General features: G+C 74.8%; 25 protein-coding genes and 1 tRNA gene. 10 read left to right on the top strand and 16 right to left on the bottom strand.

Annotated elements, in window-relative coordinates:
* From ABT160_RS34345 to ABT160_RS34335, 3 genes are all read right to left on the bottom strand, one after another.
* The coding region (locus ABT160_RS34345) for an SDR family NAD(P)-dependent oxidoreductase (protein WP_502984356.1) at positions 1-4631 on the bottom strand (4631 nt) is incomplete at its 3' end.
* 78 nt (positions 4632-4709) lie between these two features.
* Positions 4710-19595: a type I polyketide synthase gene (locus tag ABT160_RS34340; RefSeq protein WP_351651877.1), complete on the bottom strand. Its 14886-nt coding sequence runs from the start codon at positions 19593-19595 to the stop codon at positions 4710-4712.
* Positions 19596-19650: 55 nt separating this feature from the next.
* Positions 19651-20844, bottom strand: a complete 1194-nt coding sequence (locus ABT160_RS34335) for a cytochrome P450 (protein ID WP_351651876.1) — start codon at positions 20842-20844, stop codon at positions 19651-19653.
* Positions 20845-21183: 339 nt separating this feature from the next.
* On the opposite strand from ABT160_RS34335, the gene ABT160_RS34330 reads away from it, so the two are divergent.
* The gene (locus ABT160_RS34330) at positions 21184-22443 is read left to right on the top strand and encodes a cytochrome P450 (protein ID WP_502984355.1); all 1260 of its coding nucleotides are present in this window, start codon (positions 21184-21186) and stop codon (positions 22441-22443) included.
* A 146-nt stretch (positions 22444-22589) separates the two neighbouring features.
* Here ABT160_RS34330 and ABT160_RS34325 read toward each other — a convergent pair whose 3' ends face one another.
* The 7 genes from ABT160_RS34325 to ABT160_RS34295 all read right to left on the bottom strand — a co-directional run bounded on the left by ABT160_RS34325 (position 22590) and on the right by ABT160_RS34295 (position 30337).
* A complete protein-coding gene (locus tag ABT160_RS34325; protein ID WP_351651875.1) occupies positions 22590-23153 on the bottom strand; it encodes an NADPH-dependent FMN reductase in 564 nt (187 codons plus the stop codon).
* Positions 23154-23250: 97 nt separating this feature from the next.
* On the bottom strand, positions 23251-24246 hold the full coding sequence (locus tag ABT160_RS34320) for a Gfo/Idh/MocA family protein (RefSeq protein WP_351651874.1): 996 nt from the start codon (positions 24244-24246) through the stop codon (positions 23251-23253).
* Positions 24243-25229, bottom strand: a complete 987-nt coding sequence (locus ABT160_RS34315) for a Gfo/Idh/MocA family protein (protein ID WP_351651873.1) — start codon at positions 25227-25229, stop codon at positions 24243-24245. Before ABT160_RS34315 ends, ABT160_RS34320 begins: the two co-directional genes overlap by 4 nt.
* A gap of 253 nt (positions 25230-25482) precedes the next feature.
* A complete protein-coding gene (locus ABT160_RS34310) occupies positions 25483-26592 on the bottom strand; it encodes a tetratricopeptide repeat protein (RefSeq protein WP_351651872.1) in 1110 nt (369 codons plus the stop codon).
* Between the two features lie 43 nt (positions 26593-26635).
* Positions 26636-27940 carry an ATP-binding protein gene (locus ABT160_RS34305; RefSeq protein ID WP_351651871.1) on the bottom strand — a complete coding sequence of 435 codons (1305 nt, stop codon included), beginning with the start codon at positions 27938-27940 and terminating at the stop codon, positions 26636-26638.
* 88 nt (positions 27941-28028) lie between these two features.
* Entirely contained in the window at positions 28029-30131 is a 2103-nt protein-coding gene (locus ABT160_RS34300; RefSeq protein ID WP_351651870.1) for a helix-turn-helix domain-containing protein, read from the bottom strand.
* A 5-nt stretch (positions 30132-30136) separates the two neighbouring features.
* The gene (locus tag ABT160_RS34295; RefSeq protein ID WP_351651869.1) at positions 30137-30337 is read right to left on the bottom strand and encodes a hypothetical protein; all 201 of its coding nucleotides are present in this window, start codon (positions 30335-30337) and stop codon (positions 30137-30139) included.
* A 617-nt stretch (positions 30338-30954) separates the two neighbouring features.
* On the opposite strand from ABT160_RS34295, the gene ABT160_RS34290 reads away from it, so the two are divergent.
* Entirely contained in the window at positions 30955-31131 is a 177-nt protein-coding gene (locus ABT160_RS34290; RefSeq protein ID WP_351651868.1) for a hypothetical protein, read from the top strand.
* Between the two features lie 32 nt (positions 31132-31163).
* On the opposite strand, the gene ABT160_RS34285 is transcribed toward ABT160_RS34290, so the two are convergent.
* The 3 genes from ABT160_RS34285 to ABT160_RS34275 all read right to left on the bottom strand — a co-directional run bounded on the left by ABT160_RS34285 (position 31164) and on the right by ABT160_RS34275 (position 32839).
* A complete protein-coding gene (locus ABT160_RS34285; RefSeq protein WP_351651867.1) occupies positions 31164-31580 on the bottom strand; it encodes a VOC family protein in 417 nt (138 codons plus the stop codon).
* Between the two features lie 295 nt (positions 31581-31875).
* Positions 31876-31952, bottom strand: a tRNA-Trp gene (locus ABT160_RS34280).
* A gap of 92 nt (positions 31953-32044) precedes the next feature.
* The gene (locus ABT160_RS34275; protein ID WP_351651866.1) at positions 32045-32839 is read right to left on the bottom strand and encodes a hypothetical protein; all 795 of its coding nucleotides are present in this window, start codon (positions 32837-32839) and stop codon (positions 32045-32047) included.
* A 226-nt stretch (positions 32840-33065) separates the two neighbouring features.
* Here ABT160_RS34275 and ABT160_RS34270 point away from each other — a divergent pair, with 226 nt between their 5' ends.
* Both ABT160_RS34270 and ABT160_RS34265 read left to right on the top strand, forming a co-directional pair.
* Positions 33066-34139, top strand: a complete 1074-nt coding sequence (locus ABT160_RS34270; protein ID WP_351651881.1) for a zinc-binding dehydrogenase — start codon at positions 33066-33068, stop codon at positions 34137-34139.
* 36 nt (positions 34140-34175) lie between these two features.
* Complete coding sequence (locus ABT160_RS34265; RefSeq protein WP_351651865.1) at positions 34176-34568, top strand: MerR family transcriptional regulator; 393 nt, start codon at positions 34176-34178, stop codon at positions 34566-34568.
* A 25-nt stretch (positions 34569-34593) separates the two neighbouring features.
* Here the strand turns inward: ABT160_RS34265 and ABT160_RS34260 are convergent, their stop codons facing one another.
* On the bottom strand, positions 34594-35049 hold the full coding sequence (locus ABT160_RS34260; protein WP_351651864.1) for a VOC family protein: 456 nt from the start codon (positions 35047-35049) through the stop codon (positions 34594-34596).
* A 767-nt stretch (positions 35050-35816) separates the two neighbouring features.
* Here ABT160_RS34260 and ABT160_RS34255 point away from each other — a divergent pair.
* A complete protein-coding gene (locus tag ABT160_RS34255) occupies positions 35817-38375 on the top strand; it encodes a DUF6185 family protein (protein ID WP_351651863.1) in 2559 nt (852 codons plus the stop codon).
* A 59-nt stretch (positions 38376-38434) separates the two neighbouring features.
* Here the strand turns inward: ABT160_RS34255 and eno are convergent, their stop codons facing one another.
* On the bottom strand, positions 38435-39721 hold the full coding sequence (eno, locus tag ABT160_RS34250; RefSeq protein WP_351651862.1) for a phosphopyruvate hydratase: 1287 nt from the start codon (positions 39719-39721) through the stop codon (positions 38435-38437).
* Between the two features lie 133 nt (positions 39722-39854).
* On the opposite strand from eno, the gene ABT160_RS34245 reads away from it, so the two are divergent.
* The 3 genes from ABT160_RS34245 to ABT160_RS34235 all read left to right on the top strand — a co-directional run bounded on the left by ABT160_RS34245 (position 39855) and on the right by ABT160_RS34235 (position 43265).
* Positions 39855-40718, top strand: a complete 864-nt coding sequence (locus tag ABT160_RS34245; RefSeq protein ID WP_351651861.1) for a winged helix-turn-helix transcriptional regulator — start codon at positions 39855-39857, stop codon at positions 40716-40718.
* Between the two features lie 127 nt (positions 40719-40845).
* The gene (locus ABT160_RS34240) at positions 40846-42297 is read left to right on the top strand and encodes a sulfatase family protein (protein WP_351651860.1); all 1452 of its coding nucleotides are present in this window, start codon (positions 40846-40848) and stop codon (positions 42295-42297) included.
* Positions 42298-42335: 38 nt separating this feature from the next.
* Entirely contained in the window at positions 42336-43265 is a 930-nt protein-coding gene (locus ABT160_RS34235; protein ID WP_351651859.1) for a formylglycine-generating enzyme family protein, read from the top strand.
* A 23-nt stretch (positions 43266-43288) separates the two neighbouring features.
* On the opposite strand, the gene ABT160_RS34230 is transcribed toward ABT160_RS34235, so the two are convergent.
* The gene (locus tag ABT160_RS34230; RefSeq protein ID WP_351651858.1) at positions 43289-44011 is read right to left on the bottom strand and encodes a ScbR family autoregulator-binding transcription factor; all 723 of its coding nucleotides are present in this window, start codon (positions 44009-44011) and stop codon (positions 43289-43291) included.
* Here ABT160_RS34230 and ABT160_RS34225 point away from each other — a divergent pair.
* Both ABT160_RS34225 and ABT160_RS34220 read left to right on the top strand, forming a co-directional pair.
* Complete coding sequence (locus ABT160_RS34225) at positions 43968-45188, top strand: ScbA/BarX family gamma-butyrolactone biosynthesis protein (RefSeq protein ID WP_502984354.1); 1221 nt, start codon at positions 43968-43970, stop codon at positions 45186-45188. The two genes, ABT160_RS34230 and ABT160_RS34225, sit on opposite strands and share 44 nt — an antisense overlap.
* The gene (locus tag ABT160_RS34220; RefSeq protein WP_351651857.1) at positions 45185-46039 is read left to right on the top strand and encodes an NAD(P)H-binding protein; all 855 of its coding nucleotides are present in this window, start codon (positions 45185-45187) and stop codon (positions 46037-46039) included. The genes ABT160_RS34225 and ABT160_RS34220 overlap by 4 nt, the downstream gene beginning before the upstream one ends.
* The last annotated feature ends 222 nt before the right edge of the window (positions 46040-46261 follow it).

The following is a 46261-nucleotide window of genomic DNA, read 5'->3' as shown; positions in this document are numbered from 1 at the left end:
AGCGAGAGGCCGGGCAGCCCGGCGGCGCGCCGCTGGGCCATCAGGCCGTCCAGGTAGGCGTTGGCGGCGGCGTAGTTGCCCTGGCCCGCCGAGCCCATCAGGGCGGCGGCGGAGGAGAACACGACGAACGCGTCCAGCTCCGTGCCCCGGGTCAGCTCGTGCAGGTGGCGCACCGCGTCGACCTTGGGCGCGAAGACGCCCGCGAGGCGCTCGGGGGTGAGGGTGGCGAGCACGCCGTCGTCCAGGACGCCCGCGAGGTGGACCACGCCGGACAGCGGGTGCGCGGCCGGTACGGAGTCCAGGAGCGCGGCGACGTCGGCGCGTACGGAGACGTCGGCGGCGACGACGGTGACCTCGGCGCCGTGCCCGGCGAGTTCGGCGACCAGGTCGGCCACGCCCTCGCTGTCGGGGCCCCGGCGGCTGGCGAGCAACAGGTGGCGCACCCCGTACCGGGTGACCAGGTGGCGGGCGACGAGGCCGCCGAGCGAGCCGGTGCCGCCGGTGAGCAGGACGGTGCCGTCGGCGGCGAACACCTCGGGCTCGTCGGGGACCTGACCGGCCACCCGGGCGAGCCGCGGCGCGGACAGCGTGCCGCCGCGCACCGCGACCTGCGGCTCCTCCGTGGCGAGCGCCTCGGCGGGCAGCCCCGGGGTGTCGGTGTCGACCAGCAGGATCCGGTCGGGGCTCTCGGCCTGCGCGGCGCGCACCAGGCCCCACACGGCGGAGCCCGCCGGGTCGGTGACCGTGCCGTCGCCCGCGGGCACCGCGCCCCGGGTCAGCACCACGAGCCGGGCGCCGTCGAGGCGGTCGGCGGCGAGCCAGGCCTGGAGGACGGCGAGGACGCGGACGGACAGGGCGTACGCGGCGTCCTCGCCGTCACCGCCGACGGCCTCCAGGACCGCCGTCCGGGTGCCCTCGGGAAGCCGCTCCACGTCCTCGGCGGTGGCCACCGCCACCCACTCCGGGGCGCTCACCGCGCCCTGGGGGGCGGGCAGTCCGGTCCACTCCACGCCGAACAGCGCGTCGCGGCCGTCGTCGCCCGCAGCGGCGTCGAGCTGGTCCGCGGAGACCGGCAGGGACACCAGCGAGTCCATGGTGAGGACCAGGCCGCCGGACTCGTCGGCCGCCTGGAAGGACAGCGCGTCGGGGCCGCAGGGGGCGACCCGCACGCGCAGCGCGGACGCGCCGGCGGCGTGCAGGAGCAGGCCGTTCCACGCGAACGGCAGGACCTTGCGGTCGTCGTCGGGGTTGGCGAAGGCGTTGGTGTGCAGGGCGGCGTCGAGCAGGGCCGGGTGGATGCCGTACTTCCCGGCCTCCTCGCGCTGCTCCTCGGGCAGGGCGACCTCGGCGAAGACCTCCTCGCCGCGCCGCCAGACGGCGCGCATGCCCTGGAAGGCGGAGCCGTAGGCGTAGCCGCGCTCGGTGAGGTCGGCGTAGAAGTTCTCCACGTCGACCGGCTCGGCGCCGGCCGGCGGCCAGGCCGCGAAGTCGGCCTCGGCGGTGACGGACCGGGACTCGGCGGACAGCAGTCCGGTGGCGTGCCGGGTCCAGGTGTCGGTCGCGCCGCCGCCCGCGTCGTCCTCGCGCAGCGAGTAGACGTCGACGGCGCGCTGCCCGGTGGCGCCGGGTCCGCTCACGGCGACCTGGACGCGTACGCCGCCGCGCTCGGGCAGCACCAGCGGCGCCTCGATGACGAGCTCTTCCAGGACGCCGAAGCCGAACTCGTCGCCCGCGCGGACGGCGAGGTCGACGTAGGCGGTGCCGGGGACGATGACGACTCCGCCGATCGCGTGCCCGGCCAGCCACGGGTGCGTCTTCAGGGACAGCCGCGAGGTGAAGACCAGGCCGTCGGACTGCGGCAGCTGGACGACCGCGCCGAGCAGCGGGTGGTCGGTGCCGACCAGGCCGAGGGAGGCCGAGTCGGTGCCCGAGCCGCCCATGTCGAGCCAGTAGTGGCGGCGGTCGAAGGCGTACGTCGGCAGGTCGGTGCGGCGGGCTCCGGCGGCGGGCAGCAGCGCGGCCCAGTCGACGGTGACGCCGCGCGCGAACAGCTCGGCCATCGAGGCGAACAGCCTGCGCGGGCCGCCCTCCTGGCGGCGCAGCGAGCCGGTCGCCAGGACGTCCGGGTCGCCCTCGGCCTCGTACGCGACCTCGCTGATCGGCTGGACGAGGACGGGGTGGGAGCTGATCTCGACGAAGGTGTCGTGGCCCTGGCGGATGAGCTCGGCGACGGCCGGTCCGAAGCCGACCCGGCCGCGCAGGTTGCGGTACCAGTAGCCGCCGTCCAGGACGCCGGGCTCCTCGATCCAGCCGCCGGTCACGGTGGAGTAGAACGGCACGGCGGGCGCCTGCGCGTCGATCCCGGCCAGGGCGTCGGCGAGGGCGTCGCGGACCTGCTCGACGTGGCGGGTGTGCGAGGCGTAGTCCACGGCGATGCGGCGCACCCGCACGCCCTGGTCCTCCAGGACGTCCAGGGCCTCGTCCAGGGCGGCCGCGTCACCGGCGACGACCACGGAGGCCGGGCCGTTGACGGCGGCGACCTCGACGCGGTCGGCCCAGCGCTCCAGGCGGGCGACGGCCTCCTCCTCGGCCAGGGCGACCGACGCCATGCCGCCGCGCCCGGCGAGCTGCGCGGCGATGGCCTGGCTGCGCAGGGCGACCACCCGGGCGGCGTCGTCCAGGGAGAGCGCGCCGGAGACGCAGGCGGCGGCGATCTCGCCCTGCGAGTGGCCCACCACCGCGTCCGGCTCCACGCCCGCCGCCGACCAGACGGCGGCCAGGCCGACCATCACGGCGAAGCTGGCGGGCTGCAACACGTCGACGCGGTCCAGCAGTTCGGGCGCGTCACCGCGCAGCACGTCCTCCAGGGACCAGTCGACCCAGCGCTCCAGGGCGGCGGCGCACTCCGCGACGCGCGCGGCGAACACCGGGGAGGAGTCCAGGAGTTCACGGCCCATCCCGGCCCACTGCGAGCCCTGGCCGGGGAAGACCCAGGCGAGCTTGCCCGGGGTGCCCGAGCCGGAGACGAGTCCGGCGGCGCTCTCGCCCGCCGCCAGGGCGCGCAGCCCTTCGAGGGCCTCCCGCTCCGACCCGGCGACGACCACGGCGCGCTCGGCGAGCACGGCGCGCCCGCCCGCGAGGGTGGCGGCGACCTCGGACAGGGACGCCCCGCCGTGCTCGACGAAGTCGGCCAGCCGGGCGGCCTGGGCCGCCAGGGAGCCCGCGGTGCCCGCCGAGACGACCAGCGGCACCACCTCGGCGGGGGCCTGGGCGGGCGCCGCCGCCTCGTCCGGGGCCTCCTCGATGATCAGGTGCGCGTTGGTGCCGCTGGCGCCGAAGGAGGAGACGCCCGCACGGCGCGGGCGCTCCCCGCGCGGCCACTCCCGGTTCTCCGTCAGCAGCTCCACCGCGCCGGTGGACCAGTCGACCTGCGGCGTCGGCGCGTCCAGGTGCAGGGTGCGGGGCAGCACGCCGTGGCGCAGCGACTGCACGGTCTTGATGACCCCGGCCACGCCGGAGGCGGCCTGGGTGTGGCCGATGATCGACTTCACCGAGCCGAGGTAGAGGGGCTTGCCGGGCTCGCGGCCCTGGCCGTAGGTGGCGAGCAGCGCCTGGGCCTCGATCGGGTCGCCGAGGACGGTGCCGGTGCCGTGGCCCTCGACCGCGTCGACGTCGGCGGGGGTGAGGCCGGCGCCCGCGAGGGCCTTGCGGATGACGCGCTGCTGGGCGGGTCCGTTGGGGGCGGTCAGGCCGTTGGAGGCGCCGTCCTGGTTGACCGCGCTGCCCCGGACGAGCGCGAGGACCTGGTGGCCGCGCTCGCGGGCCACCGACAGGCGCTCGACGAGCAGGACGCCGACGCCCTCGGCCCAGCCGGAGCCGTCGGCACCGGCCGCGTACGACTTGCACCGGCCGTCGAAGGCGAGGGCCCGCTGGCGCGCGAAGCCGACGAACCCGCCGGGCGTCGCCATCACCGTCGAACCGCCCACCAGCGCCATCGAGCACTCGCCCCGGCGCAGCGCCTGGGCGGCGAGGTGCAGGGCGACCAGCGAGGACGAGCACATGGTGTCGACGGTGACCGCGGGGCCCTCGAGGCCCAGGGTGTACGCGACCCGGCCCGAGGCGACGCCGCCGGCGGTGCCGAGCGCCCGCTCCAGGCTGAGGAAGTCCTCGTGCCCGCTGAGGTCGGGGGCGTAGTCCTGGTGGACCATGCCGGCGAAGACGCCGACGTCGCTGCCGCGCAGCGAGTGCGGGTCGAGCCCGGCCCGCTCCAGGGCCTCCCAGGACACTTCGAGCAGCTGGCGCTGCTGCGGGTCCATGGCGAGGGCCTCGCGCGGCGATATCCCGAAGAACGGCGCGTCGAACTCGCCCGCGCCGCGCAGGAAGGCGCCCTCGCGGACGTACGTCGTCCCCGGGTTGTCCGGGTCCGGGTGGTAGAGGTTCTCCAGGTCCCAGCCCCGGTCGTCGGGGAAGGGGCCGTAGACGTCGGCGCCCTCGGACACCACCCGCCACAGCGCTTCCGGGCTGTTGATCCCGCCGGCGTACCGGCAGGCCATGGAGACGATGGCGATGGGCTCGGCGGCGGCCGCCGCGAGCTCGCTGTTCTCCTGCTGAAGCCGGGCGTTCTCCTTCAGAGAGGCCCGCAGTGCCTCAACAACCTGCTGGTCCGGCGCGGACATACCCATCCTCCGAGATTCGTTCAGCATCAGTGGTCAGCTCGTCTTGCCCAGGGCCCGTTGCACCAGGCCCGCCAGGTCCATCGCGTCGATCAGCTCCTCCTCGTCCGCGGCGTCCGCTCCCCCGCTGGCGGCGTGGTCCGCCGCGGGCGCGTCCGCGCCGCCGTCCTCGTCGGCGAGGCCGAGCAGGGCGTCCAGCAGCCCGGCCTCCCTGAAGCGGGCCAGCGGTACGGACGCCAGGACCCGCCTGAGGTCGTCCTCGCGGTCCTCCGCCCCGTCGTCGTCCTCCCGCAGCAGCTCGGCGCGGAGCAGGCCGACGAGCGCTTCCGGGGTGGGGTAGTCGAAGATCAGCGTCGCGGGCAGCCGCAGCCCGGTCGCCTTGCCCAGGCTGTTGCGCAGGTTCACGGCGGCCAGCGAGTCGAAGCCGACCTCCTGGAACGCCTGGCGCGGTCCGATGCCCTCGGCGCCGCCGTGGCCCAGGACCGTGGAGGCGTGGCCGCGCACCAGGCGCAGCAGCACCCGGTTCTGCTCGGCCTCGGGGACCCCGCGCAGCGAGTCGGCGAGGGAGGCGGCGGCGCCGCTGTCCCCGTCGTCGCCCCGGGCCGCGCTCAGCGCCGCCTTCACCTCGGGCAGTTCGGCGAAGAGCGGGCTGGGGCGCACCGACGTGAAGGCGGGCGCGAACGCGGCCCAGTCCATGTCGGCGACGGCCACGGACTTCTCGTTGCCGCCGACGGCCTGGACCATCGCGGTCACCGCGAGGCCCGGTTCCATCGGGAGCACGCCCCGGCGGCGCAGCTGGGCGAGGGCGGCCTCGTCCGTGCCGACGCCGATCCGGTCCAGGGCGCCCCAGGCCAGCGAGGTGGCCCGCAGGCCGCGGGCGCGGCGCCACTCCACGAGGGCGTCCAGGACGGTGTTGGCCGCTCCGGACGGGCCCTGCCCGCCGCCGCCCCAGACGCCCGCGATCGAGGAGAAGACCACGAACGCGTCCAGGGGCGTGTCGTCGAACCGCTCGTCCAGCCACAGGGCGTTGTCCACCTTGGCGGCGAACACCCCGGCGAGGTCGTCGGCGGTGGTGTCCTCCACTGAGCTGGTCTGGGTGACGTCGGCGGCGTGCACCACGGCGCTGAGCGGGTGGGCCCCGTCGGCGAGCAGCCGGTCCAGGGCGTCACGGTCGCCGTCGGCGCAGGTCTCCAGGGCGGTACGGACGTCCAGGGCGGCCAGCTCGGCGGCCAGCTCCGCCACGGCGGCGTCGGAGGCCTGTTCCGTGGTGGTGACCACCAGCCGGTCGGCGCCGGAGCGCGCCAGCCACAGCGAGGCGTACCGGCCAAGGCCCTCGGCGCCCCCGGTGACCAGGACGGTGCCGCGCGGCTGCCAGCGCTCGCCGGGACCCGTGTCGGGCAGCGGCTTGCGCACCAGGCGGCGTACGTACGCGCCCGACCGGCGCACCGCCACCTGGTCCTCCCCGTCGCTGCCGCCCAGGACCCCGAGCACGTACTGGGCGGTACGGGCGTCGGTCCTGGCCGGCAGGTCCAGCAACCCGCCCCAGCGGTCCGGGCGTTCGAGGGCGACGGCACGTCCCAGGCCCCACAGCGCGGCCTGGGCGGGCGAGGTGAGCGCGTCGTTGATGCCGGTGTTCACCGCGCCCCGGGTCAGGCACCACAGGGGCCGGGTGACCCCGGCGTCGGCGAGCGCCTGCACCAGCGCGAGCGTGGTCGTGGCGACCGCGAGCGGGTCCTGCTCCCCGCCCGGCGCGCGCTCGTCCAGGGCGAGCAGCGACAGCACGCCCGCGAGGTCGCGCCCGGCGGTCGCGGCGGCCAGCAGCTCGGCCAGCCGCTCGGGGCCGCGCTCGTGCTGGTCCGCCTCGACGCGCACGGTGGCGAGCCCCTGGGCGGCCAGCTCGGCGAGCAGGGCGTCGATCCCGGAGTCCCCGGTGCGCTCGGACGGCAGGACGACCAGCCAGTCGCCGCCGGGGACGCCCGCGGCCTCACGGCCCAGCGGCTGCCAGACGACGTGGTAGCGCAGCTTCTCCGCCGAGGACTGCTCGCGCCGCCTGCCGCGCCACTGCGCGAGGAGCGGCACGACCTCGCCCAGGGCGCCGCGCTGGCCGGCCGAGGCCGTGTCGAGCAGCGCGGTGAGCGCGTCCAGGTCGTCGCGCTCGACCGCCTGCCAGAACTCCGTGTCGGCGCCGTCGGCGGCCTGCACGGGGGCCTGTTCGACGTCGGCCTCGCGCAGCCAGTAGCGCTGGCGGTCGAAGGCGTACGTGGGCAGGTCCGCGCGCGCCGCGTCGGCAGCGGCTTCCGCACCGGCGGGCAGCGTCCTGCTCCAGTCCACGGGCACGCCGCGCACGAAGAGCTCGGCGGCGGAGGCCAGCAGGCGGCGCGGGCCGCCGTCGTCGCGCCGCAGCGTCCCCGTCACCACGGTGTCCGCGTCGGCGCCGGACTCGTACACCGTCTCGTTGATCGGCTGGACGAGCACGGGGTGGGCGCTGACCTCGACGAAGACGCCGTGGCCCTGCGCGACGAGCGCGGCGATCGCGGGACCGAAGCCGACCTGGCCGCGCAGGTTGCGGTACCAGTAACTCCCGTCCACGACGCCGGAGTCGGTGACCCAGTCGCCAGTGACAGTGGAGAGGAAGGGGATGGCGGGGAGCTGGGCGTCGATGCCTGCGAGCTTCTCGGCGAGGACGTCCTCGATGTCCTCGACGTGCCGGGTGTGCGAGGCGTAGTCGACCGCGACGCGGCGGACCCGTACGCCCTCGGACTCCAGGGCGGCCAGTGCCTCGTCGAGCGCTTCGGCGTCACCGGCCACGACGACCGACGACGGGCCGTTGACGGCCGCGACCTCCACCCGGTCCGCCCAGTTCGCCAGGCGGACCAGGGCGTCCACCTCGGTCAGCGCGACGGACGCCATGCCGCCGCGCCCGGCGAGGCGGTCCCGGATCGCCTGGCTGCGCAGGGCCACCACGCGGGCCGCGTCCTCCAGGGAGAGCGCGCCGGAGACGCAGGCGGCGGCGATCTCGCCCTGCGAGTGGCCGACCACCGCGTCCGGGCGCACCCCGAGCGAGGTCCACACGGCGGCGAGGCCGACCATCACGGCGAAGCTCGCGGGCTGCAACACATCGACCCGGTCGAGGAGTTCGGGCTCCGCGTCACCGCGCAGGACGTCGACGAGCGACCAGTCCACGTACGGTTCGAGAGCCGCCGCGCACTCCGCGATCCTCTCCGCGAACACCGTTGAGGAATCCAGGAGTTCCCGGCCCATGCCCGCCCACTGCGAGCCCTGGCCCGGGAACACCCACACCACCTTGCCGGGCTTGCCCGCGGTGCCGGTCACCAGGTGCGACGCGCTCTCGCCCCGGGCCAGCGCCCGCAGCGCGGACAGCGCCTCGCCGTCGGTCCCGGCCACGACGACCGCGCGCTCGCCGAGCAGGGCCCGGCCCGACAGCAGGGCCCCGGCGGTACGGGACAGCGGCGTGCGGCCGTCCTCGACGTGCGCCGCGAGGCGCGCGGCCTGGCCGGCCAGCGAGGCCGCGCCACGGGCCGACACCACGAGCGGCAGCACCCCGCCGGGGTCAGCCGCCACCGGCCCGGGGGCCTCGGCGGGCGCTTCCTCGATGATCAGGTGCGCGTTGGTGCCGCTGGCGCCGAAGGAGGAGACGCCCGCGCGGCGCGGACGGCCGCCGCGCGGCCACTCCCGGCTCTCCGTCAGCAGCTCCACCGCGCCCGCCGACCAGTCCACCTGCGGGGTGGGCCGCTCGACGTGCAGGGTCGCCGGGAGCGTCTCGTGGCGCAGGGCCTGCACCATCTTGATCACGCCCGCGACGCCGGCGGCGGCCTGGGTGTGGCCGATGTTGGACTTCAACGAGCCCAGCCAGAGGGGAGCTTGGCGGTCGCGGTCCTTGCCGTAGGTGGCGAGCAGGGCCTGCGCCTCGATCGGGTCGCCCAGCGCCGTGCCCGTGCCGTGCGCCTCGACCACGTCCACGTCGGCCGCGGTGATCCCTGCGTTGGCCAGGGCCTTGCGGATGACCCGCTGCTGCGAGGGGCCGTTGGGGGCGGTCAGGCCGTTCGACGCGCCGTCCTGGTTGACCGCCGAACCCTTCAGCACGGCGAGCACCTGGTGGCCGCGCTCCTGGGCCACCGAAAGGCGCTCCAGGACGACCACGCCCACGCCCTCGGCCCAGCCCGTGCCGTCGGCGCCGTCCGCGAAGGCCTTGCAGCGGCCGTCGGCGGAGAGCCCGCGCTGGCGGGAGAACTCCAGGAAGGCGTCCGGGCTGGCCATCACCGTGGCGCCCCCGGCCAGCGCCATCGAGCACTCGCCCTGGCGCAGGGCCTGGGCGGCGAGGTGGATGGCGACGAGCGAGGAGGAGCAGGCGGTGTCCACGGTGACGGCGGGGCCCTCGAAGCCGAAGACGTAGCTGACGCGGCCCGAGGCGACGCTCGCCGCCGTGCCGGTCATCGTGTAGCCCTGGGCGTCCTCGGGGACCTGGTGCAGCCGCGTGACGTAGTCGTGGTGGACGATGCCGGTGAAGACGCCGGTGTCGCTGCCCCGGGTGGACAGCGGGTCCACGCCCGCCCGCTCCAGGGCCTCCCAGGAGGCCTCAAGGAGCAGCCGCTGCTGCGGGTCCATCGCCAGCGCCTCGCGCGGCGAGATCCCGAACAGTGCCGCGTCGAACTGCGCCGCCTCGTGCAGGAACCCGCCCTGCCGGGTGTACGCGGTGCCCGCGTGGTCCGGGTCCGGGTGGTACAGGCCGTCCAGGTCCCAGTCGCGGTCCACCGGGAAGCCCGAGACGGCGTCCCGCCCTTCCGCGACGAGGTTCCACAGCTCCTCGGGGCTGTCGGCGCCGCCGGGCAGCCGGGTGCTCATCGCGACGATCGCGATCGGCTCGTCGGCGGCGGCCACCGCGCGGGCGGCACCCGGAACATCGGTGCGGAGCCCTTCCTCCCCGAGGAGTTCGGAGCGCAGGTAGCGGGCCAGCGCGTCGGGCGTGGGGTGGTCGAAGACGAGGGTGACGGGCAGGTCGACGCCGGTGAGGTCGTGCAGCCGGTTGCGCAGCTTGACGGCGCCGAGCGAGTCGAAGCCGAGGCTCTTGAAGGACTGCCCCTCCTCGAACGCGAAGCCGTCGTCGGCGCGGTGGCCGAGCACGACCGCGACGCTCTCCCTGAGCAGGTCCATGACCGCGCGGTGCCGCTCATCGGCGCCGAGCCCGGCCAGCGTCTCCGCGAACGACCCGTCCGCGCCCACGGGCCGGACGGCGCCGCCGTCGCCCGGCAGCTCGGCCGCGACGCCGGCGAGCGGGTGCCCGGGGCCGGTCTCGACCCAGTACCGCCGGTGCTGGAAGGCGTACGTGGGCAGGGCGGAGCCGACCGACGCGGCGGGGCGTCCCAGGACGGCCTCCCAGTCGGGCTCGGCACCGCGCACGTGCAGGCGCGCGAGGGCGGTGAGGACGTCGGCGGGCTCGTCGCCGTCCTTGCGCAGGGTGGGAACGCAGTCCTCCTCGCGCACGCCCGGTGCGGCGAGCGCCAGCGCGGTGAGGACGCCGCCGGGGCCCAGTTCGAGGAAGGTGGTGGCGCCCGCGTCACGCAGGGTGGCGACCGCGTCGCCGAACCGCACGGCGTGGCGCACCTGGTCGGCCCAGTAGCCGGGTTCGGCGAGCTGTCCCTGCCGCGCGAGGGCGCCGGTGAGGGTGGAGACGACGGGCACGTCGCCGGTACGGAAGTCCAGGCGCCCGGCGACCGCGCGGAACTCGTCGAGCATCGGGTCCATCAGCGGCGAGTGGAAGGCGTGGCTGACGGTGAGGCGGCGGGTCTTGTGGCCGCGTGCGGCGAGCTCGGCCGCGACGGCGAGGACGGCGTCCTCGGCGCCGGACAGGACCAGCGCGTCGGGGCCGTTGACGGCGGCGAGGCAGACCGCTCCCCCGGCCGCTTCGAGCAGCGGCGCGACGTCGGCCTCGGTCGCCTGGACGGCGGCCATCGCGCCGCCCTCGGGCAGCGCCTGCATCAACCGGGCGCGCGCGGCGACGAGTTCGGCCGCCCGCGGCAGGTCGAGGACGCCCGCGACGTGGGCGGCGGTGAGTTCGCCGATGGAGTGTCCGGCGACGAGGTCGGCGCGCACGCCCCAGGACTCGAAGAGCCGGTACAGCGCGGTCTCCAGGGCGAACAGGCCCGTCTGCGTGTACAAGGTCCGGTCGAGGAGCGCGGCGGTGTTCGTGCCGGGATCGGCGAACACCACGTCGGCCAGCGGCAGTTCGGCGTGTCCGTCCAGGTGCGGGGCGAGGGCGGCGCAGACGGCCGTGAACGCGTCCGCGAAGACCGGGAAGGCGGTGGCGAGCGCGCGGCCCATGCCCGCCCACTGGCTGCCCTGCCCGGTGAACAGGACGGCCAGCTTGCCGGGGACCGGGGTGCCGGTGACGACCGCGGGGCTCGGGGCGCCCTCGGCGAGGGCGGTGAGGTCGGCCCGTACGGTCGCGGCGTCGCCCGCGAGCACGACCGCGCGGTGGTCGAGCCGGGCGCGGGCGGTGGCCAGCGCGAGCGCGGTGTCGGCGAGCCGTGCGTCCGGCTGGTCGTCGAGGTGGCGGGCGAGCCGCCCGGCCTGACCGCGCAGCCCGGCCGTGGTCCGCGCGGACAGCGGTACGGGTACGGGGTGCCCGGGTGCGTCCGGCGCGGGGACCGGGAGTGCGGCCGGGGCGGCGGGTGCCTCTTCGAGGATGACGTGGGCGTTGGTGCCGCCGATGCCGAAGGAGGACACCCCGGCCCGGCGCGGGCCCGCCCCGCGCGTCCAGTCGCGGGCCTCGGCCAGGAGTTCCACCGCGCCCGAGGTCCAGTCGACGCGGCTGGAGGGCCGGTCCACGTGCAGGGTGCGCGGGAGCACGCCGTGGCGCATCGCCATGACCATCTTGATGATTCCGGCGACGCCCGCGGCGGCCTGCGTGTGCCCGAGGTTGGACTTGACCGAGCCCAGCCACAGGGGCCGGTGCGGGTCGCGGTCCTGCCCGTAGGTGGCCAGCAGCGCCTCCGCCTCGATCGGGTCGCCGAGGACGGTGCCGGTGCCGTGCGCCTCGACGGCGTCCACGTCGGCCGGGGCGAGCCCGGCGTGGGCCAGGGCCCTGCAGATGACCCTCTGCTGGGCGGGGCCGTTGGGGGCGGTCAGGCCGTTGGACGCGCCGTCCTGGTTGACGGCGGAGCCGCGTACCACCGCGAGGACCTGGTGGCCCAGGCGGCGCGCGTCGGAGAGCCGCTCCACCAGGAGCAGTCCGGCGCCCTCCGACCAGCCGGTGCCGTCGGCGCCGTCCGCGAAGGCCTTGCAGCGGCCGTCGGGCGCCAGGCCGCGCTGGCGGGAGAACTCGACGAACGTCTCGACGGTGCCCATCACCATCACGCCGCCGGCCAGCGCCATCGTGCACTCGCCCGAGCGCAGCGACTGGGCCGCCATGTGCAGGGCGACCAGCGAGGAGGAGCAGGCGGTGTCCACGGTGATCGCGGGGCCTTCCAGGCCCAGGTGGTAGGCGACCCGCCCGGAGGTGACGGCGGCCGAGCCGCCGGTCAGGCGGAAGCCCTCGACCCCGGACGCCTGGTGCATGCGCACGCCGTAGTCGTGGCTGTTGACGCCGACGAACACGCCGACGTCCTGGCCGGCCAGCGACGTCGGGTCGATGGCGGCTCGCTCGAACGCCTCCCAGGAGGTCTCCAGGAGCAGCCGCTGCTGCGGGTCCATGGCCAGCGCCTCGTTCGGCGAGATGCCGAAGAACGCGGCGTCGAACCCGGCGGCGTCGTCGAGGAAGGCGCCGTGCCGCACGTACGTCGTACCGGCGTGGTCCGGGTCGGGGTCGAAGAGCCCGTCGGTGTCCCAGCCCCGGTCGTCGGGGAACTCGGTGACGGCGTCCACGCCGTCGGCGACCAGGCGCCAGAGCTCCTCGGGGCTGTGCGCCCCGGCCGGGAAGCGGCACGCCATCGCGACGATGGCGATCGGCTCGTCGGCGGCGCCGGCGGCGGGGGCCTCCTCGGCGTCCCGCGGGGCGGTGCCGAACAGCTTGGCGGCCAGGTGCCCGGCGAGCAGCACCGGCTTGGGGTAGTCGAAGACGACGGCCGGGGAGAGGGCGGCACCGGTGGCGTGCACGAGCCGGTTGCGCAGCTCCACCGCGGTCAGCGAGTCGAAGCCGGCGTCCTTGAAGGCGCGGTCGGCGCGCACCGCGTCGGCAGAGCCGTGCCCGAGCACCTCGGCGGCGTGCCGTCGCACGAGGTCCACCAGCGCCTCGGTGCGGGCGTCGGCGTCCAGGGCGGCGAGGTGCGCGGCGAGACCGCCGGCGGGGGCCGCCGCGCGGGCGACGGGCCGGGTGGCCGGGACGAGCCCGAGCAGCGGGGCCGGTACGGGTCCTTCGGCGGCGGCGCGGCGGAGCGCGGCCACGTCGAACTTCGCGGCCACCAGGGTGCCGTCGGCGGCCTCCGGGCCGGACGGACCGGGAGTGCCGGGTGCCAGGGCCGCGTCGAGCAGGGCCATGCCCTCGGGCCCGGTCAGGCCGGACATCCCGATGCGCTGGTTGCGGCGCAGGTCGGCGGCGCCGAGGTGCTCGGTCATGGAGCTGACCGCCGACCAGTAGCCCCAGGCGAGGGACACGGCGGGCAGGCCGAGCCGGTGGCGGCGGCGCGCCACCGCGTCGAGACCGGCGTTGGCGGCCGCGTAGTTGCCCTGCCCGGGGTTGCCGAGGACGCCGGCGGCCGAGGAGTAGAGGACGAACGCGGCGAGGTCCAGCTCCCGGGTGAGCTCGTCCAGGTGCCGGGCCGCGTCCACCTTGGGCCGCAGCACGGTGTCGACGCGCTCGGGCGTCAGCTCGGTGAGCACGCCGTCGTCCAGGACGCCCGCCGAGTGGACCACGGCGGTCAGCGGGTGCTCGGCCGGTATCTGGTCGATCAGCGACGCGAGTTGGGCGCGGTCGGCCGTGTCGCACGCGGCCACCGTGACGCTCGCGCCCAGCGCGGTCAGCTCCGCGCACAGCTCGGGCGCCTCACCGCGACGGCTGACCAGCAGCAGGTGGCGGACGCCGTGGTCGGTGACCAGGTGCCGCGCGGTGAGCGCACCGAGGGTGCCCGCGCCGCCGGTGATCAGGACGGTGCCCTCCGGATCCAGCGGACGGGCGTACGCACCCGGGCGCGCCGAGGTCCGCACCAGACGGGGCACCTGGGCGGAGCCGCCGCGCACCCGGAGCTGGGGCTCGCCGGACTGCAGGGCGGCGGGCAGCGCGGACCGGGACCCCGCGTCGAGGTCGACGAGCACGATCCGCCCCGGGTGCTCCGACTGCGCCGAGCGCACCAGGCCCCGGACGGCGGCGACGTCGACCGCGTCGGAGTCCCCGGTGACCACGGCCAGGCGGGTCTCCTCAAGGGCGGGCTCCGCGAGCCACGCCTGGAGCACGGAGAGGGCGGCGGCGAGGGCGGGGCGCGGGTCGTCGCCGGTGGACCCGGCTTCGTGGACGAGGACTTCGGGAGCGGAGTGGCTCGCCGCGACGACGTCCTCCCCGCACGCGACGGTCACCGACACGGGGGCGCGGTCCGCGGTGGGGAGCGCCAGGGGCGCCCACTCGACGCGGAACAGGGCGTCGTGCGTGGCCGCGCCGCTGATGCCGAGCCGCTCGGGCGCGAACGGTACGCCGCGCACGCCCGCGATCGTCATGACCGGCTGCCCCGTGGGGTCGGCGAGCAGCAGGGCGGCGCCTTCGTCGGACGTACCGCTCCCGCTCACCGTGAGGGCGGAGGCCCCGGAGGCGAGGAGCGAGACGCCGGTCCAGACGGCGGGCAGGTGGTCCGACGGGACGGCCGTGCGGACGGCGGCGTCGAGGAGCGAGGGGTGCAGGCCGTAGCGCCCGGCCTCGCTCGACTGCCGCACTTCCAGAGCGACTTCGAGTCCGGTACCGGTCGGCGCAGGGGCCTCTCGGGTGGCGGACGGTGCCAGGGTGCCGTGCGCGTGGCGCGTCCACTCGCCGTCCAGCGGGGCGTCCCCGCCTTGCGAGTAGACCTCCACGGTGCGCCGCCCGTCAGGGTCGGGCTCGCCGACGACGACCTGCACGCCCCGGCTCCCGCGCGGGGGCAGCACGACGGGCGCCTCGACGTCCAGGACGTCGAGCACCGGGGTGGAGACCAGGTCGCCGAGGCGCAGGGCCAGCTCGACCAGCGCGGCGTTGGGCACCAGCACCGCGTCGCCCAGGACGTGCTCGGCGAGCCAGGGGTGGTCCTTGAGCGACCAGCGCGAGGTGGCCATCAGGGAGCCCGAGTTGGGGACCCGGATGACCGCGCCGAGCAACGGGTGGTCGGCACCGGAGAGCCCGAGGGAACCCGCGTCACCGTCCGGTCGGCCCGCCTGGAGCCAGTAGTGCTGGTGGTCGAAGGCGTACGTGGGCAGGTCCACGCGCGCCGTGTCGGCACCGGCGGGCAGCACGGCCGTCCAGTCCACGGGCACGCCGCGCACGAACGCCCCGGCCATCGAGGCCAGGAGGCGCTGCGGACCGCCCTCCTCGCGCCGGAGCGAGCCGGTGACGAGCGCGTCGCTCCCGGCCTCGTACACCGTCTCCGCGACGGGCTGGACGAGGACGGGGTGGGCGCTGACCTCGATGAAGGCGTCATGGCCCTGCGCGACGAGGGCGGCGATCGCGGGACCGAAGCCGACCTGGCCGCGCAGGTTGCGGTACCAGTAACCACCTTCCAGAACACCGGAGTCGGAGATCCAGTCGCGGGTGACGGTGGAGTAGAAGGGGATGGCGGGGGCCTGGGCGTCGATCCCGGCGAGCTTCTCGGCCAGGACGTCCTCGATGTCCTCCACGTGCCGGGTGTGCGAGGCGTAGTCGACCGCGACGCGGCGGACCCGTACGCCCTCGGACTCCAGGGCGGCGAGGGCCTCGTCCAGCGCTGCCGCGTCACCCGCGACGACCACGGAGGTCGGGCTGTTGACGGCGGCGACCTCGACCCGGTCCGCCCAACTCCCCAGGCGCGCAACGGCCTCGGCCTCGGTCAGCGCGACCGACGCCATGCCGCCACGACCCGCGAGACGCTCGCGGATCGCCTGGCTGCGCAGCGCCACCACCCGAGCGGCGTCCTCCAGCGACAACGCACCGGACACACACGCCGCCGCGATCTCGCCCTGCGAGTGACCCACCACCGCATCCGGCTCCACGCCCACCGACGACCACACCGCCGCCAGACCGACCATCACCGCGAAGCTCGCGGGCTGCAACACATCCACCCGGTCAAGGAGCTCGGGCTCCGCCTCACCGCGCAGGACATCGATCAGCGACCAGTCCACGTACGGCTCAAGCGCCACCGCACACTCCGCGACTCGCGCGGCGAACACCGGTGACGCGTCGAGCAGTTCGCGGCCCATACCGGCCCACTGCGAGCCCTGGCCCGGGAAGACCCACACCACCTTGCCGGCCGTCCCCGACCCGGAGACCACGCCCGGCGCGCTCTCGCCCCGCGCCAGGGCACGCAGTCCGGCCAGCGCCTCCTCGTCGGAGCCCGCCACGACCACGGCGCGCTCGCCCAGCAGCGCCCGGTGCGCCACGAGGGAGCCGGCCAGGTCCGTCAGCGGGGTGTGCCCCACGAGGGCGGCGAGGCGTTCGGACTGGCCCGCCAACGACGCCTCGCTGCGGGCCGACACCACCAGCGGGACCACGCCGTCCGCCGGGGCAGCGGGCCGGGGCGCCTCGTCCGGCGCCTCCTCCAGGATCAGGTGCGCGTTGGTGCCGCTCACGCCGAACGACGACACGCCCGCGCGGCGCGGGCGCTCACCGCGCGGCCAGTCGCGCGCCTCGGTCAGTAGCTCCACCGCGCCCGCCGACCAGTCCACCTTCGACGACGGGGCGTCCACGTGCAGCGTCCTGGGCAGCACGCCGTGGCGCAGTGCCTGGACCATCTTGATCACGCCCGACACACCGGCGGCGGCCTGGGTGTGCCCGATGTTGGACTTCAACGAGCCCAGCCACAGCGGGTGTTCGGCCTCGCGATCACGGCCGTAGGTGGCGAGCAGGGCCTGCGCCTCGATCGGGTCGCCCAGTGCCGTGCCCGTGCCGTGCGCCTCGACCACGTCCACGTCGGCGGGCGCCAGGCCCGCGTTGGCCAGGGCCTTGCGGATGACGCGCTGCTGGGAGGGGCCGTTGGGGGCGGTCAGGCCGTTGGACGCGCCGTCCTGGTTGACCGCGCTGCCCCGCACGACCGCCAGGACCTGGTGGCCGCGCTCGCGGGCCACCGACAGGCGCTCGAGGACCAGCACGCCCACGCCCTCGGACCAGCCGGTGCCGTCGGCGGCGTCCGCGAAGGCCTTGCAGCGGCCGTCGGCGGCCAGGGCGCGCTGGCGCGAGAACTCGACGAAGTGGTCGGGCGTCGCCATCACGGCCACGCCCCCGGCCAGCGCCATGGAGCACTCGCCGGAGCGCAGCGCCTGGGCCGCCAGGTGGACGGCGACCAGGGAAGAGGAGCAGGCCGTGTCGACCGAGACGGCGGGGCCCTCGAAGCCGAGGACGTAGCTGACGCGGCCGGAGGCGACGCTGGAGGCGAGGCCGGTGGTGGCGAACCCTTCCAGCGCGGAGCCGGCCGCACCGGACGCGTACCCCTGGTGGAAGAGTCCGGTGAACACGCCGACGTCGGATCCGCGCAGGGAGAGCGGGTCGATGCCCGCGCGCTCCAGGGCCTCCCAGGAGGTCTCCAGGAGCAGCCGCTGCTGCGGGTCCATCGCCACGGCCTCGCGCGGCGAGATCCCGAAGAACGCGGCGTCGAAGAGTCCGGCGTCGTGGAGGAAGCCGCCCTGGTCGGTGTACGACGTCCCCGGCCGGTCCGGGTCCGCGTCGAACAGGGCATCCAGGTCCCAGCCCCGGTCGTCGGGGAAGCCGGAGACGGCGTCGACGCCGTCGGCGACCAGCCGCCAGAGCTCCTCGGGCGAGGTGACGCCGCCGGGCAGGCGGCAGGCCATGCCGACGACGGCCAGCGGCTCGTCGGGGTCGGCGACGGTGTCGTGAGCCGCTTCCGACCCGCCCTCCTGACCGAAGAGTTCGGCGCCCAGGAAGGCCGCGAGGGCGGCGGGCGTGGGGTGGTCGAAGGCGGCCGTGGCCGGGAGGGCGAGCCCGGTGCGCAGCGCGAGGCGGTTGCGCAGGGCGACGCTGGCCTGGGAGGTGAGGCCGAGGTCGCGGAACGCCCGGTCGGCGGGGACCCGTTCGGGCCGCTCGACGCCGTCCAGGACCAGGGCGGTCTCGGTGCGCACCAGGTGCTGGAGGCGGGCGGTGCGGGTGCGCCCGTCGAGGGCGGCGAGGCCCTCGCGCAGGGCGTCGGCGACGGCCGCGTCGGGGCCGGTGGCGGCGGGCGCGTCGGCGTGGGTGACCGCCTCGTAGCGCAGGACGCCCGGCTGGTCGGCCAGGAGGCGGCGCTGGGTCTTGCCGGAGGCGGTGCGGGGGACGCGGGTGATCTCGTGGACGCGCTCGGGCACCTTGTAGGCGGAGAGCCGTTCCCGGCAGCGCGCGATCAGGGCGTCGGCGTCGAACCCGTCGGGGCCGGGGACGACGTACGCGACCGGGACCTCGCCGAGCACCGGGTGCGGGGCGGCGGCCACGGCGGCGTCGGCGACGCCGTCGACGGTGCGCAGGACGGCCTCGACCTCTTCGGGGTGGATGTTCTCGCCGCCGCGGATGACGAGTTCCTTGATGCGGCCGCGGATGGTGAAGTAGCCGTCGGCGTCGCGCCGGGCGAGGTCGCCGGTGCGGAACCAGCCGTCGCGGACGGCTTCGGCGGTGGCCTCCGGGCTGTTGTGGTAGCCGACCATGACGTTGGGTCCGCTGACCCAGACCTCGCCGTCCCGGCCGTCCGGGACGTCGGTGCCGGTGGCGGGGTCGACGATCCGTACGCCGACTCCCGGCACGGGGAGGCCGCAGGAGCCTTCGACGCGCGCGCCGCCGGGCGGGTTCATGGTGATGGCGCCGCACGTCTCGGTGGAGCCGTAGGCGTCGACGAGCGGTATCCCGAAGGTCTCCTCGACGTCGCGGTGCAGCTCGGAGCCGGTGACCGCGCCGCCGACCAGGCCGATGCGCAGGGCGGGGGCGGAGAAGCCGTCGCGCCGGGCGGCCGCCACCAGGTGGTGGTAGAGGGCGGGCACGCCGGCCAGGAAGGTGGCGTCGGTCTCGCCCATGACCCGGATGACGTCCTCGGTCGAACTCCCGTCCACCAGGCGGGCGGTGGCGCCCGCGACGGTGACGGAGAGGACGCACGCGATGTGCGAGAGGCTGTGGAACAGCGGCAGCGGCCAGACGACCCGGTCCTCGTGGGTGAGGCCGGGGATCGGTACGTAGCAGGAGGCCACGGACCACAGGCAGTTGCGCTGCGTCGACAGGACGCCCTTGGGCCTGCCGGTGGTGCCGGAGGTGTAGAACATCCAGGCCACCTCGTCGAGGCCGAGGTCGTCCCGGGCGGGGACGGGCGGCTCGGTGCGCGCGAGGAGGTCGTAGGAGTGGACGGCGGCCTCGCCGTCCGTGTCCGTCCCGGTGTCCCCGGCGGCCGGGTCGCCCGTGACCAGGAACGTCGTCCCGGGCGCGGCCACCCGCGCCAGGCGCTCCGCGCGGGCGGAGTCGGTGAGGACGAGCACGGCGCCGCTGTCGGCGAGCAGGTGCTCCAGCTCGGCCTGGGCGGAGGCGGGGTTGAGGGGCACGCCGACGGCCCCGGCGCGCACGGCGGCCAGGTAGCCCTCCACGGCGGCGACGGTGTTGCCGAGGCAGAGGGCCACCCGGTCGCCGCGCCGGACGCCCAGGTGCGCCAGGTGCCCGGCGAGGTTGCGGGTCCGTGCGTCCAGCTCCCGGTAGGTGACCGAGCGCCGGTCGTCCTCGAAGGCGACCTTGCCGGGGAACCGGGCCGCGTGCTCCTGGAGGACGCTGGGAAGGGGCTTGATCAGGTCGGTGCGCACGGGGCCGCGGGTCCTTTCGGGGAAAAGGGGTGTCACCGGGGGGATCACCCGGGGTTCACCAGGTGACGGGCAGGCTCTTCACCGCGAAGACGGACCCCTTGAGGCGCAGCGGTACGTCTTCGAACGCGACCGCGAGGTCGAGGTCGGGGAAGGCGCGCAGGAGCGCGGAGAACCCGGCGCGCAGCTCGACGCGGGCGAGGTTCTGCCCCAGGCACTGGTGGATGCCGAAGCCGAAGGCGACGTGGCCGGAGGTCTCGCGGTCGATGTCGAGCGCGGCCGGGCAGCCGAACTTGGCCGGGTCGCGGTTGGCGGCGGGCAGGGACACCGTGACGCTGTCGCCCTCGCGGACCGTCTCGCCCGCGAGCTCGACGTCTTCGCGGGCCGTGCGGTACGTGTCGTACTGGTTGACGCTCAGGTAGCGCAGCAGTTCCTCGATGGCGCCGTCCAGCTTCGCCGGCTCGGCGCGCAGGGCCTTCAGCTGGTCCTGGTGGTGCAGCAGGGCGAACACGCCGACGGCGAGGGCGCTCTCGGTGGTCTCGTAGCCCGCGAAGAGGAGCAGGGTGACCATGTTGCCGAGCTCTTCGTCGGAGAGCTCGCCACCGGCGATGAGGCGGCTGATGAGGTCGTCGCGGGGGTCGGCGCGGCGGTCGGCGATGACCTCGGCGAAGAACGCCGCGGCCTCGCCCATGGCGGCCACGACCTCCTGCGGGTCGGCGTCGGTGTCGTGCAGCAGGGTGGGCGCGTGGCCGTAGCGGTGGACCTGGTCGTAGGGCAGGCCGACGAACTCCGACAGGACGCGCAGGGAGAGCGGCTTGGCGAAGTTCTTCACCAGGTCGGCGCCGGGCCCGAGGCGCTTCAGGACCTCGATCTGCTCGGCGGCGACGGCCTCGGCCCGGGGCGCGAGGAGCTGGGCACGGCGGGCGGTGAACTCGCCGGTGAGCATGCGCCGGTAGTGGGTGTGGTCCGGCGGGTCCATGTGGATGAACATGCCGGGGATCCTCGGGTGGTTGGGCATGACCTGGCCGCGGTGCGTGACCGGGAAGTGGCCGACCTCGGTGCTGTGGCTGAACCTCAGGTCGCTCAGGACGCTGCGGGCCAGTTCGTAGCTGGAGACGATCCAGCCGATGTGGCCGTCGGGGTACTCCATCCGCGCGAGGGGGCGCTTCGCGCGCAGTTCGTCGAAGAGCGCGGGCGGGTCGAACTGGTGGGTCCGCGCCCACGGCTCCTCGAAGGAGATTGCGTCGCTCATGGAATCCTTCCCAACCGAGTGAGATGTCCCGGGCGTCATCCGCGTCCGTGCTGGTACGAACGCGACGGGGCGGGCGGATCCACCCCCGTGGTACGTCGCCGACTGCCCGACGATCGCACCTGGCGGACCGATGGGGCGCCGCTCTCAAGCCGCTCTGAACACCCCTTCGAGAGGCGGGCGTCGAACGACCGGTTCCGGCCCGCTGCCGGGGTCCGGCGTCGATCGCCGTTCGTACGGGCTTCGAGGGGACCTCAAGGCCGCGCGCCTAGCGTGACGCCCGTACATGGCTCATACACCTACTGACTGGGTGTACCCCACTGAGCAGAACGAGGTCCCTCCGTGACGACAGACTTACCGGCCGGCGTGCCGTCCGACGCGCGCTCCGGCACACGCCTCGACGCACCCGACGGCGCGCCCGCCGCCGTCCCCTTCCCGCAGGACCGCACCTGCCCCTACCACCCGCCCGAGGGCTACCGGCCCCTGCGCGAGGACAGGCCGCTGGCCCGCGTCTCCCTGTTCGACGGCCGCCCCGCGTGGGCGGTCACCGGGCACGCGGCGGCGCGCGGGCTGCTCGCCGACCCACGCCTGTCCAGCGACCGCACGCACCCGGACTTCCCGTCCCCCACCGCGCGCGGAGCGACCGTGCGCGGCCAGCGGCTGCCCCTCGTCGGCGTCGACGACCCCGAGCACAACGCCCAGCGGCGCAGGCTCATCCCGAGCTTCTCCACCAAACGGATCGCCGCCCTGCGCCCCCGCGTCCAGGAGACGGTCGACGGGCTCCTGGACGCGCTGGTGCGCCAGGGGCCGCCCGCCGACCTGGTGACGGCCTTCGCCTTCCCGCTGCCCGCCATGGTGATCTGCGCGCTGCTCGGCGCCCCGTACGCCGACGCCGGCTTCTTCGAGGAGCAGTCCCGGCGCCTGACGCTGGGACTGCGGCCCGAGGACGTGGAGCGGGGCCGCGCGGAGCTGAAGGAGTACTTCACCGAGCTGGTCGACAGCCGCTGGGACGAGCCCGGCGAAGGGCTGCTCGCCGACCTGATCCGCGCCGGGCGCGCGGAGGGGCGGGAGGACCGCGACGAACTGGTCGCGCTCGCGGGCGTGCTGCTCGTCGGCGGCTTCGAGACGACCGCCAACATGATCTCGCTGGGCACCTACACCCTGCTGCGCCACCCCGACGCGCTGCGCGCGATGCGGGCCGACCGGTCGCTGATGCCGACCGTCGTCGACGAGCTGCTGCGCTTCACGTCCATCGCGGACATCATGCTGCGCAGGGCGACCCGGGACATCGACGTCGAGGGGCTGACCATCCGCGCCGGGGAGGGCGTCGTCTTCCCGCTCTCGCTGGTCAACCGGGACCCCGACGTCTTCGCGGACCCCGACCGCCTCGACTGGGAGCGCGGCGGGCGCCACCACCTGGCGTTCGGCTTCGGCGCCCACCAGTGCCTGGGGCAGAACCTCGCCAGGGCCGAGCTGGAGATCGCCCTGTGGACGCTGTTCGACCGGCTGCCCGGCCTCGCCCTCGCCGTGCCCGCGGACGACGTCCCCTGCAAGCCGGGCAGCACGATGCAGGGCCTGATCGAGCTCCCGCTGACCTGGTAGTCCCAGACGTACGCCTGCACTCCCGTACGACGAGCGGGCCCGTCCTGTACGACGATTCGACACGACCCGTACGACGAGCCGACACGACCCGTACGACGAGCGGGCCCGTCCCCCCGAGAGGGGACGGGCCCGCGGCAACTCCCCGCTCAGGCCTGGCGCTTGTGCGCGAGTGCCTCCGTCAGCGTGACCACCTCGGTGAGCATCTCCTGCAGCGCGCCCTCGGCGCGCTCGCCCGGGGCGAAGGTCGTGAACTGCTGGAAGTCCGTCTGCAGCGACAGGTTGACCTGCGTGTAGACGCCCGAGAGCTGCACGGCGGCGGCGATGTGGCGCAGGTGGTCCACCGCGCGCGAGCCGCTGACGTTGCTGCCGTAGCCCACGAAGCCGGCGGCCTTGTGGTTCCACTCGTTGTAGACGAAGTCGATGGCGTTCTTCAGGGCGGCCGGGATCGACCGGTTGTACTCGGGCGTCACGAAGACGAACCCGTCGAGCTCGGCGATCTTGGCGGACCAGGCGCGGGTGTGCTCGTGCGCGTAGGTGCCCAGGCGCGGCGAGCCCGGCTCGTCGAAGAGCGGCAGGTCGTAGTCGGCGATGTCGACGATCTGGAAGTCGGCGTCCTCGCGGGCGCTGCCCGCCTTCTCGATCCACTCCCCGATCTGCGGTCCGACGCGTCCGGGCCGGGTGCTGCCGAGGATGATGCCGATGGTGGTCATGTACGTCTCCCAAGTACGTCAGGAATCATGTGCGTTCGAGAACAGAGTGCCTGTCCACGCGCGCCGACGGGCGCGAACGGGCCAGGGCCGTCCGCGCTCAGCCGGACGCCGCGGGCACGGCGGGCGCCGTGGCGGGCTCGACCGGCTGTCCGGTGCGCACGGACTCGCGGGCGGCGCGCACGATGCGCAGCGCACGCAGCCCGGCGGCGCCGTCGGGCCCGGTGTCGGCGCCGCCCCGGACGCCCGCCAGGAACGCGGCGAGCATCACGGCGTACGGATCGTCGCCGCGGGTCACCCAACGCTCCCCGGCACCAGCGGAGTCGAAGCCGCCGATCAGCCGGGGTGCGGCGCTGAACTCCACCGAGGCGCGCTCCCCGACGAAGGTGACCACGGGGCCCTCGACCCCGGGCCCCCGGTCGGCGACGCCCCAACTGCAGTCCAGGGACAGGACGGTGGAGTCGGCGTAGCGCACGGTGAGCAGCGCCGCGCTCGCCACGTCCGGGTCACCGCCGAGCACGCTGTTGGCCTGCGCGTACACCTCCTGGGCCGGCTGCCCGCCCAGGACCGCGTCCACGAGGTCGAGCAGGTACGGGGCGCAGGCGTCGAGGACCCCGCGCTCCGGGGACCGGGGCAGCGGCGGGTTGAGCGCGCCGTACACGGTGGTCAGGCCCCCCATCACGTCCTCCTTGGCCAGCTCCGCGCGCACCGCCGCGAAGGCGGGCCCGTAGGCGACCGGCGAGGCCAGGCGCAGCCGCACCCCGGCCCGTTCGCAGGCGTCCACCATGGCCTCGGCGTCAGCCTCGTCGTCGGCGAACGGCCGCTCGCACAGCACGTGGGCGCCCGCCAGCGCGGCGCGCTCGACGAGCGGGCGCTGCCCGGTGGCCTCCGCGGTCACCACGACCGCGTCGGGCCCCCAGGCGAAGACCTCCTCCCAGCCGCCGAAGTACGTGGCGCCCAGCTCTGCGGCGACCGCGCTCCCCCGCCCCTCGTGGCCCGGATCGGCGACGGCGAGGTCGACGTCCGCCGCCTCGTGGAGCAGCCGGGCGTACGTCGCGGCGCGCTCGTGCGCGAACGACAACACGGCGACCTTCATGCGGTGGCCCCCTTCACGGGCAGTTCGACGGCGCGGCCCGTCCAGGCGGACCGGGCGGCGGCCTGGGTGACGCGGACGGCGGCCAGGGCGTCGTGGGCGACCAGGCGCGGCGCGGGGCCGCCCCGCAGCGCCGCGGCGAACTCGCCGATCTCGGCCAGGAACGGGGACTCCCCGAGGTAGGCGAACGCGCCCGAAGGGCCGCCGCTGACCTGGATCTCCTGCGGCCACTCGGAGTCGTGGACGACCGTGCCGCCGGTGCCGGAGACGTGGTACGCGACGCGGATGATCGGGTCCGGCGTCGGCGTCCAGCGGCAGACCACCTGGCTCAGCGCGCCTTTGGCGTGCGTGAGGACGGCCGTGCCGGTGGCCGAGGTGCCCTGCGGGGCGGGCGCCTCGATCCTGCCCTGGTAGTGGGCGTGGACGCGGACGACGTCGCCGAAGAGCCAGTACGCGATGTCCACGCCGTGCAGCATCTGGTCGGTGAGGATGCCGCCGGACTCGGCGGAGGCGTACCCGTCCCAGGCCCGCGGGTGGTACCCCGCGATGAGGAAGCGGGCGACCGTCCCGGCCCCGAAGTCCCGGCCGGCCACCAGGTCGTGCAGCCGCGAGAACGCGGGCGCGAAGCGGATGTCGTGCGCGGGGTACACGGGCACCCCGGCCCGCTCCGCCGCGTCCACGATCTCCTCGGCCTCGGCGACGTCCGCGGACAGCGGCTTCTCGCAGACGACGGCCACGCCGCGCTCGATCGCGGCGAGCGCGACGTCGCGGTGCGTGCCGGTGGGCGAGCAGATGTCGACGGCGTCCGCGCCGTCCAGCGCCTCGGCCAGCGAGTCGACGGCCTTGGCGCCGAACTCGGCGGCCAGGTCGGCGGCCTTGCCGTCCAGCGAGTGGACGCGCACGTCCGCTCCGGCGGCCACCCACGCCTCCAGGTGCATGCGCGCGATGAGCCCCGCGCCTATCAGTGCTACCCCAAGCCGCCGCATGGCGCCCCCAGCTCTGCATTCCCATGGACCGAACGGACCGTACGCACAGGCGAGCCAGGCCGCGTCGGCCGGGCAGTCCCTCCAGTCTCGGGGGCGGCACGCGCCCCGGACCACCACGGGCCGGGCACCCGGACGGCCGCCGGACCGGTCCCGTACGCCATCGGAGCAGGTCAGGGGCGTGCGCAAGGGAAACAGGGGCGGCAGGAGAGGCGCGCGTCCCCCAGCGGGGTCCGAGCGAGCCTCAAGCGGATGCCTAGCGGCGCGCCGAGAGCCGCCGCCGCAGGGCCGCGCGGCTGATCCAGTACGTGAGCACCAGACCCCAGAACACCGGCGCGCCGAGCCCGCCGATCAGGCCTGCGTCCGCGTACGGCAGCGCGAAGGCCACCACCGTGTACAGCGCCACCGCGCCCACCGCCACCGCCATCGCGATGACCGGCGGGCAGGCGCGCGCCACCAGCATCAGCGGGCGCCGCAACCGGGGCGCCACCCGCCGCCGCTGCCACAGGAACCAGGCGCCCCAGAAGGCCAACGCCAGGCCCGCGCCGACGAGTTCACCGACGACCGGGCCCGATCCGCGCTGCCCGGTGCGCAGTCCGGCGGTGGCGATCATCGCGGTGAAGAACCCGGCGAGCGCCACCCAGCGCGCGCCCGCCGCCACGCCCCAGGCCATGGTCTCCAGGTTGAAGCGGGCCTCGCGGTCGTTCAGGTCGTGGGCCGCCGAGTCGACGAAGCCCTCGGCGGCGCGGGTCCAGGCGCCGCGCGTGAACCAGCGGCCGCGCAGGTGCAGCAGGGCCAGGTTGTTGTGGGCCTCGCTGTTCTCCGGGTCCAGGCGCAGCGTGGTCTCGTACGCCTGGCGGGCGACGGCGAGGTTCTTCATGCGGTGCGCGGTCAGGCCCACCAGGAAGTGCGCGGACGCCTCCTGCGGGCCGAGGGAGACCGCGTGCAGGGCCGCCTGGTGGGCCTGGGCGCGGCGGGCGCGCTTCCAGGCGGGGTTGCCGAAGTTCTCGGCGGTGGCGTCCCACACCATGGCGAGCAGGTGGTGGCCGCCCCAGAACTGCGGGGCCAGCTCGACGGCCCGGTGCGCGGCGAACTCCGCGTCCGGGTAGGCCCGCAGGGCGAGCAGCACGTCGGCGCGCACGACCCACGCGGTCAGCAGCTCAGGGTCGCCGCGCAGCGCCTCGTCGAGCAGGGCCATGGCGCCGTGCAGGTCGTGCAGGTGCCTGCGGCAGCGGGCGAGCAGGACCAACGCGTCGCTGTCGCCCGGGTGTTGGGCCAGGTGCTGGGCGAGCAGCGCGGCGGCCTGGTCGTACCGGTCGAGCTCGTAGAGCACCTCGGCGCGCTCCCGCACTCCCCCGCCGGCCATCAGGCCCTCCCCCGGCCGCCGGGCGTCCCCGTGGCGGCGTCCACTACAGCTTGCGCTTCTTCTTCAGGTACGCGACCAGGTCGTCGTACATCCCGCCGTCGTTGGCGAACATCGCCACGTTGCGCGCGGCGGCGAACCACGCGTCGGTGGACGGCCGCAGCTGCCGCGCGGCGACGAGCAGGTCCTTGCCGTTGATCATGCGTACGGTGCCGGAGCGGGCGGAGTCCAGGAGCGCGGCCTCGGCGGCGCTCTCGCAGACGTGCGCCAGGTCCGCGCCGGAGAAGTCCTCGGTGGCCCGCACCAGCTTGCCCAGGTCGACGTTCTCGATGGGCCGGTCGCGCAGGTGGTACTGGAGGATCGCCTCGCGGGCGGGCGCGTCGGGCGGCAGCACGAGCAGGGTGCGGTCCAGCCGGCCGGGGCGGCGCAGGGCGATGTCGACGTCCCAGGGCACGTTGGTGGCGGCGAGCAGGAACACGCCCTCGTTGGCGGCCGAGTCGATGCCGTCGAGCTCGCCGAGCAGCTGGTTGACGACGTTGCGCAGTCCGCTGTGGTGGGAGCGGCTGCGCTTGGCGCCGAGCGCGTCCAGCTCGTCGAGGAAGACCACGCAGGGCGCCTTGCGGCGGGCGGTCTGGAAGAGCTCGTGGATGTTGCGCTCGGAGTTGCCGATGTACATGTCGAGCACGTCGGACAGGGAGATCGACAGGAAGTTCGCGCCGAGCTCCCCGGCGACCGCGCGGGCGATGAAGGTCTTGCCGCAGCCGGGCGGCCCGTACAGCAGCAGCCCGCCGCGCAGGCTCTTGCCGAACAGCCGGCGCAGCTCGGGGTTGCGCATCGGGGCGAGGAAGGCGGCCTCCAGGCGGTCCTTGACGTCCTGCATGCCGCCGACGTCGGCCAGGCGCACGCCGTCGCGGGCCCCGGGCGCCTCGACCTCCCAGGCCTCGGCCTCCCCCGGGTCACCGGAGCCGTCGCTGGTCAGGGGCGCCTCGGCGGCGCCGTCGCCGTCGTGTTCGTGCTCCGCGGTGTAGCGGGGGCGCACGATGTCCCGGACCTCGCGCTCGGCGGCCTGCCAGTCGTAGGCCCCGGGCCCCTCGGCGTCCCGCTCCGGCTCCGCGGGCTGCTCGCCGGGCTGCTCCCCGGGCGCGGGCATCCCCATGGCCCGGGCCATCAGGGCGCGCGCCTGGGCGTCGCCGGGAGCGTGCTGGAGCGCCACGGCGGCCTCGGCCACCGCTTCGTCGCCCTTGCCCTCGGCGAGCAGCAGCTCGGCCAGGTGCAGGCGCAGGGGTACGTCGCCGGGCGCGGCGGCCACCGCCGCCCGCAGGCTCCGGATCAGGGGGGACTCTTCGGACATGCCGCAAGCCTAGGCAGTGGGACGGGCCGGTGGGGAGGCGGGGTCGGGGACGGTCGCCGCGAGGGGGTGCGGCGCCGCCCCCGGGGGCTCAGGCGGCACTCCGTTCCCGTACGTCCGGGGGCTTGGCGTCGGCGTACCAGCGGGCGACGGCGTGGTGGGTGAAGACGAAGCCCTGGGGGGTGTGGGTGAGGACGCCGCGGTGCACGGCGAGGTGCAGGGTGCGGTGCAGGTGGTGGGGGGCGATGGCGTCGTGCCGGTGCCGGAACACCATCCGCGACAGCGCCCAGCTGCCGGAGAGCGTGGACAGCGCCAGCAGGTGAACGACGATGAGGAAGCCGACGGGGGAGCCGATCAGCAACGCGGCGACCAGCATCAGGAGGAGGGTCGCGACGGACAGGAGCCCGTCGAGGCCCGATGGACGGTACGGCGGCCGCGACAGCCTGGTGCTCAGCACTTGGCACAGCACGAACAGGACCGTCAGCACGAGGCCGGGTGCCAGCCCCGCGGTGGCGGTCAGCACGAAGCCGGCGACCACCGTCGGCGCCGGAAGCACCAGCATCCGCACCGCGAGCCGAACCGCGTCGGCGTTCGGGTCGAGACGGTCGTCCCGGTCGTGCCGGAGGTAGGCGTACAAGTACGGGCACAGGAACAGCAGACCGGTCACCCCGAAGGTGACGTCCGTCGCGCCCGAGGACGTGTACCTGTCGGCGCCCGCGCTCACCTCAGCCGGCACCGCGAAGCACAGCACGGCCAGCACGAACGTGTGGATGGCCGCCCAGCGCCGTGTGTGCCGCACCCCCACGTACAGCACCCGCAGGTCCCGCACCGGTCCGCCCCGCTCCCGTACTGCATGCCCCATCAGCCGCAGCAGTCGCTCAAGCCGCCGCTCCTCCACCGCCTCCGGGTGGAGCAGGCGGCGGGGCGCGAAGGTGCCGAGCAGGTGGTCGAGCAGCCGCTTCTCCAGCAGCTCGGCGTCCGCGTCGGGGGCCACCAGTTCGGCGGGGTCGCCGCGCCCGTCGGTGAACAGGACCCGGGCGGCCCCCGCGAGCAGCGGATCGGCCAGGACCTTGCGGGCCGGGGCGCGCGGATCGCCGCGCAGGGCGTCCAGGACGTCGTCCCAGTCCTTCCGCTTGGCCTCGGCCCGGCGCGAGCCCCGCTGGATCCAGCCGTCGAGGTCGTCCACGCCGACCGGCTGGATCCGTACGGCGGCGCAGCCCGCCGGGACCGTGTCGGTGTCCTCCACGGCGGTGGCGTACTCGCTCCAGCCGCCGACCAGGACGAACCGGGCGCTGTCCGGGAGCTGGTCGAGGGTGAGCAGCAGGCGGGCCCGCTCGCGGCGCCCGAGCCGGTCGAAGTCGTCGAGGACCGGGACGAGCCTCCCCCGCCCGAGCATGGCGGCTATCTCGTGCGGCGAGTCCCCGGGCAGGCGTCCGGCGAGCCAGTCCAGGAAGGCGGGCAGCTCGTGCAGGGCGTCGCAGCCGGTGAGGGAGATCAGGACGCAGAGCACCGGGTCGTCGGCGGTCAGCAGCTGGGTCCCGAGGTGGCGGGCCAGCTGGGTCTTGCCGCTGCCGCGCTCGCCCAGGACGACCAGGCGGCCGGACGGTACGAGGGCGTAGACGTCGGCGATCTCGGCGTAACGGCCGGTCAGGTCGGGCGGGTTGGGCCCGGCGTCGGTGAAGTCGACGGGGGCGGGGGTGAAGCGCAGGGGCAGGGGCGCGGGGTGGGCGGCGATCCCCCAGGTGCGGCGGTCGGGCTCCAGCGAGGCCCAGGCGGCCTGCTCGAAGAGGTCCGCCGCCTTGCTCCCGAAATGCGGCTCGGCGGGCACGACGGGGGCCGCGTCGACCACGGCGGGGAGGTGTACGGGTGCGGGTGCGGGTGCGGCCACCGGTACGGGCAGGATCGCCGCCCAGTAGGCCTCGGCGACCTTGTCGTACCGCTTGCCTACCACGTCGGCGCTCCGGCGGGGATCGCAGGCGAGCACCCAGGCCACCACGAGCGTGCGCGACGGCAGGTTCCGGCCCGTCGTGGCCATGCTGAGGGCGGCCTTGCTGGAGTGGATCCGCCGCGCCAGCTGATCGAGGCTGAACCCGGCCCCGCGACGGAGCTCGCGCAGTTCGCGCGCGAGCTCCGCCAGGGCCGGGACGGTGGTGTCGATCGGGCGTTCCGGGCGCCCGCGCCGTCCCGAGGACATCCGCGCTACCGGCCCGCGCGCGGGGAGCCGCCGACGCGGCCGGCGAGGCCGAGGGCCGTGGTGGTGACCATGGCCACGAGGGCCAGTGCCTCACCGGGCTCGTAGCCGCGCCGTGCGAGCACCACCGTGACGACGGTGACGATCACGATCACGACGACGCGGATGGAGAGGGGTGAAGGGGCGGGGAAGGAGGCGGAGATCATCATGGGAGCGACTCCTGTACGGGTGACGGTCCGTGTGGTGCTCTGGCTCCACGTCCGGAAGCTCTCCGCGGGTGCGCCGCGAGTGCGGTGCGAGTGCGGTGAACTCCTGTTCGTGGTGTCGCAGTTGACGCTGCGAACGCACTCACCATGCCCCACCTGACCCCATTTGGCACCCGGCCCGCTATGTCCCGTTCCAGTCCCGATGCCCCATCCGCATTTGGTTCTGAACAAAGAGGACGGCCCGGCGGCACCTCGTGAACAATTCCCCCGGCCGCACCTCCGCCCCAGCTCAGGGCCCCGCCGTCCACCCCGCGGCATTCAGGAAGAAGCGAGCGCCCTGAACAAGTCGCGGCCGCGCCATACTGGCCCCCGGGACGGAATCGCGAAGAACGATCCGCTCCGCGCGCCGACTGTGACGGTCCGAGCGCAGGCTCGACAGCACCACGTTCGGGGGTCGTTGACGCGGCCCCCGACACGTTTGCCGTACACCGCGGCGGGCTCGCCGCCACGAGAGGGGCTGTCGGCCGCGCCCCCGGATCCGTAGAGTGGGGGCGGACGCATCAACGCCCGCCCCGGCAATGCTCCGGGCGGCCCAGTGGGGGAAGAAAGGTGCGTGCCCGATGACGGTCGGGCTGCTCTCCACGATCGCCACGGTCCTCTACGGAGGCACGGTATCCGTCCTCGCCCTCACCGCGACCTTCGCCCGGCGCCGCGCCCTGCGGCGCGAGGCGCGCAGGACGCTCGCGGTCCTCGTCCCCGGCGCCCCCGGCCGGGTGCCCGAGCGGCAGGAGGTGTGACCGGCGCAGGGGGCTGAACGGGCCCTGACGGCTCAGCTGTTGGCCGTGATGGTGCCCGAGCCGTAGGGCCGGGTGATGACCTCCATGACGTGGCCGTTGGGGTCGGCGAAGTAGACCCCGCGGCCACCGTCGTTGCGGTTGATCTCCCCGGCCCGCTGGAGCTGCGGATCGGCGAAGTACTCGATCCCGCGGCCCTGGACGCGGCCGAAGATCTCCGTGAACTCGTCCTCGGACACGATGAACGCGTAGTGCTGCGTCCTGATCCTCTCGTGCTCGCCGTCGACGTGCCCCGGCTCCACGTAGTCGAGGGTGACGCCGTTGCTGGTCGGCAGCGGGATGAACGGGCCGAAGGGCGGTGCGACGTCGAGCCCGAGGATCTCGCCGAGGAAGGCGGCGGAGGCCTTGGGGTCGTGGGCGTAGACGAACGTGTGGTTCAGGTCGACCGGCATGGCGGTTCTCCTTCGGCTGCGGATACAGCGGATGCAGCGGACACGGCTGCGAATGCGTCGTACGAGGATTGCGTGTACGGCACACACGCTAGGCCGCGCCCGGAACGCCCACCATCGGCAATCCGGCTTAGGGCGGACGACCGAGCGGAATCCGGCCAGGCGGGAGGCCGGGCGGACAGCCGAGCAGGCGGCCGGGCGAACAGCCGGGCAGGCGGCCGGGAGCGAGGAGGCGGGGGCGGGGAGGCAGACAGCGGAAGGCCCCCGTAGGACCGAGTCCTACGGGGGCCGCACCGACTGGCAGGGGTGACAGGAGTCGAACCTGCGACATCCGGTTTTGGAGACCGGCGCTCTGGCCATCTGAGCTACACCCCTTGGTGCGACCCACCTTGCCATGATCGCCGGGGCGGTGCCAAATCGTTTTGGCACCGCTCCCCGCCGGACGCCCGCCCCGTGCCGCGCGGGCCTCAGTCCCTCTTGAAGCCCGGCTTCAGCGGCATGTTCTGGTCCGGCAGGAACGACGCGTTGATCTCCAGGCTGATCACGTGCGTGTCCGTCGGGATGTTGATGCCGAGGACGTCGTGCAGCACCTTGCGGTACGGCTCGGAGAGCATGAACTTCCAGTCCGTCGGGCCGAGCGTGAAGCGCCCCTGGTTCAGCCGGGGCGAGGCCAGCTGCAGGTAGACGTTGAAGGTGCTGAAGTGCGCCATCTCCAGCGTGCGCGGGACCGGCTTGTCGTCGACGTAGATGTTGGCGCTCGCCTTGGAGATGAGCGGGACCTCGTGCAGCCAGAAGCCGTCGGTGCGCACGGAGCGGCCGGTCTTGGGGTTGGTGAACTTCCACCCGCCGGGGTACCAGATGCGCTGGTTGAGCAGATTGATGTTGTCGTAGCCGTCGGACCCGACGGGGGTCCAGAAGGCCGTGCCGTTGCCGGCGGTGCCCACCGGGCAGATCGGCTCGGCCTTGATCCCGGTGCGCTTCAGCTCCTCGATCAGCGCGGGCGCGAAGGGCAGGGTGCCGGTGCCGGACTGGGCGAAGAACCACCAGGCGACGCCCTTGTCGGGCGCCTCGTCGTAGTAGTGGCCCGCGGGCTTGTTCTTCTGTCCCGTCGCCGGGTCGTAGAGCGACGGCAGGCACTTGGTGGCCGGCGGGTTCGTCGCGGGGTAGTGCGGCCCGTCGTCGGCGACGGCCGCCGGGGCGACGGCGGTCAGCAGGGCGGTGGCGGCGGCGCACAGGGCCACGGACGTCTTGGTGAAGCGCACGGCACGGCTCCCAGGGATACGACCCCCCTCGTAGGTCACGTTCAGTGAAACCCCTGTCACTGGGTGTCGCGTGCTGGGGTGGCCGTACGGGTGAACGGGGCTTGCCCCTGACCCGCGCGTCAGGGGTTAGCGTCCTCGCGCTCCGGACCGCGCCCACCGGACCGCGCCCAGTGGTACGCGTCCGCTCCCCTGCCCGTCCCGTCCCTGGAGGTCACCCATGTCGTCCATGCCGTCCACGGCTTCCGTCCCCGTCCGTACGAGCCGCGAGGTGCGGCTCTCCTCCCTGCCCGCCGGGCTGCCGAAGCCCTCGGACTTCACCGTCGTCGAGGCGCCGGTCCCGGCCCCCGGACCGGATGAAGTCCTCGTGCGCAACCGGCAGTTCCTCGTCTTCGGAGGGCTGCGCACCCTGCTCGGCGGAGCGGCGAAGGACACGCCCGTGCCGGGGCTGAACCCCGGGGACACCCTGTTCGGTCCGGCCGTCGGAGAGGTGGTGCTCGCACCGGAGGGCGGCCCACTGCGCCCCGGTGACCTGGTCACGCACTACCTGGGCTGGCGGGAGTACGCCGTCGTACCGGCCTCCGGGTGCGTCCCCGTCGACCCCGCGCTGCCCGATCCGGTCGCCGCGCTGTCCTCCGGTTCCGCCGCGTACGGCGCGCTGACCCGGCTCGCGGCGGTGCGCGAGGGCGACGTCGTCCTGGTGACGGGGGCGGCGGGCGGCGTGGGGTCGCTGGCCGGGCAGGTCGCGCGGCTGCTCGGCGCGGCGCGCGTGATCGGGACGACCGGGTCGGCGTGGAAGACCGAGCGGCTGGTCGACGAGCTGGGTTACGACGCCGTGCTCACCGCCGGGTCCTGGCGGTCGGCGTCCGCCGACGACCGCACGGGCCTGCGGGCGCAGCTCGCCGCGGCCGCGCCGGACGGCATCGACGTCCTGCTCGACAACGTCGGCGGGGCCCAGCTGACGGCGGCGGTCGACGCGGCACGGCAGGGCGCCCGGTTCGCGCTGGTCGGTTCGCTGTCGGGGCAGTTGGCGGCGGACGGGGCGGGGGGTGCGGCCCCTGCGGTGGTGGACGCGTTCCGCCTGATCGTCAAGGGCGTGTCGGTACGTGGCTACCTGGGCGTCGACCACCCCGGCGTGGAGGCGGAGTGGACGGGGCGGCTCGCCGAATGGCTCCGCTCGGGCGCGATCCGGCTCCCCGTGGTGCGGTACACGGGCATCGATCGCGCGCCGCACGCGTTGCAGGAACTGATCGAGGGGCAGCACATCGGCATGCTGGTCGTGGAGTTGCCCGAGCACGGGTGAGCGGACGGGCGGGTGCGCGAGTGAGGGGTGGCCGACATGCGGATCGGTGACGCGGCGGCGGCGGTGGGCACCACGCCCAGGGCCCTGCGCTTCTACGAGCAGCGCGGGCTGCTCCCTCCCCCGGGGCGCACGGCTTCGGGGCAACGGGAGTACGGCCCCGGGGACGTCGCCCTGCTGCGCGTGATCCGCGAGTTGCTGGCGCTCGGGCTGACGGTGGAGGACGTACGGGGCGTGGCCGACCGGCTGCACCTGCTGGCCGTCGATCCCCCGCCGCGCTGCGGGAGCACGGGCCAGGCGGAGGGCTCCGGTGTCGTGGGGTCGGCGGTGGTGCGACGGCGCATCGACGCGATCGACGCGGAGATAGCGCGGCTGACTCGGGTGCGGGACGCCCTGGAGGGAAAGCTCGCGGGGGCGTCGGGCGCCCGGTGACCCCGACGCCCTCGCGGCCCGGGCCTCACACCACGTCGAACTCGTTGCCCTCGGGATCCTGCAGGGCGGTGGCGTAGAACCCCGTCTCCGGCTCGTCCTTGGTACGCAGCACGGTGGCACCGGCTCCGACGAGGCGGGCCACCGTGTCCTTGACCCGTTGTGCGCGGACGTCCCGGGGGACGTCGCGGCCCCCGCCGACCTTCAGGTCGAAGTGCCACCGGTTCTTGGTGGCCTTCGGCTCGGGAACCTGCTGGAACCACACCCTCGGTCCGCGTCCCGTGGGGTCGACGATCGACTCGGGGACGTCCCCGGCACCGGGCGGCAGCTCATCCTCGGGCACCCCCACCGAAGCCCAGTAGGCGCGCCACGTGGCGTGCCCGCCCGGCGGGGGCTCGGGCACGTAACCCAGGGCCTCGGCCCAGAAGGCCACCATCCTCTGCGGGTCTGAGCAGTCGATCGTCAGCTGCACTGTCATCTCCATGCCCGGAGCATCGCAGGCGGGACTGACAATCGATCGCCTCACGGCCCCCGCTCGCGCCGAGGCCCCAACCGCACCCTGCACGGTTGGGGCCCGCTCCGCCTCCGCCGGCCGGGTGGGACCCCCGCCCCGTCCGGCCGTCCGTGGAACGGACACCTTCCCCGTGTCGCCATGCGCGCGGGGACGCCGTCGGATGCGTCCCCGCGCGGTGCGCGGAGGACCCTCGCCACGAAGCTGAGGGAGCGGAACTGCCTCGTGGCGGCGGCGTGGTGTCGCGTGCGGCTCACGGCCGGGGACACAACGGTGGGGCGGGGCCCGGCCGATGGGGCGGGCACCGGCAGTGCCGCCGGTCCTGGTCAACGGATCGGCAGCACTGGGGTGCACCCCGCCGAGCAGCGACTGCCCGTTGCCTGCGGGGCGCGTCACGATCCTGGCAGCCGCCGCTAACGTTCCGCTGTCGTGTCACGAACGCCTGTGACCTGTCCGCGCCACCGGACCCCCTCGCACACGGGCCGAGCACGCGCCGAGCACGTGCCGCACGCGCGCCGAACACTCCAAGTGACTGTTGCGGCAGGGACATTGATGCGTCGAACGCCGTGCGAACCGACGCATATAACGATGCCGACAACGATCCTCACATCATCAACTCCCGCCCCAGAGGCAGCACGCGCCCCGGAGAGTCGTGCGCGCCCGCACCGCACGCCCGTTTCTCCCCCGAGGGGATCACCGTCCCCGCTAGCCTGGTTCAACGCACGTGCGGGGAGGGTGAGTTGGGCAAGCGGGAGTTGTTGCTCGGCCTGTTCCTCGGCATGCTCCTCGCCCTGCTCCCGTGGCCCGTTCCGGCGCGCGCGGACTCGGGCGTGCCGGGCGCGCCCTGTCATCCCGAGTGGCTCGCCGGAGCCCCGGCCGAGGCCGTCGCCCGCGTCGAGCACGACGGCCGTACGCACACCAGGGTCACCGTCTCCCAGACCGTCCACGCGCCCGCGGCCTGGCCGTTGGCCGACGACCTCCTCCTGGGCCCCGGTTCGGCCGGTTACCGGCAGGCGATGGCGTGCCTGCTGCGCGAGGAGCAGGACTCCGACGCGTCGTACCGCGTGTACACCCGCTGGGAAGAACGCCGTACCGCGCCGCCCGTCGTGGTCCAGGAAGCCTCCGGCGTACGCGTCGAGTTCTCCGCGTACGCCTGGATGGACGTCTACGCCTCCGGTCTGAGCGTGGGCCCCTGGCGCGTCGACACCACGGCTCCGCGCTGGACGGTGTCGTTCGTCCCGGCCCCGGCTCTCGTCGGCGCCGACTGGCGCCGCGTCGTGCTCGACCCCGGCCGCACCGGCGCGGCCTACGCCGAGCCGGGCGCGCTGCGCCGTGAGGGGCGCGCCCTGCTGTGGGCGCCGGGCGCCGGAACGTACGACGGCGACGGGCATCCGCTGACCGCCGGGATCGATCCGCCCTTCCCCCGCGCGCTCGCCGCGCAGAGCTCCCGGCCCTGGCACATCGTGCTGAGCGACGCGGGCGGGCTGCTGTGGCCCGTCGCCCTGGTCGCCTTCGTGCTCCTCGCCCTCGGCCGCGCCCCGCGCGGCCCGTCCGGGCAGTCCCTGGAACCGGTCGCCGTGCGCAACCTGCGGCACGCCCTGTGGCTCATGCTGCTGTTGAGGGCCCTCGCCGGCCTCGGCAGCTTCTGGCTGCTGGGCCGGGACCTCCACGGCACCGGCAACGACCCGCCCGAGCTGGCGGCCTTCGGGATGGCGTCCACCGCCGTGGCGGGCGGGCTGCTGTTCGCCTTCGGCCGCCCGGGGCGGGGGCCGCTGGTCACGGCGGGCCTCCTGCTCGTACCGCCGCTGGCCGTCAGTGTCGGCTGGCCCACGCTGGTGGGCCAGGACCGGGTGCCCGACCTCCAGCCCGGGCTGCGGGGCGACCTGTACGTGGCCCTGCTCGCGGTCGCCGTCGGCTGCGTCGTCGTGCTCGGCTTCGCCGGTCTGGCCGTCGCGATCTGGCGGCTGGCGGCGGAGGGCGGGCTCGTACCGCCGGTCCCGCCGGGCACGCTGGTGCGCCGGACCGCGCTCACCGCGACGGCCGCGACCGTGGTGGTCGCCGCCTGCTACGCGTACGCCGCCGAGTGGGACTGGCGCCGGGCCTCCTGGCTCAGCGACCCCGCCGCCGCGGCCTCCGAGCACGCGCGCAACGGGGCGTACGAACTGGCCTGGGCCGCCGCCCGCTTCCACGACTGGTGGCTCGGCCTGGACTGGCTGCTGCCCGGTGTCGCGATGCTCGGCGTGCTGCGCCTGGGCGGCCGCACCTGGCGCGGACCCGGGCAGGCGCCCCGGGGCAGGGACCGCCGTCTGCTCCTCGCGGTCTTCGGCAGCCTGGTCGCCCTCGGGGTGGGCTGGTACGCGAACAGCGCGCTGCTGGTCGCGTGTTGGCTCCTGCTGAACATCGGCGCGCTGCACCTGCTCACCCGGCGGGCCCGCCGGGGCGTGCTCGACCTGCCGCTCGAAGGCACCTCGCTGCCGCTGCGCGCCGCCCTCACCGTCGGCCACCGGGCGGTCCTCCTCGACCGCGCCCGGCTCTTCCGCGACGTGCACGCCCGGCTCCGCCGCCTGGACCAGGGGCAGCAGTCGGCCGACGGGCTGCTGAGGCGGCGGCCGCTGGAGAACGCCCTGGAGCGGCTGCACGCCTGGCCGCCCGGCGCGAGCACGGCCCTGCCCCGCCACCTCACCGTCGTCGACGCCGCGCTCGCCCTGGGGCCGTACGACACCTGGTGGGACAACGGCGTCCGGGCCGCCCGCACCGCCCACCTGGCCGGGGTGCCGCTCAGCGTGCTCCTCGTCTGGGCCGACCTGGTCAGGGGCGACCGGCTGACCGGGGCGCTCGGGTACAACTTCGCGCTGCCCGACCTGCTCCTGACCTTCGGCCTGTGGCAGCTGGCCTGGGCGACGGGCGGCTTCGTGCTGGGCGCCCTGTGGTGCGAACTGCCCGGACGGCGCGGCCCCGTCAAGGCCCTCGTGGTCGCCACCGCCTACGCGCTTCCGGTCGGGCTCTTCGCGGTCGGCAACTGGCTGGTCGACGAGGAGCAGGACAACCTCGCGCTGTTCTGCGCGGCGATGCTGCTGGTCCTCACCGTCACCGGGATCGCCCTCGACGTGGACACCTTCCGCAGCGAACGGCGCTTCTGGCAGACCCGTTACGGGATGCTGCTGTCCGTCTACCAGATGCGCTACGTCTCCCTGCAACTCGCCTACCTGCTCACGCAGGTGACGGTCTTCATCACCCTCTGGGAGTTCCTCGCGGACACCGGCGGCGGCTCCCCGGGCAAGGGGCCAGGAGCGTCGTGAGGCAGGGGTGGCGGGACGGGCCTCGACGAGCGGGAGCCGGACCGGTCCCCGGCGACGCCTCAGGGCCTGCGCAGCCCCAGTGCCTCCGCGCCCGCGTAGCGCGCCTGCTTGCCCAGTTCCTCCTCGATGCGGACCAGTTGGTTGTACTTGGCGGTGCGGTCGGCGCGGGAGAGGGAGCCGGTCTTGATCTGGCCGCAGCCCGTCGCCACCGCCAGGTCGGCGATGGTGGTGTCCTCGGTCTCGCCCGAGCGGTGCGACATCACCACGGTGTAGCCGGCCCGGTGGGCGGCGCCGACCGTGGCCAGGGTCTCGGTGAGGGTGCCGATCTGGTTGACCTTCACCAGGACGGAGTTGGCGATGCCGTCGCGGATGCCCGCGCGCAGCAGCGACTCGTTGGTGCAGAACACGTCGTCGCCGGTGAGCTGGACGTGCCCGCCGATGCGGGTGGTGAGCTCGCGCCAGCCGTCGTGGTCGTCCTCGGCCATCGGGTCCTCGATGGAGGCGATCGGGTAGCGGTCGACCAACTGGGCGAGGTAGTCGGCCTGTTGGGTCGGAGTGCGGCGGACGCCCTCGCCCTGGTAGTCGTAGACGCCGTCCCGGAAGAACTCCGAGGTGGCCGGGTCCATGACCAGGGTGATGTCGGTGCCGGGCTTGTAGCCGGTGTCCTGGATGGCGCGTACGACGAACTCCAGGGCCTCGTCGGCGGTGCGCAGGTCGGGGGCGAAGCCGCCCTCGTCGCCGACGTTGACGCTGTGCCCGGCGGCGAGGAGCTGGGCGCGCAGGGTGTGGAAGACCTCCGAGCCCATCCGGACGGCCTCGGCGAAGGTCGCCGCGCCGACCGGCGCGATCATGAACTCCTGGAAGTCCAGCGGGTTGTCGGCGTGTGCGCCGCCGTTGACGATGTTCATCATCGGGACCGGCAGGACGCGGGCGTCGACGCCGCCGACGTAGCGGTACAGCGGCAGCCGGTGGGCCGCGGCGGCCGCCTTGGCGGTGGCCAGGGAGACGCCGAGCAGCGCGTTGGCGCCGAGGCGGGCCTTGGTGTCGGTGCCGTCCAGGTCGATCATCGTGGCGTCGACGCCGGCCTGGTCCTCGGCCTCCAGGCCGACGAGGGCGTCGGCGAGGGTCTCGTTCACGGCGTCGACCGCGCGGCGGACTCCCTTGCCGTGGAAGCGGGTCGGGTCGCCGTCGCGCAGTTCCACGGCCTCGCGGGCGCCGGTGGAGGCGCCGGAGGGCACGGCGGCGCGGCCCAGGGAGCCGTCCTTCAGCTCGACGTCCACCTCGACGGTCGGGTTGCCCCGGCTGTCGATGATCTCGCGTGCGACGACCCGGCTGATGGCGGTCACGGTGCGGCTCCTCGTGTCGGTCCCGGTGGCCCCGGCTGTTCCGGAGGCCCCGCGGGACGTGATGACGGCAGGTCATCCAGCAAGTTCCCTTTCGGAACTCACTAGGTTCCGAAAGGGAACTTACTATGGGTCCATGAAGATGCACAACGCCGACCAGAACTGCGGGATCGCCCAGGCCGCCCTCGTCCTGGGCGACTGGTGGAACGTGCTCGTGCTGCGCGAGGTGGCGCGCGGACACACCCGCTTCGACGCCCTGGCGGCCGAACTCGGTCTCTCGCGCAAGGTCCTGACGGAACGTCTGGGCCGTCTCGTGGCGCAGGGCGTGCTGCGGCGCAGCCTCTACCAGCGGCGGCCGGTGCGGTACGAGTACGTGCTCACCGACGCCGGTGCCGCGACGCTCCCGCTGCTCGTCGCCATGCAGGACTGGGGCGACCGCTGGGTCCTGGGCGACGGGAGCCTGACCGCGACCGCCGACGAGGAAGGCGCCGAACACGCCCGGGTCCACGCCCTGGTCGGCACCCGGCTGCCCGACGACCTCGCGCTCCCGGGCACGCACGGCCCCGAGCTGCCCCTGGTCGCCCCGGGCGCGCGGGCCACCGTCCTGTTCACGTACCCGGGTACGGGGATCGAGTGGGACCCGTCGCTGCGCGGCGCCGCCGGGTGCACCCTGGAGAACCGCCTGTTCCGTGACGCGCGGGCGGAGTTCGAGGCCGCGGACGTGGCCGTGCGCGGCGTGAGCACCCAACTCGTTCACGAGCAGGAGGAGTTCGCGCGGGCGGAGGAGGTCACCCACCCACTGCTCTCCGACGCGGCGCACCAGCTCTCCGCGGCCCTGCGCCTGCCGACCTTCCGCGGCGCGGGCCGCCTGCGGCTCAAGCGCCTGGTGCTGGTCGTGGACGAGGCCCGCGTCGTGCGGCACGTCCGCTTCCCGGTGACCGACGTCCCGCACGCGGTCGAGGAGAGCCTGCGCCTCGGCGCGGCAACAATCCGGCAATGAACCCTTAGCCCCGCGTGCATGGATCGCGGCGGAACGCGCCCCTAGCGTTCTCTCCGCCACCCCAACGCCCGTACCGCACACGGCCACCCGTCGCCGTCCCGCACGCAGCCGAGAGGGTCCATCTGTCATGAGCACGTCCAGAACGAACGCCGCGTCCCGCACCGCGCACGACCCCGCGTCCGCCGCCACGCCCGGCTCCGCCCCGGGTCCCAGCCGCCGTGGCGTCCTCGCCGGGGCCGCGGCCGTCGCCGCCGGGGCCACCCTGCCCGCGCTCACCGGCTCCCCCGCGCACGCCGCCGGAGCAGCCCGGCCCAACGTGCTCCTGATCGTCACCGACGACCAGCCCAAGCAGACCGAGTGGGCCACCCCCAAGACGGTCGCCTGGCTGGCCGGCCAGGGCGTGCGCTTCACCAACGGGCACGTCACCACCCCGCTGTGCGCGCCCTCCCGCTCCTCGGTCTTCTCCGGCCGCTTCGCGCACAACCACGGCGTCCGCAACAACGGCGCCTCGCACTCCCTGGACCAGCACACCACCCTGCAGCGGTACCTGAAGCAGGCCGGTTACCGCACGGGCCTGTTCGGCAAGTACCTCAACTCCTGGGCCGTCGCGGACAACCCGCCGCACTTCGAGGAGTTCGCGCTGCTCAAGCCGTCGTACGTGGACGGCACCTTCAACGTCAACGGCACGGTGCAGGCCGTCCCCGGCTACACCACCACCGTGATCAAGAACCGTACGCTCGCGTTCCTGGACAAGTCCCGCACGGACGACCGCCCCTGGTTCGCGTACGTCACCCCCTACGCCTCGCACGGCCCGCGCACCCCGGAGGCCAAGTACGCCGGCACCGAGGTGCCCGCCTGGGACGGGCGCCCCTCGGTGCCCGAGGCGGACCGCAGCGACAAGCCGCCGTACGTGCGCAACGCCACCCAGACCCTGGCCGACGGCCGCCGGGTGCGCGCCGAGCAACTGCGCACCCTGCGCTCGGTGGACGACGCCGTGCAGGCGTTCCACGACAAGCTCGCGGCCCTGGGCCAGCTGGACAACACCCTGGTCATCTACATCGGCGACAACGGCTTCAACTGGGCCGACCACGGCCTGACCGGCAAGGGCGTCCCGTACCGCCCCGCCCACGAGGTGCCCTTCTACCTCTCGTGGCCCGGCGGCGGGCTCGGCGCCGGCACCACCGACAACCGGATCGTCGCCAACATCGACATCGCCCCCACCGTCCTGGACGCGGCCGGGATCACCGCGGACACCCCGCAGGACGGCCGGTCGCTGCTCAGCGGCCACTCCCGCGACCACCTCCTCATCGAGTGGTGGAAGCAGGGCACCGGCGCCGACCACAACACCTGGTCGTCGTACGTGGCCAAGGACCGCCAGTACACCGAGTACTACGACCTGCACACCGACGCCACCGGCAAGGTGAGCGGCACCGGACAGGTCAGGTTCCGCGAGTACTACGACCTCCAGGCCGACCCGTACCAGCTGCGCAACAGCCTCCACCAGGCGACGCCCGCGGACGAGACGGCCCTCGGCATCCCCGGCCTCGCCGCCGCCCTGGCCGCGGACCGCACCGCCTGACGCCACCACCCACGAGACCGTCCGGAGGAGGACCACCGATGGGCCGCCACTGCTGCGCCCCCGCACGCACCACCGCCGCGGAGCCGGGCCGCACCACCCTGCCGCTGCTCGGCCACGGCACCGGGGAGCACCACGGCGGCCACGCCCCCGGGGAGCGGCTGGCCGGTGCCTTCGCGCCGCTGCTCGCCCTCCCGGGCGGCGCGTTCCGGATGGGTACGGAGGACGCCGCCGCGTTCCCCGATGACGGCGAGGGCCCCGTGCGCGCGGTCGAGGTCGCGCCGTTCCGGGTCTCGGCCACGGCGGTCAGCCACGCCGAGTTCCGCGCCTTCGCCGACGCCACCGGCTACCGCACCGAGGCCGAGCGCTTCGGCTGGTCCTTCGTGTTCCGCGGCAGCGTCACCGCCGCGGGGCGCGAGCGGGCCGAGGCCGTGCCGGGCGCGGACTGGTGGCTCGCGGTACCGGGCGCCTGGCACCGCGAGCCGGAGGGCCCGGGGTCCCGTTCGGACGACCGGCTCGACCACCCCGTCACCCACGTCTCCTGGCACGACGCGCGGGCGTACTGCGACTGGTCAGGCACCCGGCTGCCCACCGAGGCCGAGTGGGAGTACGCCGCGCGCGGCGGCCTCGACCAGGCCCGCTACCCCTGGGGGGACGCGCCCGCGTCCCCGGACCGCGCGGTGATCTTCCGCGGTACGTTCCCGAAGGCACCGACGACCGCGGTGGGCACCGCGCCGGTGCGCTCCCTCGCGCCCAACGGCTTCGGGCTGCACCACGCCGTCGGCAACGTCTGGGAGTGGACGGCCGACCGCTTCGTGCCCGGCTCGCCCGCGCGGGCCCTGCGCGGCGGGTCGCACCTGTGCCACGACTCGTACTGCAACCGCTACCGCTGTTCGGCCCGCACCTCCAACACCCCCGACGCCTCCACGGGGCACACCGGCTTCCGGGTGGCGGCCGACGCCGGGGCCTGAGGCGGATCCGGACCGGGTCCTGCTCAGGCCTCCGCCGCGACCGGTTCCGCCGCGTCGCCGTCCACCGCGTTCGCGTCCACCGCGTCGTCCGCTGCGGCGTCGTCCGCCGGCCTCGCCGCGGCGATCAGGTGGGCGCCGCGCCGGGGGCACATGTCGAGCACGCCGAGCACCGGGGGCACGGCGATGCTGGGCATCAGGTTCTGCAGCAGCACCGAGATCCGGTCCGGCAGGTCGTCGTAGTCGGTGAGCAGCTGCGACATCTGCTGGAGGCCCGCGAAGGCGCCCACGAAGAGCTCGGCCGTCGCCAACAGGTCGATGTGGTACCGCAGTTCGTCGCGCTGACGGGCCTCCTCCAGGATCGCCAGGTTGGCGTCCCGCCAGGTGCGGAAGACGCCGCCGCGGTCGAGGCCGGAGGCCTGCTGGTCCATGCTGAGCCGGACGCTGGCGCGCACCAGCTGGTCGGTGCGCAGGCGTTCGGCGAGGACCATCCCGGAGTCGATGATCTCCTGGAGCTTGACGGGCTGCGGGCGCAGGGCGCGCTCCTCGGTCTGCTGCTGCTCGTCGAGGATGATCTGCGCCAGCTCGTCCTTGTTGCTGAAGTGGAAGTAGATGGCTCCCTTGGTGGTTCCGGCCGCCGTGGCGATGTCGCTGAGGGTGGTGGCCTCGTAGCCGCGCCGCTCGAAGACGATCGCGGCGGCCTCGATGAGCTTCTGCCGGGTGCGGGCCGCTCGGTCCTGCTTCGTCAAGTTCATCCCTCGCTCTGCGCTGGGGAAGCGCGAAAAACCTTCACGTACGAATCTAGCGCCGGAAGCACGCGTTCAGGCACCCCCGGGCACTCACCCGCAGCCTAGCGAAAGCGCTTCCGTACCGGCGGGTTGCCAGAAAAACGCTTGTGACCTGCACCTATTCATTTCAACGGCACGTGACCCGCGTCACACCTCCAGCCGTTGTAAAGAATACCTTGAGGTACGTAACGTGGCGCCAACAACGGTACCTGGGGGGATCGTGTTAGACATCGTCAACGTGGGCGCCCAGCAAGACACTTCATCCGTGCCCATGCAGTGGGTGCACCGCGCGAGACCGCAGGACGTCGTGCCGACGCGGTGGGAACGCCTCGCGGAGCACCGCTTCCTCGTCGAGGGCCAGTGGCCCGAGCACCACCCGTTCTTCGCCCCGGTCGGCGGACTCCACGACCCGCTGCTCCTGGTGGAGTCCATGCGCCAGAGCACGATCCTGCTGGGGCACGCCGCCTACGGCGTCCCGCTGGACACGCACTACCTGATGTGGTCGCTGGACTTCACCTGCCGGCCCCACCACCTGCCCGTCGGCTACGGCCCGGACGTCGAGATCGAGGTCGGGTTCGACGAACTCTCCCACCGGGGTAGGACGTTGGCCGGAATGCGCGCCACCGTCACGGTCCGCAGGAGCGGCCACGAGGTCGGCACCGGCGTCAGCCGCGTCAACCTCATCAGCGCCCGCGCCTACCGCCGGATGCGCGGCGACACGGCCCGGCTGCCACCGCCCCGGCAGTACGCGCCCGACGTACCGCCCCAACTCGTGGGGCGGCTGCGCTCCGAGGACGTGCTGCTGCTGCCCACCGGCATCTGGGGGCACTGGATCCTGAAGGTCGACACCGGCCACCGCACGCTCTACCAGGGCCCCAAGGACCACGTGCCGGGCATGGTCCTCATCGAGGCGGCCCGCCAGGCCGCGCACGCCACGATCGGCCCCTCCGCCTTCGCGCCCTGGAGCGGGGACACCTCCTTCCACCGGTACGCGGAGTTCTCCCGGCCGCTGCTCATGGAGGTCACCGACGTCTCGCTCTCGGGGCCCGACTGGGCGATGAAGGTCACCGGACACCAGGACGGCGAGGCCGTGTTCACCTCGATCCTCTCGGCGGGGCAGCCCCGGAGACTGCCTTGATCCTGGTCACCGGCGCCACCGGCACGGTCGGGCGGGAGGTGGCGCGGCAGCTCGCGGCGGACCACGCCGTGCGCCTGATGAGCCGCGCCCCGCACCGCCCCGCCGTGCCCGGCCCCCGGGTGGAGGCCGTCGTCGCGGACTTCGCCGATCCCGGGTCGCTGCGCGCCGCCCTGCGCGGGGTGCGCGCCGCGTTCCTGGTCACCAGCCACCCCGCCGCGCCCCACGACGAGCGCTTCCTGGAGGCCGCCGTCGCCGAGGGCGTCGGCCACGTGGTGAAGCTGTCGGCGGCCGTCGTCGACGACGACACCGACGACCTCCTCACCGTCCGCCAGCGGGCCATGGAGGAGGCGGTGCGCGGCTGCGGCGCCGCCTGGACCCTGCTGCGCCCGCGCGCCTTCATGTCCAACACCCTGTCCTGGGCCGAGGACATCGGGCGGGACGGCACGGTCGGCGCGCTGCACGGCACCGCGCCCAACGCCCCGGTCGACCCGCGCGACGTCGCCCGGGTCGCCGTGCGGGCCCTCACGGAGCCCGGGCACGCGGGCCGGACGTACACGCTGGCCGGGCCCGAGGCGCTCAGCGCCCGCGAGCAGGCGCGGGTCCTCGCCGAGGTGCTGGGCCGTCCGCTGCGGTTCCGCGAGTGGACGGCGGACGAGGCGCGCGAGCGCCTGGCGCTCCGCTACCCGCCGCCGGTGGTCGAGGCGCTGCTGCGGCGCGCGGCCCTGGGGACCGTCGGCGGCAAGGCGCTGCGCGGCGACCCGCTCGCCCCGCTGACGGGCCGGGCCCCGGGTACGTACCGGGGCTGGGCGAACGACCACGCGCACCGCTTCCCCGGCGGGCGCGCGGCCTGACCCGGGGAGCGCGGCCCTCCCCCGGCCGCGCTCCCCGTTTTCCGTACCCCGGGATACGGAAACCGTACGTACGCCCGGGATCACGTACCCCGGGATACGGAAACCACCTGAAGGCCCCGTGGCCCTCCCGGGGCCCGCTCCCGGCTCCCGCGCCCAGTGGCGGGGGCCCCTACCCCGGGGGGCGCCCCGGGGGGGGGGGGGGGGGGTAAGCCGCGGGGGGGC

This window comes from Streptomyces sp. NPDC001941 (assembly GCF_040296945.1).
Taxonomy (GTDB): domain Bacteria; phylum Actinomycetota; class Actinomycetes; order Streptomycetales; family Streptomycetaceae; genus Streptomyces.
Note: the sequence above shows the minus strand (reverse complement) of the source record. Positions and strands in the feature narration are given on the sequence as shown.

Excerpts from the sequence above, each read along its gene's own strand:
- ABT160_RS34270 (WP_351651881.1), top strand. The coding sequence starts at position 33,066 with ATGCCGTCCACGGCTTCCGTCCCCGTCCGTACGAGCCGCGAGGTGCGG.
- ABT160_RS34235 (WP_351651859.1), top strand. The coding sequence starts at position 42,336 with ATGGGCCGCCACTGCTGCGCCCCCGCACGCACCACCGCCGCGGAGCCG.
- ABT160_RS34245 (WP_351651861.1), top strand. The coding sequence starts at position 39,855 with ATGAAGATGCACAACGCCGACCAGAACTGCGGGATCGCCCAGGCCGCC.
- ABT160_RS34240 (WP_351651860.1), top strand. The coding sequence starts at position 40,846 with ATGAGCACGTCCAGAACGAACGCCGCGTCCCGCACCGCGCACGACCCC.
- ABT160_RS34315 (WP_351651873.1), bottom strand. The coding sequence starts at position 25,229 with ATGCGGCGGCTTGGGGTAGCACTGATAGGCGCGGGGCTCATCGCGCGC.
- ABT160_RS34290 (WP_351651868.1), top strand. The coding sequence starts at position 30,955 with ATGACGGTCGGGCTGCTCTCCACGATCGCCACGGTCCTCTACGGAGGC.
- ABT160_RS34300 (WP_351651870.1), bottom strand. The coding sequence starts at position 30,131 with ATGTCCTCGGGACGGCGCGGGCGCCCGGAACGCCCGATCGACACCACC.
- ABT160_RS34225 (WP_502984354.1), top strand. The coding sequence starts at position 43,968 with ATGAGCTTCTGCCGGGTGCGGGCCGCTCGGTCCTGCTTCGTCAAGTTC.
- ABT160_RS34325 (WP_351651875.1), bottom strand. The coding sequence starts at position 23,153 with ATGACCACCATCGGCATCATCCTCGGCAGCACCCGGCCCGGACGCGTC.
- ABT160_RS34295 (WP_351651869.1), bottom strand. The coding sequence starts at position 30,337 with ATGATGATCTCCGCCTCCTTCCCCGCCCCTTCACCCCTCTCCATCCGC.
- ABT160_RS34305 (WP_351651871.1), bottom strand. The coding sequence starts at position 27,940 with ATGTCCGAAGAGTCCCCCCTGATCCGGAGCCTGCGGGCGGCGGTGGCC.
- ABT160_RS34260 (WP_351651864.1), bottom strand. The coding sequence starts at position 35,049 with ATGGAGATGACAGTGCAGCTGACGATCGACTGCTCAGACCCGCAGAGG.
- ABT160_RS34265 (WP_351651865.1), top strand. The coding sequence starts at position 34,176 with ATGCGGATCGGTGACGCGGCGGCGGCGGTGGGCACCACGCCCAGGGCC.
- ABT160_RS34285 (WP_351651867.1), bottom strand. The coding sequence starts at position 31,580 with ATGCCGGTCGACCTGAACCACACGTTCGTCTACGCCCACGACCCCAAG.
- ABT160_RS34320 (WP_351651874.1), bottom strand. The coding sequence starts at position 24,246 with ATGAAGGTCGCCGTGTTGTCGTTCGCGCACGAGCGCGCCGCGACGTAC.
- ABT160_RS34335 (WP_351651876.1), bottom strand. The coding sequence starts at position 20,844 with ATGAGCGACGCAATCTCCTTCGAGGAGCCGTGGGCGCGGACCCACCAG.
- ABT160_RS34310 (WP_351651872.1), bottom strand. The coding sequence starts at position 26,592 with ATGGCCGGCGGGGGAGTGCGGGAGCGCGCCGAGGTGCTCTACGAGCTC.